The sequence below is a fragment of the Amycolatopsis sp. WAC 01376 genome (assembly GCF_003947415.1).
Taxonomy (GTDB): Bacteria; Actinomycetota; Actinomycetes; order Mycobacteriales; family Pseudonocardiaceae; genus Amycolatopsis.
Genome location: NZ_QHKL01000003.1, coordinates 1,191,408 through 1,247,495, shown reverse-complemented (window position 1 = coordinate 1,247,495; position 56,088 = coordinate 1,191,408). Strand labels below are relative to the sequence as shown.

Genomic DNA, 56,088 nt, shown 5'->3' with positions numbered 1-56,088 from the left:
GGGTGAGATGCACCCGCGCGAACTTCGTGTCGACGACGCTTTCGAGCAGCTTCCGCCGCTCCTCGAACGGCTCCGGCGTCAGATCCCGGTCGCCGAGGGCGAGCAGGTCGAACACCACGAAACTGGCCGGCGTCTCCGCGGCCAGTTTGGTCACCCTGGACGCGGCCGGATGCAGGCGCAACTGGAGCGCCTCGAAGTCGAGCCCGCCTTCGGTGACCAGCACGATCTCGCCGTCGACGACGCAGCGCTCGGGCAGCGCGTCCTTGAGCAGGTCCACCAGTTCGGGGAAGTACCTCGTCAGCGGCCTGTCGTTGCGCGAGCCGAGCACGACCTCGTCACCGTCGCGGAAGACCACGCAACGAAAGCCGTCCCACTTCGGCTCGTACAGCAGCCCCGGCGTGCGCGGCAGTTCGTGCACGGCCTTGGCCAGCATCGGCTTCACGGGCGGCATCACGGGCAGTTCCACGAGGTGATCCTAGGCCGGGCCACCGACAAAAGCGCGGCTCAAAGCTCGGCCAACAGGAGCCCGCTGCGCGGTTTCGGCGTGAAATAGGTGGCCTTCCTCGGCATCCGTGACCCGGCCGCGTGCACGGCGAGCACCTGCGCGTACGGGACCGGGGCCAGCAGCAATACCGCGTCCGCGTCCTCGGGCACCGGCGCGCCCGGCAGCAACGGCCGCACGTTCGGCCCCTCCGGATCGACGCCGAGTGCCCCCCGGAGCAGCTTCTGTTCGACCACTGCGTGGTCACCGCCGGCTTTGCCGAGCACCACCCGGAAGGCTGAATCGCCCGCCAGCACGGTCATTTCACCCTCCTCGGCCGGCGGGTCCGGCCGTCCGGGATGGACGTCGAACCCCGCCTCCTTCCATCGCCGGGCCAGCGTGTCCTCATCGAATCCGGTGCCGGCGAGCACCCGGTGGATGGGGCCGATCCGCAGCGCCGGTCCGCCGGTGACGAGTGCCAGCAACGCGCCGCGCCCCGATTTCGCGGCGGCCGCGACGCGGTGATTTCCGTCCGCGACCAGGAGATCCATCTCGTCCAGTGCGGCCAGCAGTTCGGACTGGCCCTCGCCGGGACCGGCGAGCCACAGTTCGTGCTCACGGCCCGCGGCGTCCACTGTGGACAGGCTGGGCGCCTGCCCGCGGCAGAGCCGTTCGATCAGCGCGGTCAGCCCACGGCCGCCGGTCGCGGGGACGAGCATGGCCGCGCTCGTGGCGACGCCGAGCCCGGCGAGCATCGCGGCCCGTTCCTCGACGACGTCCGGATAGACGTCCTCGGTGTGCCGGACCCGCGTCACCCCGTCGTCCCGGACCGCTGCCGGGTCGACCAGGCACAGCACGCCCAGCGCGACCCCGTCCGGCCCGTCGATGCGATACGGCGCCACGACGTCGGCGACAGGCCGGTAGTGCCGCTGCCGGATGCGTTCGAACGTGGCCCTGGCCTGCGGCAACGCCGCCTCGATCGAAAGGCCGCCCGCCAGCGCGGCCGGAGTCCTGGCCGGATGCTGGACCGCCAGCAGACTGTCGCCACGTGCGTCGGCGAGCGCGGCGGCCACCCGGTCCGGGTCGGCGAACTCGTCGACGTCGGGTCCCGGGACGGTGTCGCGGACAACCCAGCCACGGTCGATCGGGCGGATCCAGGTGCTCATCCGATCCATTTTGCGGGATAGCTCACGGAAAAAATCGGTCCCATGACCGGGCGTCTCCATGGAATGCTTACCCATGCGAAGTAGTTGACCCCCTTCATGAGCCCGAGGAGACCGCCACAGATGACGCCCCCGGCCCCGGTCACCGCGAAGGAAGGGGTCGGTTTCCGCTCCGAACGCGGCCCCGTCCTGATCGCCGTGATGCTGTGTTCCGGCCTGATCGCGCTGGACTCGACCATCATCGCGACGGCGGTGCCGTCGGTGGTCGCCGATCTCGGCGGGTTCTCGCAGTTCCCCTGGCTGTTCTCGATCTATCTGCTGACCCAGGCGGTCACCGTTCCGCTGTACGGCAAGTTCGCCGACGTGCTCGGCAGGCGGCCGGTGATGTTCTTCGGGATCGCGGCGTTCCTGCTGGGCTCGGTGCTGTGCGGCGCGGCATGGAGCATGCCGGTGCTGATCGCGGCGCGCGCGGTGCAGGGCATCGGCGCGGGCGCGATCCAGCCGATCGCGCTGACCATGGTCGGCGACATGTACACCGTCGAGGAACGCGCCAGGGTGCAGGGCTACCTCGCCAGCGTGTGGGCCATCTCGTCGGTGGTCGGGCCGACGCTGGGCGGCGTGTTCGCGGAGTACCTCGACTGGCGCTGGATCTTCTTCATCAACCTGCCGCTCGGCGCGCTGGCGGCGTGGATGCTGTTCCGGAACTTCCGCGAGCGCGTCGAACGCCGCTCGCACCGCATCGACTACACCGGTGCCACGCTGCTCACCCTCGGCTGTTCGCTGTTGATCCTCGGCCTGCTGGAAGGCGGGGTCGCCTGGGGCTGGGCGTCCGCGCCGAGCGTGGGGATCTTCGCCGCCTCCGCGGTGCTGCTGGTGGCCTTCGTGTTCGTGGAACGCAGGGCCGAGGAACCGGTGCTGCCACTGTGGATCTTCACCAAACGGACGTTGATCGGCGGGAACCTGGTCGCCGTCGTGGTCGGCATGCTGCTGATGGGCCTCACGTCTTATTTGCCGACCTTCTCCCAGGGCGTTCTCGGCACCGGCGCGCTCGTCGCCGGATTCGCGCTGGCGGCGCTCACCGTCGGCTGGCCGATCTCGGCGTCGCTGGCGGGCCGGATCTACATGCGGATCGGGTTCCGGGACACCGCGCTGATCGGCAGCGGGATCGTCATCGCGGGCGCGGCGCTCACCGTGTTCCTGGCGGCGGGTTCGTCGATCTGGCTGGCGGCCGCGGCCGCGTTCGTCCTGGGGCTGGGGCTGGGCCTGGCGTCGAGCCCGACGCTGATCGCCGTGCAGTCCACGATCGGGTGGGAACGCCGCGGCGTCGTCACCGCGACCAACATGTTCAGCCGCTCGCTGGGCAGCGCCGTGGGCGTGGCGATCTTCGGCGCGATCGCGAACGCCACCCTGGCGAGCCGCTTCGCCAGCCCGCCAGCGGGGGTCACCGGCCTGCCGTCCGGCGTCGACGCGACCAGCATCGTCCTGGAGGGCCACGGCCCGGACACCCCGACGACGACGTTCGTGCGCGGCGCCCTCGCGGACGCCACGCACCACGTCTTCCTGGCGATGCTGGTGGTCGCCGTGCTCAGCGTCGGCGCGCTGCTGCTGATGCCGCGGCGCACCGAAGAGCTGAAGTTCGACTAGCGCGTGAGGTGGTGCGCCGGTCCAGTGGGTCGTGAGTGGTAATGAGCGTTAGAACGCTCATTACCACTCACGACCCCCACGCGAGATCACGCAAGGAGTGTCGCGGGCTCACTCAGGAGTCGCTGCCGCCGTCCAGGCCCGAAGGCGCCCTTCACCGCATCAGACGCAGCGAAGGGAGCCTTCGCCCCACCACTGACCTCGCCCAGGAACGCGACACGTTTGCCTTACGGGTCATTAGAACCCGAATCGCCACTCACGACCACGGTGACCCACTCAGTTCTGCATCGGCACGGCGTGCTCGACGAAGTTCTCGACGAACCGCTCGATCGGCTCCGTCCCGGCCGGGTACAGCACGAACTTGCTCAGCCCGGCGTCGATGTACTCGGCGATCAGGTCGCGGGCGGCGCTCCAGCTGCCCGCGATCAGCCGGGACGGGTCCGCGTCGGACCGTGCCGCGACCGAAGCCGCGAACGCGTCCGGGATCCCGTCCTCCGCGACGATGAGGCTGATGCCGAAATGGTCGGCCTCGACCTCCCGGTCCGCCTCGGCGGCGGCCTTCTGGATCGCCTCGCGGCCGGCGCGCGCTTCCTCCGGCGTGAGGAAACTGGCCAGCCAGCCGTCCGCGAGCCTTCCGACGCGGCGCAGCGCGCCGGGCGCCTTCCCACCGAGCCAAAGGTCGAGGCGTTTGACCGGGCGCATGCCGAGCCCCTTGCCCTCGACGCGGAAGAACTCGCCCTCGAAGGTCACCTCTTCCTGTTCCAGCAGTGCCCTGATCAGCCGCAACGACTCGTCGAACACCGCGGCGCGGCGTCCGGGCGGCACCGGGAACAAGGACAGTTCGGCGTCACGCGCGGGTTTCAGGCCGAAGACCGGGAGGAGCCTTTTCGGTGCGAGCGCGGCGAGTGAGGCGAGCTGTTTGGCGACCAGGACCGGATCACGGCCGGGCAGCACCATCACCCCGGTGCCGACCTTCAGTTTCGCGGTGCGGGCGAGCGCGTGCGTCAGCCCCACGACAGGGTCGATTCTCGGCGAGTACACCGCTTCGGGCAGCCAGAGCGAATCGACGCCCGCCCGCTCCAGCAGGTCGACCGCGGCACCGAACTCCTCGGCCGCCGTCGCGGTCCCCAGCCCCGCACCGACCCTGATCTTCAGGTCCTCCGCCACACTCGCTCCCTTCTGACCGGCCCGGGATGCGGGCCGTTGTCCAGTGTTCCCACGTGAAGAACCCCGCACAAGCATGGACTCGCCCCGCGAATCCCCCGTACATTCCAGTGTCGCGTGGGCCGTCCGCGCGCGGATTGGGGGACTTTCGATGGCAGGGCAGGATCTTCGCCGCTGGACGCGTTGCTTTCATCCGGCGCCCTCGGCCGAGATGAGACTGATCGCCTTCCCGCACGCGGGTGGATCGGCGAGCGCGTACCGTTCGCTTTCGGCGGCCCTCTCACCCACCGTCGAGGTGCACACCGTGCAGTACCCGGGACGGCAGGACCGGATGGGCGAGCCGGTGGTCGACGATCTGCACGTCCTCACCGAGCAGCTGGTGGACGTCGTCGCCGCGCTCCCGAAACCCTTCGCCCTCTTCGGCCACAGCATGGGCGCCATCGTCGCGTTCGAGGTCGCCCGCCGGCTCGAAACGCGTGGCCTCGTCCCCGCGGTGCTGTTCGTCTCGGCCCGCCGCGGTCCGGACGTGCGGAAGGACACCTCACACCATCTCGCCGAAGACGACACGTTCCTCAAAGAGGTCAGCAGGCTCGGCGGCACGGACGCGTCGATCTTCGACGATCCGGACATCCGCGCGCTCGCGTTGCCCGCGCTGCGCGGCGACTACAAGGCCGTCGAGACCTACCGGTACCGGCCCGGCTCCGACGTGAGCTGCCCGCTCGTGGCGTTCACCGGGGACGCGGACCCGGTACTGGAGGTGCCGGACGTCGAAAACTGGCGAGAGCACACCACCGGCTCGTTCGAGATGGAGGTGTTCGAGGGCGGCCACTTCTTCCTCGACGCCAATCTCGACGCCGTCGTCGCGCGCATCCTCGGCAAGCTGACCGTCAGTCCCTGAGGCCTTCCCTGCTCGCCCACGCGACGACCTCGGTCCGGTTCGCCAGGCCCAGTTTCGCCAGGATGCTCCGGACGTGGCTTTCCACCGTGCGTTCGGAAAGCACCAGCTTCTCGGCGATCCGGCGGTTGCTCAGCGCGTCGGCGAGCAGGACGACGATCTCGCGTTCCCGCCCGGTGAGCGGGTCGGCGGCTCGGCGTCCGGCGCGGATCCGGTCGAGCAGCGCCGCGGCCCGCGCGAGCTGCCCCGGTATGGCCAGCCGCCGGAATTCGTCGAGGGCCTCGCGCGCGAGGTCTTGGGCACGCGCGAGGTCGCCTCGGGAGACCAGGACTTCGGCGAGCAGCAGTCGCACCTGGGCGACACCGGGCCGGGCGCCGATGCCTTCGTTGACGACGATGGCCCGCTCGTACAGCCGCACCGCTTCGTCGTGGCGGCCGAGAACGGCGTTGAGCCTGGCGGGCTGTTCCAAGGTCGAGCCGGCGCAGAAGACGCCGGCGCCGCCGGACACGATCGGCCGCACCTCTTCCAGGCGCCGCAACAGGTACTCCGCCATCTCGACGTCGTGGAAGGCCTCGACCAGCGGCACGAGGTTGGGCAGCGCGCCGGTGCTGTGCAGCGCGAACTCCGGGCTCCGCACCAGCGGTACCAGCTGCTCGTACCGAACCCTCGCCTCGTCGAGGTCGCCCTTGAGCAGACTCAGCAACGGCCGCGAAACCAGCGTCACCGGCAGGTGCGGGGCCCGGTCCAGCAACCTCGCGTAGTCGCCTCGCAGCTCGCCGGGATCACCCGTGAGCAGGACGAGCTGGATACGGAACGCGTAGGACATCCCTTTCGCGGAGAAGTCGTCCGCGAGTTCGGTGTCGGCCAGCTCCTCCGCCGCGAAGTCGAGTTCGCGTGCCTCGGCCAGATCTCCCCGCAACGCCAGCACCGAACTGCGCAGCCGCAGATCGTGCCAGCGGATCAGCGGCAGTCTCGTCAACCGCGCCAGTGTCGTCACCGCGACGAGTTCGTCGTCGGCGAGCGCCATCCGCCCGTCCTCCAGCGCGGCGTCGATCCGCCATTTGTGACCCCACAGGGAGACCAGCGGCTGCCCGGTCCGCGTGCCCAGGTCCACCGCGAGCGCCCCGAGCCGCAGCCGCTCGGAGGACGGCAGCTTGTCCGGTGCAACCTTCATCCGGGCGCGGAGGCTGTCGACCAGTGCCTCGGGATCGCCTGACTCTTCAGCGAGTGCGAAGGCGTCGTCGGCGAGTTTCCCCGCTTCGGCGAATCGGCCGTAGTCGGCCTCGACCGACGCGCTGTGCGCCAGCAGGCGGGCCCGCGTCGTCTTGTCGACCCCGTCCACGGCGAGTGCGCGTGAGGCGAGGTCGCGGATGCCGGGCAGGAGATCCGGCGCCGCGACGTCGCGGACCACCAGTGCCGCTTCGGCGACCAGCCCGGCGTCGGCGGCGCTGCGGGCGTGGTCGAGACTTCGCGCGAACCGGCCGGACCGGTATTCGGCGACGGCGAGATCGAGCAGCAGCCCGGCACGGTCCCTTTCGGACAGTCCGGCCTTCGAACGGGCGTCCAGCGCGATCGCGAGAAAGCGCGCCGCTTCGTCGAAGGCCAGTGCCCGGTTCGCTTCGGCGGCCGCGAGCGCCGCCCAGTCCGCCGTCTTCTCCGGCGCGGACGCCGAACGCAGCCAATGCCCCGCGACCGTTCCGGCGAACGCGGGATCACGCCGGGCGTGCTCCTCGAGCGCGGCGGCGGCGCGGCCGTGCAACGCTTCCCGCTCGGCCTGGCCCAGATCCGCGTAGATCCCGTCGCGGACGACGGCGTGCGCGAACCGGCCGTCACCCAGCACCCCGGCCCCCGCGGCTCGGTCGAGCCCGTCGACGACCTCTCCGAGCGGCAGGCCGGACACCTCCGCGAGCAGAGCGGCTTCGACGTCTTCGCCGATCACCGCCGCGATGGCGAGCAGCCGCCGCACCTGGGGTTCGAGCGCCGCCACCGCGGCACGGACGAGGTGTCCCAGTTCCGATCTGCCCGCCGAACGCGCGATCGCGCCGAGATAGAGCGGGTTCCCGCCGGAGCGGCGATGCGCCTCGCGCACCTCCTCCTCGGCGGGCTTCGTCCCCGCCAATTCGGTGAGCAGCGCCCGGATGTCGGGCTCGGCCAACGGCGGCAGTGAAATACCGCGTGTGCCCGGACGGCGCAGGAGATCCGGCAGCGCGGCGTCCAGTGCGGGCGTGTGCCCGGTGTCCCGATGCGTCGCGATCACGGCCAGCTTCGAACGCCGCAACTCCCCCGCCAGATGCCGCAAAAGACGCAAGGACGCCTCGTCGGCCCAGTGCAGGTCTTCGAGGACGACGACCAGTCCCGACGGCTCCGCCGCGGCCACCAGCGCGTCCGCCGCGGCGGCCACCAACCGGAACCGCGCGGCCTGGACGTCGGCGGCGCCGTCGATCTCGGCGAAAGCCCTCGTCACCGCCGAATCGACCGACGGCAGCGCCTCGACGACCCGCCGCCACGGCCACAGCGGCGGCGCTCCGGGATCGTCGGCGCATCGGCCCCACACGACCGCGGACGCCGCGGCCGTGGCCTCTTCGACCAGCCGGGTCTTGCCGATCCCTGGCGGCCCGGAGACGAGCACGAGCCCGCCGGAGCCCGCGGCGGCGTCCGCCAGCCTGCCGCGCAGGCTCGCCAGTTCGCCCACCCTGCCCACGAACGGTTCCCGGTTCACGGAAGGAGTATCGCGCTCCGCGCCCGATTCCGTACCGCCCTGCGTACTGGCACTGATGTCCGGACACCGCCGGGAGCGCAGAGTCGGCACGTCAGACGGAAAGGAAAGCCCATGTACGCCACCGTTCACCAGTTCCGGCGTTCGCACGCCGACGAGCCGGAAGGCTGGGGCCACGCCCTCGCCGCGGAACTCCACCCCGGCACCGGTTCGCCGGGCACCTGCACCCTCGCCCAGATCGGCGGCCTGACCGGGCTCGTCGTCGCGTTGTGGCGCGACCGCGGCTCCGCGCTCGCCGCCGGGGACCACCGCACCCCCGGCACCTTCGACGCCCGCGTCTACGAGGTCTCCGACGTCGAAAGCGGCACGGCCGAGCCCAGGATCGCGCAGGCGACCTGGTTCGACCGGCCACTCACCCGGGCCGAGGCCGACGCCGCCGACTTCGGCGGACGCGAGCGGATCCGGCCCGCCGTTCAGGGACTCGGCGGGATCGCCGGTTTCTACGTCCTGACCGCCGAGGACAGGTCTCGTCTCGTCCTCGGCTTCACCGAGTCGATCGAGGCGATGGAAGCCGTCCAGAAGACGGTCATGAGCACGGAACTGCTGCCTGGCGAGGACCAGGCGCTGCTGCCCGGCCCGGACCGGATCGACGTCCACCGCGTGCTCCACACGTCCCTGCCCGCGCCCGGTCTGGTGGGTGAGCCGCGATGACCGCCGGGACGTCCGCGCGCGTCGGCACCTGGACCGTGCTGGCCGAACGGACATCGGCCGCGTTCACCGTCCGGAACTTCGGTTTCCGCGTGGTCCGTGGCTCGATCCCGGTCAGCCTCGGCTCGGTGCGCGTCTCCGGAAGCGGCGTCACCGCCGTCGAAGCGGCTCTCGACCTCGACAGGATCGACACCGGCAACGCCAAACGCGACGCCGACCTGCGCAAACCCGGTCTCCTCGCGATCGACGCGCATCCCGTGCTGACCTTCGCCGCGGACCGGATCAAGGGCAGCCCGGGCGAGTGGTCGGTCGAAGGCACCCTCGGCGCGCGAGGCGAATCCTGTCCCCTCACGGTGACCGCGACAGGCCCGGAGGACAACGGCGACGGCACCTGGCGGGTGCTCGCCGGTGCCGTCTTCGACCGGCGGTCGCTCGGTGTCCGCGCGCCGAGGTTCCTGATCGGCGCGGAGATCACGATCGCTCTCGACGTGGTCCTCGCCCCGCCCGGGTGATCAAGCCCAGGCGGCGAGTTCCTTGGCCAGCGCGGACGGTCCGCCGGCGGTACGCAACGTCGGCGGACCGGGCCAGCAGTCCTGGTGTTCGCCGGTGCGCAGGGTTTCGGCGAACCGGGCGACCAGCCGCGGCTGCGACGCGACCGTGCGGCCGCCGAGGTACGCGACGACGACGTGGTGGTCGTCGTCCGAATGCGTCGCCACGGCGGCCGACCAACCGTGCTCCTCGTGCCACATCAGGTCGACGTCACGTTCGGGGAAGCCGGGAAGACGCCAGTTCAGCCTCATCCGCGCGGCGACCGGGCCGGCGAGGTCGACCGTGCACGAATCCCTCCGTATCCCCAGCGCCGCGGCCACGTCTTCCAGGTAGGCGTTCAGCCTGGTCACGAGCTCCAGACCTGCTTCCGTGGGCGCGGGGGTCGAGGTGGTCACGGTCCCTCATCTTCCTGTCACTTTGAGTTGGCGTGACGGGAATTACCCACCCCGGCGCGGCTTCACACCCTCATTTCGTCACGCCACGGTTTCGGTTCGCTCAAGCCGTGGCCTCGATGACGCGAGTCAGGGCTTTGTGCAGCGCCTCCAGCTCGGAGACCTCCATGCCGAGCTTCTCGACGACGCGGTACGGGATCTTTTCCGCCTCCGCGCGCAACGCGCGACCGGATTCCGTCAGCTCGACCGTCAGCAACCGCTCGTCCTCGGCACTGCGCCTGCGCGTGACGTAACCGATCGTCTCCAGCCGCTTGAGCAGTGGCGACAGTGTCGCGGGCTCGGCGCGCAGGGCGACACTCAGATCCTTGACCGCCTGCGGGCCCCGCTCCCACAGCGCCAGCATGACCAGATACTGCGGATGGGTGAGCCCGTGGGGCTCCAGCAGCGGCCGGTAGATGGCGATGACGCTGCGCGACGCGACCGACAGCGCGAAACACACCTGACGCTCCAACGCGAGCGGATCGTCGCCCAGATCGATCGACTTCATCTCCGGCCCCTCCGAGTTCATGTCGCCGATCCTAGCCGTGACGCTAATGTTTAGCGTACTAATCATTAGTGTACTGTGAGAGCATCGACGGAAGGAGTCGCCCGATGCCCCGCAAGCGCCCGGACGTGTTCCGCTGGCTGTGGTACTCACTCGGCGGCAGGCTGCCCGAGCGCTACCACGACTGGATCCTCCACGACGCCACCACCGGAAGCTGGCGCTGGCGGCACGTCGCCCGCAGCACGGTGATGATCGCCCCGCTCTGCGCGGTATGGCTCCTCCTGCCCGGCCCGCTCACCCTGCGGCTGGCGATCGTGCTGATGGCCGCGCTCGTGGCGTACTTCTACTCGATGGCGTACATGGAAGAGAGCATCGAGCACCGGCTCGCCAAGAACGGCTTCCCGCCGGGCATCGGCCGCCGGACCCGCGCCGAGGCCACCGCCATCGCGGAGGCCGACGTGACCGAGCGGTACCTCGCGCGGTACCGGGACCAGGCCGGATAAGCCTTCGCGGCCAGTCGCGTGCCATTGGGTGCCTCGAGAGCTCAGATGCCGGTGTCGCGAAAGCCACTTTCGCGACACCTCGGCAGCTGCCCGAGACCAGGCCGGACGAGACTTCACCTGGTCGCGACTAGAGTGCGCGGTGATGAGACGCAAGCTCCGCCCGCCGCTCCCGCCCCGTCACGGGCTCGACCCCGCGAGGCTCAAGATGCCCGCCGAGGGACCGTGGACGACGTTGCGCGAGCACCTCGTCGAGCGGCTCCCCCGGGTCGCGCCCGAGCGGATCGTGGAGATGCTCCGCGAGGAGCGCATCGTCGGGCTGGACGGGCCGCTCGGCGTCGATTCGCCGTTCGTGCCGGACTCGTTCATCTGGTTCCACCGGGACCTGCCCGACGAGGTCGAGGCCCCGTTCGAGATCTCCGTCGTGCACCGCGACGAGCATTTCCTGATCGCCGACAAACCGCATTTCCTCGCGACGATCCCGCGCGGGCGGCACATTCTGCAGACCGCGCTGGTCCGCCTCCGCCGCGAACTCGACCTCCCGGCGCTCAGCCCCGCGCACCGGCTCGACCGGGTCACCGCCGGGCTCATCCTGTTCGTGAGCACCCCCGAACTTCGCGGCAAATACCAGACCATGTTCCGGGACCGCTTGGTACACAAGGAATACGAGGCGATCGCGCGGTACGATCCGGACGTCGTGATGCCGCGCGAGATCAGCAGCCGCATCGTCAAGGAACGCGGGGTCATCGCCGCGCAAGAGGTCGGCGGGCCGCCCAACGCCGAAACCCGCGTCGAGCTGATCGAGCACCGCGACGGCCTCGGCCGCTACCGCCTGATCCCCGCGACCGGCCGCACGCATCAGCTCAGGTTGCACATGAGCGGCCTCGGATTGCCGATTCTCGGCGACGACTTCTACCCGGAGCTGACCGAAACCCCGCTCGACGACTTCACCGAGCCCTTGCAGCTACTGGCGAGGGTCCTCGAGTTCACCGATCCGGTCACCGGGGAACGCCGCCGGTTCGAAAGCAAGCGGACACTCGAAGCGTGGACGGATCTCGACTCGTGGCGCCAAGGTCCGGCACGAGTCGTGAGTGGCGATTCGGGTTAGAACCCAAGGTGTCTTAGGTACCCACGCGGTTCCGGCTGCGGTCGGTGCCAGGCCCCGGTCCGTGAAGGCCCCCTTCCCTCGGCTCAGCCGAGGAAACTCGACCTTCACACCTTGCCGAGGTACATGAAGGACCCCTTCCTGTACCTAGGCGCAAGGAAGGGGTCCTTCATGTACTCAGGCGGGCAAGCCCTCGTGAGTGGCGATTCGGGTTAGGGGCAAGGGTGTCTTAGATACCTATGTGGGTTCCGGCTGCGGTTGCTCTCAGGCTCGAGTCCGTGAAGGACTTCCAGTCAGACGCTTGCGTGAGTGGTCACGGTCCGTGGGGATGTCGTGAAGGGCCCCTTTGAGACGTTGAAGGTCTCAAAGGGGCCCTTCACGACATAAGAGCTCGACGCCGGACCGCCGGAAGCACTGAACGAGCCGCCCACTCATCCTCGCGTCTCGTGAGTGGCGAGGACTGTTAGAACCCGAATCGCCACTAACCACCCACGGGGGCCGGCGCCTCACTTACGCCAGAACTTGATCCCGCTCCAGGTCACTTTGACCGGTCCGGCGCCGCTGGCCGTCCGGTAGGCGCCGAACTTGTCGTAGTAGCTGCCGCTGCTGCTGCTCACGGTCTGCTTCAGCGAACCGTTGATGTACACCTTGTGCGTGCTCCCGACCTGGTGCACGGTGTTGACCCGCACGGACGTCCCGACGGTCGCGCCGCTCCCCAGGGTGTCCCCGCCGTGGACGGCGTAGAGCCGCCCGCCGCGTTCGACCGCGAGCATGAAGTACGGCCCGGCGGTCGGCGCGTCGCGGAAGGTCTGTTTCAGGCTGATCCGGCTGCCCGCCATGCTGGTGATCCGGAACGATCCTTCGAACTGCCTGGTGCCGCCGGTGTAGGTCACGTAGCGCCGCTCGGCCCGCTGGTCCCCGCTTCCGGTGGAGCAGGTCAGTTCGAAATTCAGCCCGTCGACGTTTCCGCACCCGCGTTCCTGGACGTTGAACGAGGGGTTCTCCGCCGTCCACGGTCCCGTTCCGACCTGGGCGTTCGCCGGCATCGCCGACGCCATCAGGCCGAGGACGGCCGCCGTGGCCGCCCCGGCGGTCCGAAGTCGTCTCCGCATCCTGCCTCCTGCGCACTCAGGGCGGCGGTGGTCCAGACCAGGACCAGGCTGCGACTGTACGAGCGCGAACCGTCATCGGACAAGACGTTGACGCTCCGGCGTCCCGCTGATTGGGTAACGAAGGTGATCCTTTCCATGACGGTCCTCGAAGGATTGGCGGCCGGGACGATCGACCTGGCGTTCCGGCGCTGGTCGAAGCAGAACGTCCGCCAGGGCGACATCATGCGACTGGAGGCCGGGGTGATCGAGGTCGGCTCCGTCGAGACCGTCGATCCGGCGACGATCACCGATGCCGACGCCCGCCGCTCCGGGGCCGACTCGGCGAACGCGGTCCGCAGCACCCTGCGCGGCCCCGCGGACGCCCCGGTGTACCGCATCCACCTGCGCTACCTCGGGCCCGATCCCCGCCGCGCGCTCAGCGCGGAGGCGGAACTGTCCGAAAAGGACTTCGAAGCCATCGGCAAACGGTTGTCCAAGATGGACAGACGCCGCCCGTGGACTCACGAAACCTTGCGGATCATCGCCAGGAATCCCGGCCGCCGGGCACAGGAACTCGCGGACCTCCTCGGCCGCGAGAAGGAAACGCTGAAGGTCGACATCCGCAAGCTCAAGAACCTCGGGCTGACGCTCAGCCTCGAAGTCGGCTATCGGATCTCTCCACGCGGCGCGGCCTACCTGCGCCTCAGCGAGGATCCCGGTAGAACGCACTGAGTTCCGGCACGAGCCGCTCCGGCTGGACACTGTGGAACTCGCCGTCCAGCTCCACTTGCCTCGCTCCCGGGGTCACCTTCGCGGTGACGAGTGCGGCGGCCTTGAGCCAATCCGTGCTGCCGGTGCTGTTCACCACGAGGACGGGCGTCGCGATCGTCGCCAGTTCGCCCGGCACCTTCGAGTCCCTCATCACGAAGGCGTCGTAAACGAGCGTGGGCGCGAAAGACCGGAGTTCGGCCCACACCGGCGTCGCCTTGGCTTCGGCGACAGCCTCCGCCGGAGAGCCGACCGCGGACATCATGAACAGGGCAACGGCGTCGTCCCAGCGGTCCGCCGCGACCAGGCGGCGCATCTCGTCGGCGTATCCCTCGGGGACTTCCTCGGTCTCGCCGCGATAAGGCGGCTCGAAGACCGACAGGCGCGCCATCGGCACCCCGGCCGCGGCGGCGAGGAGGGCCAGCGCGCCGCCGGAGGAGATGCCGTGCACGATCACCGGCTCACCGAGTGAAGCGACGACAGCGGCCAGGTCTTCGATCTCGCGCTCGACCTCGTACGGCGCGGTGTCGCCGCTGTCGCCCCGGCCCCGCCGGTCGTAGGTCACCACGGAGAACTCGGCCACCAGTTCGGCGACCAGCGGTTCGTCACCGTGCCGGTCGTTGCCCGCACCCGCGACGACCACCACCACCGGCCCCGCGCCGCGTCGCTCGAACACGATCGGCGTTCCGTCGGCGGACTTCGCTGTGTTGATCATGCGACCCATCGTGCCGGGCCTCGCCGCCGGACGCAGGTCATTTTTCCGACTCGAACATGCGTTCGACAAATGATCAGGACCGGGGTATGTTCGGTTGCCATGACCCCCGCCCTTCAAGCCTCGCTGTTCGACGAGTGCGCCGCGCTCGGGCTCGGCTCGCTCGACGGGATCCGGCGCACCGAACTGACCAGGGGCGCCTGGATCGACGTGCTGCCTGGCTGGCTCACCGGCGCGGACGAACTGTTCGCCCGGCTCGCCGAAGACGTGCCGTGGCAAGCCGAACGACGGCAGATGTACGACCGTGTCGTCGCCGTTCCCCGGCTGCTGAGCTACTACCGCGAGGGCATGCCGCTCCCCCACCCGATCCTCACGGAGGCGAGGGAGACGCTCTCGGCGCACTACGCCGACGAGCTCGGCGAGCCGTTCGTGACCTCCGGTCTGTGCTTCTACCGGGACGGGCGCGACAGCGTCGCCTGGCACGGCGACGACACCGGCCGCTCGCGCACCGAGGACACCATGGTCGCGATCGTCTCGGTCGGCGCCGCCCGGCAGCTCGCGCTGCGCCCGCGTGGCGGAGGCGAAACCGTCCGGCACGCCCTCGGCCACGGCGACCTGATCGTCATGGGCGGCAGCTGCCAGCGAACGTGGGAACACGCCGTCCCCAAGACCGCCAAACCGGTCGGCCCCAGGATCAGCATCCAGTTCCGTCCGAGAGGAGTCGCCTGAGAATCACTCCAGCAGCACGGGAAGCGCGTCGACGCCGTAGACGATCGAGACCTTCCGGAAGCCCACCGCCTCCGGCTCGACCGCCAGCCGCATCTCCGGGAACCGGCGCACCAGCGCGGGATACGCGGTGCGCAGTTCCATCCTGGCCAGTTCGGCACCGATGCACCGGTGGATTCCCCAGCCGAAGGCGAGATGCGACGTCGGCTCGCGGGTCGCGTCGAACTTCTCCATGTCCTCACCGAGGACGCCGTCACGGTTCGCGACGCTGAGGGAGACCAGCACGATGTCGCCCTTCGCGATCCGGACGCCGTCGACCTCCATGTCCTCCTTGGCGAAGCGCGGGAAGGCCATCTGCACGACCGTCAGGTACCGCAGCAGTTCCTCCACGAACTTGTGGACGGCGTCGTCGTCGCCGCGGACGGTCTCGAACAGCTCGCGGTCCTTGAGCAGTACGAGCGCGCCGAGCGCGAGCATGCTCGCCGTGGTCTCCAGGCCGCCGGTCAGCACGCCGTCGGCGAGGCCCGCCAGCTCGCGGTCGTCGATTTCGTCGCCGTGGTCCTTGATGAGCATGCCGAGCAGGCCGTCGCCCGGGTTCTCGCGCTGCTTCTTGACGATGTCGTCCAGATAGGACAGTGACTCGGTCATCGCGCCGAGCGACGCGCCCGCGCCGCCGAAGAGGTCGAACCGCGCGGTGCTCAGCCGCTGGAAGTCGTCGCGGTCCTCGTACGGGACGCCCAGCAGCTCGCAGATCGTCAGCGACGGGATCGGCAGCGCGAAGGCCTCCCACAGGTCGACGGGGCCGTCCGCCTTCGCCATCGCGTCGAGCTGGTCGGCGACGATCTGGTCGATCCGCGGCGTCAGCCGGGACAGCCGTCGCATGGTGAACTCCGGCGTGAGCAGCCGCCGCAGCCGGGTGTGCACCGGCGGATCGGCGAACCCGAGCCCACCGGGGTTCTGGTCCTCGGTCACGCCCGCGTTCCCGACCAGGTTGGTGAAGTCGTTGCTGAACTCGCTCACCTTGCCGAGCACGGCCTTGGCCTCGTCGTAACCGGTGACCAGCCAGCCGTTCATCCCGAACGGCAGGTCGAGCTTGCTGATCGGCTCCGTCGCGCGGATCCGGCCCAGCTCGGCCACCGGGTCGAGACCGTCGCGCTTGAGCGGCAGCAGCGCGTTGTCCGGGATGATGGACATCTTGGACAGGTCGAAACCGTTCTTCTGCTGACGCGCGAGGTAACGGCGGCCGATCCAAGCCAACACGCGCGAGCGAATGCTCCCCATACCCTGCACCCTACTCCTGCCGCTGAGCACCTGACCTGGCACAACAGGTCGCCTTCGCCCGGTGGGGCAGGATTTTCGACGGTTGTTCACCCGCCGTCCCACTCGATCAGTCACGTCCAGAAAGTCGGATTTCCGCCGCGGGAGGTTCCCGGCGACCGGGAGACCTCGGTCACCGTCGGTCACAACGGACCGGAGATAACGCCTGACATCGGGTGCGCGTCGTGAGATTGTCGGACCTTACTGGGAGGATTCGGACATGTCAGCCGTACTCATCGGACGCGACCATCCCGCGGGGGTTCTCCGCGCGGAGATCGCCCGTGCCGCCGAAAGCCACGGCGGGCTGGTGCTGGTCACCGGCGAGGCCGGGATCGGCAAGACCACGCTCGTCACCGGCGCCGCCGAGGAGGCGAAACACCTCGGCGCCCTGGTGCTCAACGGGTCTTGCTGGGACTCGGCCAGCGCGCCGGGCTATTGGCCGTGGACCCAGGTGATCCGCGGATTGCGGCGCGCGGTCGGGCAGGGGCGCTGGGCCGCGATGGCCGACAGTGAACTGGACGTCCTGCTCGGTGAAGCCCGCGGCGACGGCGCGGCGGACGGCTTCCGGCTGTACGACGCGGTGACGAGCGCGCTGGTGGCCGCCTCCCAGGATCAGCCGATCGTGGTGGTGCTCGACGATCTGCACTGGGCCGACGCCGCGTCGCTGCGGTTGCTCGAGTTCGCCGCGCAGCACACCTGGTTCGAACGGTTGCTGCTGATCGGCACATACCGGGACGTCGAGGTCGAGGCGACCGATCACCCGCTTCGCTCGCTTATGCTGCCGTTGCTCGCGAAGGCCACTTCGGTCACGCTCACCGGCCTCGAACCGGACGAGGTCGGCACGCTCATGGCCAGGACGGCGGGCACGGCGCCCGAAGACGCGTTGGTCGCCGAAGTCCACCGCCGCACCGGCGGCAACCCGTTCTTCGTCGAGCAGACGGCGCGGCTCTGGCACAGCGGCGGTTCCGCGGAGACCATCGCGCCCGGCGTGGCCGATGCCCTGCAGAGACGGCTTTCCCTGCTCCCCCAGCCTGTTCTCGATCTGCTGACCACCGCCTCCGTACTCGGCAGGGAATTCCACCGCAGGCTGCTCGCCGGCGTGGCCTCGGCGCCCGTGCCCCAGGTGGACCGGCTGCTCGACCAGGCCGTCGCGGCACGGCTGGTCGTGGTGCACGGGCAAGGCCGGTTCGCCTTCGCCCACGACCTCGTCCGCGAGACGCTGTACGCGGCCCTGTCCGAACAGGACCGCCGGAAACAGCACGCCGCGGTCGTCGCGGCGGCCCGTGAGACGCCGACGTCACGGGACCGGCTCTTCCCCGCGGACCTGGCCCGCCACGCGCTGCTCGCCGGACCCGAACTCGATCCGGGCGAGGCCATCGACCTGTTGCTGGCCGCCGCGATCGACGCCACCGGCCGGATGGCCGTCGAAGAGACGACCACGCACTACCGGCGGGCGATGGAGATCGCCGAGGACCGGCGGCGGCAGGCGAGCATCGCCCTCGAACTGGGCGCGCACCTGACGCGTCACCACGAGACGGACGAGGGCAGACAGGTACTCGACGAGGTTTCCGCGCTCATCCACGAACTCGACGACGACGATCTCCTCGCCAGGCTGGCGCTGACCCTGGTCCGCGCCGATCACAAAAGCCTTCGGGTCGACGAGACGGTCAAGGTGCTCACCGAAGCACACGCGCGGCTTTGCGGCCGCGAGCCAGGACAGGAACTCACCGTCGAGGAGATGACGCAGGAACTGTCCGCGCGCATCATGATGACCGCCCGCGACCATGAGGACGATTCCGCTCTGCTGTTCGGTCTGTGGGCCCGGCACGACGCGATCTGGGGGCCGGGCAGCGCCGCGGAACGGGAACGGCTCACCGACGAACTGGTCGTGGTCGGCCGTCGCACGGCGAACCCGGAATTGGAGCACTACGCGGCGTCGTTCAAGTGGGTGGCGCTGCTCGAACAGGGCGATCCCCGGTATTTCGAGCAATATCAGGAATTCGTCGCACTGGCGAGCACCGGCCGCGCGCCGAGTTCGCAGCTTGCCTCCCGGATCGACCAGAGCATCATCGCCACCCTCCAAGGCCGGTTCACCGAAGCCGAGGCGTACATCCAGCAGGTGCTCGCCGACCACGAGGGGGATGAGCATCCCCATTTCGGTGACCTGAACCAGTTGCAGCGGTGGGCCCGGTGGTGCCTGGAGGGCCGGTTCGACGATCTCGCCGGATTGCACCGTGAGATCGCCCGCGGCGGGTACTCGTACAGCCGTCTGCTGGAGGCGGTCACCGCGGCCCACCGTGAGGACGTCGGGGAGGCCGTGCGGCTCACCGATCTCGCGGGCGACGCGAAACCGTACCCTCGCGATCTGGAAGCGTTGTGGCTGCGCTGTCAGGCGCAGACGGCGGCGGTCTCGCGCGATCCCGAACGCTGTGAAGCCGCCCGCGCACTGCTCGCGCCCTACAGCGGGGAATGGCTGGTTTCCCTGTACGGCTGCGAGATCTCCGGCCCGGTCGACCTCTGGCTCGGCAGGCTCGATCTGGCGCAGGAACGCTGGAACGACGCGGTGGACCGGCTTCGTGGCGCCGCGCTCTCCGCGGACCGGCTGAGGGCCACGGTCTGGGCGACCGAGGCCAAGTCCTGGCTGGCGGCGGCTTTGCTCGGCCGGAATCTCGAAGGCGACGCGGCGGCCGCGGCGACCCTGCTGTCCGAAGTGGACAGAGAAGCCACCGCGTTCGGCATGCGGCAGATCCTGTCCAGGGTGGCGCGGACGCGGAACAGCGCGCAGGCGCCGCCCGCCCCCGCCGCCGAGTTCCGTCGCGACGAAGCCGTGTGGACCTTGCACTTCGACGGCGTCACTGCCCGCCTTCCGGACTCGAAAGGGTTGCGGGACCTGCATTTCCTGCTCGGCAGGCCGGGTTCGGAGGTGGCGGCCGTCCGGCTGCTCGATCCCGCGGGAGGCGAGGAGGTCGTCGCCGCGAAGAGCCTCGGCGGGGACGCCGTCCTCGACGACGAGGCGAAAGCCCGGTATCGCGCGCGGCTGGACGAACTCGACGAACTGATCGACACCGCGACCGAGCTCGGCCAGGACGCGCGCGCCGCGGCTCTGGACCGTGAACGGGACGCACTGCTCGCCGAACTGCGGTCCGCGGCCGGGCTCGGCGGCCGCACCAGGCGGCTCGGCGACGAGGCCGAACGCGCCCGCAAGACGGTGACCGCCCGCATCCGCGACACCCTGCGCAAACTCGACGAGCAGCATCCGGCGCTGGCCGCGCACCTGCGCGCGTCGGTCACCACCGGTTCTTCGTGCCGCTACGCACCCGAAGACAAGGTCCCCTGGCGGCTGTGAGCCGCCAGGGGACCTTGTCACCCCCAGTTCATTTCCGGTTGTAGAGCCGCATCGTCAACGTGCCGAAGATCGCGAGGATGACTCCGCCGGCGATCAGCACCCAGGTGATCTCGCCGCCGTCCCAGTTGCCGGACATCATCGAGCGGACCGCCGCGACCACGTGGGTCACCGGGTTGACGTCGACGAAGGCCTGCAACCAGGTCGGCATCGTCTTCGGGTCGACGTAGATGTTGCTGAGGAAGGTCAGCGGGAACAGCACCATCATGCTGACGCCCATCACCGACTTCTCGCTGCGCAGCAGCAGGCCGAACATCGTCCAGATCCACGAGAACGCGAACGAGAACGCCAGCAGCAGGAGGATCGCGGCGGCCACGCCACCGAATCCGCCGCCGGGCCGGAAGCCCATGATCAGGCCGACGCCGAGGATCACCACCGACGCGATGAGGTAGCGCAGCATGTCGCCGAGCAGGTAGCCGACCATCGCCGACGGCCGCCAGATCGGCAGCGTGCGGAACCGGTCGAACACGCCCTTCTCGATGTCGGTGTTCACCGAGATCCCGGTGTACATGGTGATCATCAGGATGCTGCTGGCCATGATGCCCGGCAGCACGAACTGCAGGTACTCCGTCGGCGAACCGGACAGCGCGCCGCCGAACAGGTAGGTGAACATCAGCGTCATCATGATCGGGAACGCCGTGACGTCGAACAGCTGCTCGGGCACGTGCTTGATCTTCAGCATCGCGCGCCACCCGAAGGTGACCGAGGTCGACAGCGCGCTGGGGCGCGGTGGCCGCGTCTTCGCGATCAGGACGGCGGCGAGGTCTTCGGGCTTCGGCGCCGCGAGGACGGGTTCGTTTTCTTTGACTGCCGTGGTACTCAAGCTGCACTCTCCTCAGGCGTGGCGGTGCGGTCGGTCAGGGCCAGGAAGACCTCGTCGAGGCTCGGCTGGCCGAGGGAGAAGGTGTCGACGATGATTCCCGCGCGGGCGAGTTCGCCCAGCGCGTGCGAGGCGTGTTCGGCGGCGCCCTGTTCGGTGCTCTCGCCCGAAAGCCGCGCGGTCAGCGCGACCGGGTCCGATTCGAGCACCACCTGCGCCTGCAAGGTGCGGACGAGCAGCGCCTCGGCTTCGGAACGCTGATCGGCCTCCCGCAGCCGGACGTGGACCGCGCCCGCGCCGACCGAGGCCTTCAGCTGCCCCTTGGTGCCTTCGGCGATCACCTTGCCGTGGTCGATCACCGCGATCCGGGAGGCCAGCTGATCGGCCTCGTCGAGGTACTGCGTGGTCAGCAGGACGGTGGTGCCGTGCTCCACGATCGCTCGCACGATGTCCCAGACCTGGTTGCGGCTGCGGGGATCGAGACCGGTGGTCGGCTCGTCGAGGAAGAGCACGTCCGGGGTGTTGAGGATGCTCGCGGCGATGTCGATCCGCCGCCGCATCCCGCCGGAGTAGTTCTTCACCTGCCGCCCCGCGGCCTCGGACAATCCGAACGCCGCCAGCAGTTCGGCCGCCCGCGCGCGGGCGGCCGGTTTGCGGTGCCCGGTCAGCCTGCCGATCAGCACCAGGTTCTCGGTCCCGGTCAGGTCCTCGTCGACCGAGGCGTACTGCCCGGTCAGGCTCACCATGGACCGGACCGCGTCGGCCTCGCGGACGACGTCCTTGCCGAAGATGCGCGCTTCACCGCCGTTGGGGCGGAGCAGGGTCGCGAGCATCTTCACCGCGGTGGTCTTGCCGGCGCCGTTCGGTCCGAGGACGCCGTACACGGTGCCCGCGGGGACCTTCAGGTCGATCCCGTCGACCGCCCGGTTCTCCCCGAACACCTTGACCAGCCCCGAGGCTTCGATGGCCAGTTCACTCATTTTCGTTTTCCTTTCAGAAGCTTTCAGCAGACGTAAGGACGGTTGGCGCGTGCTTCGCGCAGGGCGAGGCCCCACCAGACGAGTTCGTCGAGCAAGGTGGTCACGGCCTGGCCCTGCCCGTCGGTGTCGAAGGGGGTGCCGTCGCGGGCGAAGGTGCCGTCGAGGAGGTTGAAGGCCACGCTGTCGCGCATGGTCACCGTGTGCAGTTCGGTGAAGATCGTGCGCAGCTGCTCGACGGCGTAGAGACCCTGCGAACGGTAGCCGTAGGAGACGAACCCGACCGGCTTCGCACGCCACTCGTCGTAGGCGCAGTCGATCGCCTGCTTGAGCGACGCGGGGAAGCTGCGGTTGTACTCGGGGGTGACGACGACGAACGCCTCGGCCTCGTCGACCAGCCTCGCGAATCGCTTCATGTCGGCGGACGGCGGTTCCGGCAGCCCGGCGGGCAGGTCGAATTCGACGAGGTCGAGCACTTCGGTGACGAGGTCGTCCCGGTGTTCCGCGCGGCCGGTGAACCACTTGCCGACGGCGTCCCCCACCCGCCCTTCGCGGACGCTGCCGATGATCACCGCGACCCGCAGCGGACTGTCGTCCATGGCCGACCTCCTCTCGCCTCACCCCTTAGGCGCGAGAAAGCCGCCGGGCCTTCGCTAGATCGGATCTAGCGAAGGCCCGGCGGCTTCGGTCGGTGATCGCGCTAGGCGTCCAGCGCGATCGCGATCGCGCCCAGCAGGGACGCGTCCTGGTCGAACTTCGCCGCCACCAGTTCCGGCGGGAACGGCACGGCCTGGGCCAGCCGGTCTCGCAGCGCGGGCAGCAGGACGTCGGCCGAGCGCACCAGTCCCCCACCGACGGCGATGCGCCGCGGGTCGAGCGCGATGGCGAGGTTCGCGACGTGCATCGACAGTTCGTCGAGCGCCGCTCCGACCAATTCCTTGGCCTGTGCGTTTTCCCTGGCGAGGCCGAACAATTCACCCGCGGTTACCGGGCGGCCGAGCAGCACACTCGCCCGGCCGCCCAGCCCACGCCCACCGACGGCCTCTTCCAGCGGCGCCGCTCCGCCGGAGAACCCGTCGGTGTCCTGTGGCGAGCGGAGGTTGTACCCGATCTCGCCCGCAGCTCCGTTGGCGCCGGCCAGCAGCCGTCCGCCGACCAGGATCGCCGCGGCGATCCCGGTCCCCAAGGAGAGGAAGACCGCCGGATCGGTGTCCGCCAGCGCCCCCCACCGCCATTCCGCGAGCGCCGCCGCCTTGGCGTCGGTGCCCACCTCGATCGGCACGCCTTCGAACTCCGCGGCGACGAGTTCGCGCAGCCGCAGTTCCTCCCAGCCCGGCACGTTGGGGGCCAGCAGGATGCGGTCCTCCAGCACGATGCCGGGGCTGACGACGCCGATCGCGACAAGGGCGTCCGCGGCGCCTTCGTCGGCGAGCAGTTTCCGTGCCGCGGCGAGCGCACGGCTGACCACCTGCCCGGCGCCCGCCTGCGCGTCGGTGTCGAGCCGCCGGGTGACCAGCAGGGTCCCGGCTCTGTCGGCCAGCCCGATCGCGACCTTCGTCCCGCCGAAGTCGATCCCCAGGATCAGTTCGTCCCCCGTCACCGCACGTTCCCCTCTGCTGCCGCCCCCGCGAACGATTCCTGGATTCCCTTGGGCCCGAACGGCCACACGCGCTCCGCCTTCGCGTAGGCGAGGAACGCCGCCACGCCGAGCGCGATCCAGCCCACCGAAAGCCCGATCGAAAGCCAGGTGGCGGAGAAGTAGATGTAGACCCAGCCGAGCAGCGCGATGACCGTCGGGATCGGGTAGAGCCATTGGCGGTACGGCCGCTCCAGTTCCGGCCGCCGTCGCCGCAGCACGACGATCGCCGCGACCTGCGCGAGCGACTGGATGAGCACCAGCACCGTCACCGCCGCGTTGATCACCGCGGTCAGCGTGAACAGCGAGCCGATCGCGGCGATGACGCCCATCGTGAGCACACCGGCCGTCGGCAGGTTCAGTTTCGGGTGCAGTCGGGCGAACACCGGCAGGAACACCTTATCGCGCGCGGCCTCGAACGGGACCCGCGAGCCGCCGAGCAGACCGGCGAACACCGAGCCGATCGCGGCGATCACGATGAACACGGTGATGACCTTCGCCGCGCCCGTGCCCCAAGCCTGTTCCAGCACGGTGGAGGCGACCGAAGTGGCGTTCTTCAATTCCTCCAGCGGGACCGAGCCGAGCACGCCGAGCTGCAGCAGGAAGTACAGGCTCATGATGCCGAGGATCGAGAGGATGATCGATCGCGGCAGCGTCCGGCCGGGGTCACGCACCTCGCCGCCGAGGTAGGCGCTGGTGTTGTAGCCGAGGTAGTCGTAGATGGCGATGATCAGGCCGGCGCCGAGCCCCGCCCAGAACGCGCCGCCGTCGAAGGAGAACGCGCCCGGCGTGAACGCGAACGCTTGCGCGCCGTCGAAATGCGTGAAGGCGGCGACGATCACCGAGAGCGCGGCGAACAGCATGATCGCGAACAGGACGGTGGTCAGCTTCCCGATCTCGCCGATCCTGCGGAACAGCGCCAGCACGATCAGGACGATGACGCCGAGGCCGATGACCTTGCCGAGCCCGGTGGTCCCGCCGTCGTCGGCCACCCCCGGGATCAGGTACCCGAGATACTGGACGAGCCCGATGATGCCGGTGGACATGATCAGCGGGATGAACAGCACCGCGCTCCACGCGAACAGGAACGGCATGAGCCTGCCGGTCCGGGAGCCGAACGCCTCGCGCAGGTACACGTAAGTACCGCCGGCGCCGGGGAGGGCGGCGCCGAGTTCGGCCCAGATCAGGCCGTCGGCCAGCGCGATGACCGCGCCGATGAGCCAGCCGAACATGGCCTGCGGGCCGCCGAGGGTCACCACCATCGCGGGGATGGTGACGAACGGGCCGATGCCGCACATCTGGGTCATGTTGATGGCGGTCGCCTGGAGCGGCCCGATCTTCCGCTCGAGCCCCGGCAGCGGGGATGAACTCAAAACGCGCCTCCCTCTTAGTTAGTAAAGTTTCTTAACATAAAACACGGCGTGTCGGAAGGCCAGGCGATGAAGTTGTCGCGTGCCGGTCCACCCCGGACTGCCCGAAAGGGCGAAAGCGGCGAAATACGCCCGAATGGCCCAAGCCGGGACGTATCAGGAGGCCGTCGTTCTGCGTCCTTACTCAGAAGGACGTCTTCCCAGGGACGGTGAGGTCCATGAAACGGCTGTTCGGCACGGCTATCGCGATCGCCGCTCTCGGGTTCACGGCGGCCTGCGGCGGGGCCTCGGCTCCCCGCGACACCGCTCCGGCGGATCTGACCACCGGCAGCGAGGTGACGACGGAGACCGCCCCGACGGCGTCCTCCGAGGCGGCCCCGACCGGGCCGGGACCCCGGCGTACCGAGGAACCCCGCCCGCCCGTGGTTCCCGGAAGCCCCATCAAGTACAACAGCGACCTGCTCGGCACCGATCCCACCACCGCCAAGAACGCGATCGAGCAGAACCTCGCGGACCTCTGCAAGAGTCCCCGGCGGTGCGGTGTCTCGGTGGTGATCCCGAACCCGGACGCGGGTGACTGCATCCTCAGTATCGGGCCGAATCCGGTTCTCCCCGGCAAAACTGTCAAGATCGTGGCCAGGTCGTGTACGAGCGAGACGACGGAGGAAAGCTCCGCTCCCTCGAAGCCGGAAAGCACCGCACCGAGCGAAACCACGGGCGGATGAGCGTCCGGCGCTCAGTCCGCCGGGGCCTCCGCAGACCCGAGCCCGCCGTCGGCGAGCCGGCGGCCGACCCGTCGCGCGCGCTCAGGCTGATCGGCACCGCGCTGGCCAACACCACCCTGCTCACCGCGTTGCTCTACTACTTCGGGCTCGTCTACACGCAGACGTACTTCATCTACTTCCGCGTGCACTACACGCTGCTAGGCCAGACACCGGACGAGATCTTCGGGCGAGGTGTCGACGGCATGCTCCTGCCGCTGACCGGCACGGCGGGCGCGGTGCTGCTCTTCCTGATCCTGACCCGGTTCCTGAAGCTGCGGCTCGGCGAGAATGTCTGGAACCGCCTGCTGCGGATCTGCGCCCCGGTCGCCGGCGTGCTCGGCCTAGCGCTCCTCGTCTCGTCGACGGCGATCGCCCTCGACCCGGAACCCTTTCGCGACCATCCCGGCGCTCCCGGGGTCGGCTTCGCGATCGGTGTCCTGATGGTGCTCTTCGCCTGGCGTCACTGGACCTCGCACAGAACGGCGAGCGGCCGTTCGAACGTCGCGGAATTGGTGACCGGCTACGTTCTGGTGAGCATCGGCCTCTTCTGGTCCGTCGGCGACTACTCGGGAGCCGTCGGCACCAGCCGCGCCTTCGAGGCCTCCGGGGTGATCCCGACGCGACCGGCCGCGACCTTGTACAGCGCGGAAAGCCTCAACCTCACCGCGAACGGTGTCACGCAGGTGAAATGCGCCGACGCCGAATCGGCGTACAAGTACCGGTACACCGGGCTGAAGCTGCTGCTCCAGTCCGGCGGCCAGTACGTCTTCCTCCCGGGGAACTGGCGGGCCTCGACCGGCGTCGCGTTCGTGATCCCGAAGACCGACAAGCTGCGCCTCGAATTCGGCCCGCCCCGATCGGTCCCGCCGCCCGCCTGCTGACGCGTGTCAAGCCAGACGGCGCTCCAGCCACTCGGTGACCGTGTCGTCGACCAGTTTCGCGATCGGCAACTGCGGCGCGGGTTCGATGCCCGGCTCTTCGGCCAGCGGATGCGCGAGACCGGGCAGCCTGGCCAGGCGGACGTCGTCCGGACGGGCGTACCGCTCACGCAACGCGGCGACCAGGTCGTCGGCATCGGTGCGCAGGGACGGATAGTCGCCCTCGCCGCTGACGAGCAGCAACGGAACCTGCTCGTCTCGCGCCGAGATTTCACCCGATCGTGCGACGAAGTCGAGCTGATCCGCCGCTCGTTCTGCTTCGTCGCTCCACGGATATGCCTGTTCCAGCATGTCTTCGACCAGGCCGATCACCGAACGCGCCCGCACGGCGGGGTTGATCAGGACCGCCGCGCGGACCGGAATCTCCCGCGTGGCCAGGATCGTCAGTGCCACCGCACCGCCGAGCGAACCGCCGACGACGGCCATCCTGGACGAGTCGAAACCGAAGCGTTCACGCAGTTCGGCCAGCGCGGCGGGGAACTCCAGCGCGGCCTGCGCGACGACCGGGTCGACGTAGGCGAGCATCGCGTCACGCCGGGCCCGCTCGAGCAAGGCGTCCATCGAGCCGTCGACCATTCTCGCGCCGCACAACGGCATTCCGAGGTACACCCGCCACGCAGGCACCCCCGCCAGCGGCAACGCGGCCGCGAACGCGGCGTCGGAACGGGGCGCGTCGATCATGTGCCAAGCGACGACCACCGGCGCGGGACCGCTGACCTCGGCCGATGGCGGCAAAACTGTGAACGGTACTCCCGCGGCCGTGCCCGTGACCGGTTCTCCCACCGCTGTCCTTCCTCGCGTGCTGTCGATCTCCACGATATCCAGGACGCGCGGGAAGCGGACCTCGTTCCGCCACAAGCGAAACAGTATGCCCGCGACGTCACCCCGACGCGCCGCGGAGGTGGTTGCGGGTGACCGGCGGCGGCCGAATATTGTTGCGGCCCGGCCCTTTGGAGGTGACCCGCCCGTGCCCGATGTCGACTACTACGAGGTGCTCGGCGTGGGCAAGGCCGCCTCGGTCAACGAGATCAAGACCGCGTACCGGCGGCTGGCGAAGTCACATCACCCGGACACCGGGGGTTCCGCGCTCACGTTCCAGCTGGTCCGCGAGGCCTACGACACGCTCAGCGATCCGATGCGGCGCGCGGGCTACGACGCGGGCGGGCGCTCCGTGCGCGTCCCGATCCGGCCGCGGCCGCGGCGTCGCTTCGGCGAAGAACCGGGCTACGAGCCCGAGCCGGTCGTGATCGATCCGGAAGACCTCGAATGGTGGGAATTCGCCGCACAGGACGGCCGCGTGCGCCACGGACGGCGGCGCGGCCCCGGGCACACCCCGGTCGTCGCGGCGGTCGGCGGGATGGTGCTGGTGCTGCTCCCGGTGCTGACCGGCGTCGGATTCACGGCCCCCACGCTCATCGTCTGGCTGATCCTGACCGCCGGGACCGCACTGCTGGTGCAACGGCTCGCGCGCGGCTATCTCGCCGCTTCCCGCGCCAAGAACCGGTTCGCCGCCGAATTCGGCGGGAAACGCGTCTTCGGCACCCCCGGCACCGAGACCGACGAGCTCGCCGAACGCCTCACCGCCGATCTGCTGGAGCGCTACCTGACCCGGCTGCCCGGCGCGCGGATCTTCCACGGCCTCTCGTGGCCGGACTCGGTGTTCGCCGACGTCGACCACGCGGTGCTGTGCGGAAAGCGGCTCGTGCTCGTCGAATCGAAACTGTGGCTGCCGGGACACTACGAAACCGATGACGACGATCGCCTGCTGCGCAACGGCCGCGCCTTCCGCGGCGGCGGGAGCAGACTGACCGAAAGCCTCGCCGAATACCGGCGGATCCTGCCGGGCGTCGCGTTGCGCGGCGCGATGATCGTGTACCCGAGCCGGACCGGCGAGATCACCACGGATCGCGAGGACCCCTCCCCCGCGCCGCCGATGACACCCGAGCAGTTCCTGCACGAGATCGGCGGCTGGCTGGCGGCGGAGCCGTCCACTGTGGACACAGCGACGATGCGCCTGGTGCGGGACCGGGTCGTCGGCACCGTTTAGGGAGCGGGCCCGCGAAAGCCTCCTTACCTACCCTGAGGGTAGTGAAGGAGCCCCTCGCTACCCCCGATGTGGTTTCGCGAGTGGCAAGGAGGCTTAGAGCCAAGGTTGCCTTAGGTGCCTACGGCGGGTGAGCCGGTATCGCGAGTCCGTGAAGGACTCCACTCAGGCGCTCACGCGAGTGGTCGCGGTCCGTGGGGATGTCGTGAAGGGCCCCTTTGAGACGATGAACGTCTCAAAGGGGCCCTTCACGACATAAGAGCTCGGCGCCGGGCCAGCGGAATCGCTGAAGGAGCCGCCCGCTCATCCTCACGAGTCTTTCGGTTAGCCGCGCTCCTTCTTGGCCCGCGCGGAACGGGTGCAGACCTCACCGACGTCGACCGTCTGGCCGCGGTCGATGTAGACGTCCGCCAATCCGACGAGCTTGCCCTTCGGCGACGTACAGGTCAGCTGGTACGCCTCCTTGGGGCCGTAGGTCGGCGGGATCGGCGACTGGAACGACACACCGCCGGACCAGTCGTCCACAGTGGACGGATTCGCCTGCGCGTAGTTGACCAGCACGGCCGTGTAGTCCCCGGCGGGCGGGTCGTACAGGATCGCGTGCTCTTCCGTGGTCGAACCGTTCGCCGACGACGACACCATGTTGCCCGCGGCGTCGAAGACGTACAGGTCCCAGTCGGTGTCCTGGCTGGCCCACTTGACGTCGACACTGAACTTCCCGTTGTCGACCTTGGGGAGCCCGTCCACGTGGAACGTGAAGCTCTCCGAAGCCGGGTCGGCCGGGTAGTTCGTGTTGATCGCCGGGACCCCGGCCGGGTTGACGGCCTGGATCGCGGGCTGCGCCGGACCCTGCGGCTCGCGGCCGTAGCGGCCCGCGACGTAGGGCCGGGTCGACGGGTTGACCGACCACGCGAACCGGCCACCGGTCGAGGCCAGCGACGAGTTCAGGTTGTCGGTCACGTAGATCGGCGGCTTCGTCGAGCCGTCCGGCTGCACCACCGGCGAGGTCGGCGTCTGGAAGGTCTTGTGCAGCTTCAGCTGGTAGCCCTTCGGCGCGGTACCGATCAGCGTCGAATGCGCCGCCGGGTCCGCGGTGTTGGCCAGCATGTCGACGAACGCCGCACGGTTGCCGCCCTTGCCCGCGCCCGCGGCGGGGGCGACACCGGTGTACTCGGCGACGACACCGTCGGCGAACGGCGGGTGGAACTCGTTGGGCCCGACCTCGAACGTGAAGCCCCAGCCACCGGTGGCCCAGTACGACCAGTCCTCGGTCGAACCGGTCGTGTCGTAGAGCGCCCACGACGGCTGGCTGGTGTATCCGTTGCGCGAGGCCATCTTGTCACCGAGCGCCTTGTACGCCGGCTCGTCGAGCGGCGGGCGGACGGCGGCGACACCCGGGACACGCAGCACCAGGTTGGAGTAGGTGTGCAGCGTGATCAGGTTGGTCACCTGGCGGTTCGACACGATCGAGCGGATGTTCTGCGTCTCCGGCTCGGAGAACGGGCCCGCACCGCGGAAGGTGTCGCTGCGCCACAGGGTCGACGCGCCGGCGCCGCCCCAGAAGCCCGCGTAGTTGCGGTTCGGGTCGGTGCCGCGTTCACGGCCGGCGGGGTTGGCCTTGCAGACGCCGGTCGCGAACTCCTTTGGCGAGTCGTTGACGTTGCAGTTCTTGCGCTTCATCTCGTAGTCGAACCGCGAGAAGTCGCCCTTGGGCTCGGCCTCACGGGAGATTTCGAAGCCGTCGGGGTTGACGATCGGCACGATGATGTTGCGGGTCCGGCCGACCAGGCCGCGGAGTTCGGCGTTGGTGCCGGTGTAGCCCTTGACCAGTTCGTGGGCCCATTCCATGGCGTGTTCGCCGGCGGGCCACTCCCGGGCGTGGTGCACGCCCATGGTGAAGTTGACGGGTTTGCCGTCGGCGATGTTCTTGACGTCGGTCGCGATCTCGAGGGCGATGACGTCGCGGCCTTCCCAGGTCGGCTGCGGCAGCGTGAACGCCGTGACGAGCTTGGGGTTCTTGCGGGCCAGTTCCTTGACCTCGAACTGGTAGTCGTAGAGGTGCCGGTAGCTCGTGCGCCCGGACGGCAACGCCGAGGCCTGCGTCTTGGCGTCGTACTCACTGTCGGCCTTGGCGTTCCGGATCGACTTGCCGGAAAGATCAGGCTCGATCACCTTCGACTTGAAGCCGTTGTCGGCCAGCGTCTTGCGGTCGGCGTCGTTGGCGAGGACGACCTCGACGCCGGTGGCGTCGGCCTTCTCGGTGACGTCCAGCCCGAGCCGGAGGAGCTTGTCCTTGTCCTGCTTGGCGGGCGTCTCGACCCGGACCAGTTCGGCACGCTGCGGCGCGGCCGGGGCCCCGGTCGGCGTGAGGGCGAGGAAGTCGACGCCCAGCAGCGCGTCGCGGGTCTGCCCGGCGTACCGGCAGGTCTGCACGACCAGCTTCTGGTCCTTCTTCACGAAACCTTCGGCGAGCTCGTGGCTGCGCAACGCGGCCGACGCGGCGACCACGGCGCCGGTGGCCTTGTCGAAGACCGCGAGGTCCCAGTCGCCCTCACCGCCGCCACGAGGCGCGATCCGCGCCTGCAGCAGACCGTCTACTGTGGACGTGAACTCGCGCCGATCGGTGCCGGAGGTACCCGGCTTCTGCAGCGCGGCGAAACAGGAACGCGGCACGGCCTGATTGGTCCGCACCACGTTGTCCGCGGCCCCTGCCGTCGTGGCCGACGGAAGTGCCACGAAGGTGCCGGCGAGCACCAGGGTCGCCGCCGTCCATCCCGCTCTTCGCCGGTTTGGTGAATACCCCACAGACTGACCTCCTTGGACAGTCCGGTGACCGGGTGAGGTCACCGGTAGCGAGACCCTAGACCCGGGACCCCGTCCGAGGGACCCGCCACAAGTCGTCTGCACCCCTTTCGGCCCAACGATCTCACCGACCGTGCCGGAACGATCACTCGCACACGCGCCCCAAGAGGGACTTCCCTGTCGATTTCGACAGGAAAGCCTAAGAAAACCTTCAGGTTGGATGGTTACCGTTCAACCATGACGACGCCCCAGGTCACCGCCCGGTCACCGCTGGCACTGCTGGCCGCCGTGGTCTCGGTCGCCGGCGGAGCGCTGCTGATCCTGCTGCTGCAGGTCCTCCCCGCCACCAGCGACATCAGCCCGATCCGCCGCACCATCAGCGAATACGCGCTGAGCGAGCACAAGTGGATCTTCGACGTCGCGGTCCTGCTGGTCGCGCTCGGCTCGGCGATCGGCTTCGGCGCGCTGATCCGCCGCAAGCACCTTCCCGCCCTGTCCGCGGCCTCGGTGTTCTGCGCGCTCTGGACGGTGAGCCTGGTGGTGATCGTGGCGTTCCCCAAGAACAACTGGGCGATCGGGCCGAGCACCGGCGGGACGGTGCACCGGATCGCGAGCGTGGTGGCCTTCGTCGCCCTTCCGCTGGCCGTGTGGTTCGCCGCGAAAGCCGTCTTCGCCTCCTCGCCCGCGCGGCGTGCGGTGACGCGGGTGCTCGCGGTGGCCGCGCTGGCCTGGTTCGGGGTGATCCTCGGGGCGATCGTGGTCTCGATGAACGGCGGCGAGCCGTGGTGGCGGGCGATCCCGCTGGGGCTGGTCGAACGCGCGATGGCGCTGACCGGGCTGATCGCGCTGGCGTCGCTGCTCATCCCCGCCCGCGTGGTCACCGCACCGGTGACCGAGCAGGCCGAAGCGCTGGAGACCGCGTCCTGAAAGGTTTTCCCGGCGCCGTGTCCATTTGACGATCTCCCGCTCGTAGTGGTGTCGTGCGGCAAGCAGGCCGCGCGGAAAACCGGAACGGGAGCACCACCGTGAAGTACATGATGCTGATCCAAGCCGCGACCGACACCGAGCCCCAGTGCACCTTCGAGGAGTGGACGGTCTACGACAAAGAGGTCAGGGACGCCGGGATCTGGTCATCCGGGGAGTCGCTCGCCGACCTCGTCACCGCGACGACGGTGAAGGTCGATCGCGACGGGAAGCGGACGGTGACCGACGGGCCGTACGCCGAGACCCGCGAGGTACTGGGCGGCTTCTACGTCATCGACGTGCCGGACCTCGACACCGCGCTGGACTGGGCGGCGCGGTGCCCCGGCGCACGGGACGGCTCCGTCGTGATCCGCCCGGTCGCCGACTTCAGCGTCTGATCATGGACGGGCAGGGGCCCGGGATGGCGTCGGTGGAGGCGGTGTTCCGCGAAGAACGGGGAAGGCTCCTGGCCGCGCTCGTGCGCCGCTTCGGCGATCTGGACCTGGCCGAAGAGGTCACTTCCGAGGCGATCGAAGCGGCGCTGGAGCGCTGGCCGGTGGACGGTGTCCCGCCGCGGCCGGGTGCGTGGCTGATGACCACCGCGCGACGCAAGGCGGTCGACCGGCTGCGCCGGGATCAGGCCTACGCCGCCAAACTCGCGATCCTGCAGGTGGAGGCGGAGCGGGCCGGTCCCGCTCCCGCGGCGGACGCCGGCGACAGCCTGCCGGACGAGCGGCTGAGGCTGTTCTTCACCTGCGCCCATCCCGCCCTGCCCGTCGAGGACCGGGGCGCGCTGACCCTGCGCTTTCTCGCCGGGCTGACCACGCCGGAGGTGGCACGGGCCTTCCTCGTCCCGGTGCCGACGATGGCGAAACGGATCGTGCGGGCGAAGAAGAAGATCAGCGAGGCCCGCATCCCGTTCCGTGTTCCCGGCGCGGACGAACTACCGGAGCGGCTGCCGGGTGTGCTGCAGGCGGTGTACTCGATCTTCACCGAGGGGTACGCGGCCAGTTCGGGAGCGAGTCTCCAACGGGCCGACCTCGCCGAGGAGGCGATCCGGCTCGGCCGCATCCTGCGCGGGCTGATGCCCGCCGATCAGGAGGTGGCGGGGCTGCTCGCGCTGATGCTGCTCGTCCACGCCCGGCGGGACGCCCGGACCGTGCCGGACGGCGAACCGGTCCTCCTGGCGGACCAGGACCGGAGCCGGTGGAACCGGGAACTGATCGAAGAGGGCGGTGACCTGGTGGTCGCCTCACTGACCGGTGGCCCGCCAGGATCGTACGGGGTGCAGGCCGCGATCGCGGCCCTGCACGACGAGGCGGCCGACGTCGAAACCACCGACTGGCCGCAGATCGTGGCGCTCTACGACGTCCTGATGACCTTGGCACCGTCCCCTGTCGTCGCGCTCAACCGTGCCGTGGCCGTCGCCCTTCGCGACGGCCCGGCCGCGGGACTCGCGTTGCTCGACGAACTGACCGGCGAACCGCTGCTCCGCGGCTACCCTCCCTTCGCCATCGCCCGGGCCGGCCTGCTGCAGCGGCTGGGCCGCCACGACGCGGCGGCCACGGCCTACCGCGAAGCGATCGGGCTCGCCCCGACAGAACCCGAACGCGAGCACCTGCGGCGAAGCCTTGCCGCACTCGAACACCCGACGGAGACAGCACGATGACCGCCGAACACCTCGCCCGCGTCGCACGCGGTTGGGACGAAGCCGCCGACGGATACGAGGCCTACTACGTCCCCCGGTTCGCGCCGTGGGTCGCCGCCGCGGTGCGGGCCCTTCCCGCGGAGCTGCCCGGCGGCCCCGTTCTCGTCCCCTGCTGCGGGACCTTCCCGGAACTCGACGTGCTCACCGCACATCTGCCCGGCCGCGAGATCGTCGGCATCGATCTGTCCGCGGGCATGGCAGCCCGAGCGCGGACGCGGGCCGCGGGCAACTCACTCGTACGCGTTGTCGAGGGCGACGCCTCGGAACTCGAATCGGCCTCCGCCGCCGCGGTCGTCTCGGTCTTCGGACTCCAGCAACTGCCCGAGCCCGACGCCGCGCTCCGATCCTGGATCGGCGCGCTTCGTCCCGGCGGAGTGCTTTCGGTCGTCTACTGGCCGCACAGCACCGAACCGGGAGGGCCGTTCACCGTGCTGTCGGACGTCCTCCGGGAACGCGTCCCGGCGGGCGACCGCTCCTGGGAAGAACGGCTCCTACCCGCCTTGAAGGGCGCCGCACTCGAACTGGATGAGCCGTTGTCGTTCCCGATGGTCCATCCCGACGCGGACGCGTTCTTCACCGCGCACACCCGCTCCGGGCCGATGCGGCCGCTGGCGAGCATGCGCGGTGAAGAGTTCATCGCCGAACTGCGCGAGGAATTCCTGCGAAGGTCCCCGGCAGGGGAATGGCGGCACCGTCCGACTGCCCGGCATATCGTCGCGCGGGCGGCAGATCGGGTTTGACCTCGTCCTCTGCAGTGTCTTCGGCGGCCTTGCGCAAGCGTGCGGTGCAGACCGAAAGGTGCACCACGTTGGCGCGTTTGTGATGGCGGTACACGTGGACGTCGGAGGCGAAGCACGCCGCCGCGAGCAAAGCGCGTCGCTGCTCGATGCGCTCGTAGCCGACTCCTGCCGGGCAGAACACCGTGACCTCGACTTCGTCACCGCGCGGTTTCGTCCACAGGATCACCGGCAGCTTGCCGTCGAGGGTGCACACCCGGGCACGGGCGAAGCCGGTCCGCAGCCGGTGCTGCACGACGACCGAGCGAAGCCGGTCGCGGAGGAATCGCCGCGCCGAGCGCCAGTAGAACAGCCAGTTCGCGACGCCGAACAGCACGACCGCGCCCCAGATCGGGCCGACCGCCTGGAAAAGGGTGAACAACGCGTACGGGAGGACGAGGAGCACGCCGATCTCGTAACGCCAGTGATAGAGCGCGGTGAGCGGGTTCGGCCTCCTGACCACCGTGATCTCCCTGGCCAGCTCGGCGATCGCCTGGGGTTCCTGCCAACGGCTCATGACCTTCCTCCTGTCCGTCCGGCGGTTTGCTCGGCGGCCACGGCCGCCGCGGGAATGGAGCGGACGACACCGGCACCGGCGCAGTCCGGGCAAACGGCGTCCTCGTAGGGCCACCACCCCGTGCCCCCGCAGGGTTCGCACGCGTGGACGGTGTCCCAGCGGGGATCGCGGTAGACGCGGCGCCTGCTGTCCGGCACCCGGGAGACCTGCCAGCCGCGAGCGGCCGCGCGAGCGTCTTCGTCGGTCGCGAAGAGCCATTCGTTGAAACGTTCGAGAAGTCGGTCGAACCAAGATCGGGGCGCTGCCGTGTGGTTCTCGTGGTGGGACATGAGGTTCACCCCCGATGCAGCCAAGCGCGAACTCGGGTCGGCCCACACGACGCCTACTCCGGCATTCGTGTGGCCCACAGGCGACACGAACGGGTTCGGATGCGCAGCGTCACATTCAGATGGCTGTCAGCATCCGCTCTCCGGTCGCGCCCGGGTGGTACCGGCCCTGGCCGTCAGGTGCGTTCACGTACCCCAAGACCAGGCAGAACAGGCCCTTTCACGGTTTCCGCATCTTGTGACAAGACGTTGACCCACGCGCCAGCACGGTCCGATCAGCTTGCTGTACTCTCGCCGTTGTGTGCACGTTCAGTCACCGCCCCTACATGCCTACCGAAGGTAGGTAAGTCCGTGTCTAGTGCCTACATGAAGCCTACATCGGCCGGAGGCGAGCCGGTAAGCCCTGATGCGGAAACCGTTACCGCGTCGGGTGTCGGACGAGAGCTGCGGCGGCTGCGCAAGGCCGCGGGGGAAACGCAGGCGGAGACCGCCAGGATCATCGGCGTCACCAGGGCGAACCTGACCCAGTGGGAGACCGGCAAATACCTGCCGTCGGCGCACAACGCCCGCCAGCTCGACGATCACTTCCGCGCCGCGAACACACTGTTCACGCTGGTGGAGACGGCCCGTTCACCCCACGAACACACCCCACCGGTCCTCGGCGACGCCGGCGTCGTCGACACCTCGCGTTCCCTGCTGCAGGTCTTCCACACCGTCGGCGCGAAGCTCGCCGAGCGCCTGATCCGTGACGCCGATGGCAAGCCGCTGGGCTGGCGGCACAACCTGCAGAAGAACACCGGGCCGAAAGCCCTCAGCACCGCGTACGGGATCAACACGATGCTGGTGGTAGGCGATCCCTACATCGACCTACATACGCTCGCCGAAGATCTCTACCGGTTGCAAGCGGAACACGGCTGGCGTGGTCGCGCGGGCGGCAAGCGGCCGGAGACCACCGCGTCGGTGGTGGACGCGCTGTTCCGCACCAGCACGATGTCCGCCGACGAAGGGCTGGACCAGCTTGAGGGGTCGCTCGACCCGTACAGCCGGACCCGTCCGTACCTGCTGTCCGCCGTGCTGCACACGGCGGTCCGGCTGCGGCCGGACGCCCCGCTGACCGACCGGCTGATCGACGCCCTCCTGGCGGCCCGGCTCGACTTCGACGGCGCACGCCTGTGGCCCGAGAAGAACGAGGCCGGGCTCGTCGCCCCGGAGGCGTCGGTGGTGCACACCGCGCGGTCGGTCGTCGCTCTGCGGGACGTCCTGTGCAGCCGTGAAGATCGCAACGACGTCCGTGAGGCGGCCGACGAAGCCACACAATGGCTCATCGACCGGTCCCATTCGGACGATGGCGTGGCCGAGGATCTCGAAAGGCCTCGCCCCGACGGCGAAGGAACCACCCGGATCATCATCCGGCACTTCACCGCAGCCTGGGTCGTCCAAGCGCTCGCCACCGCCCCCTTCCTGCCACTCCCCCGGCTCAACCGGGCGCTCGGAACCCTTTGGGAGCGCTACGACGCCGATCAAGGGCTCTGGGCTTGGGGAAGCGGCGACCTACCCATCTGGCAGACCTTGGACGCAGTCACCGCGCTCCGCGCGGCCGCATTCGCCGCCGCGGCGCCCCCGCTCAGCCCTCCAGGAACGACTACATGATCGACACCCCGCCCTCGACCCTCACCGCCGTTCGGCCAGACGCGCACGCGTTCCTCGATGAGGTCACCGGCACGCGACCCGGCCACGGCGACGCGGACCTGGCCTGGCTGCGCACGGTCGCGCATCAGGTCCAGGACGCTCCCGAGAGCTTCCTTTCGTGGCTCGAGGAAATCCTCGGTGACGAAGAAACCGTCCGCACCGCGGCGAAGCGTTCCTACTGGCATCCCAACGGATTCGCCAAAATGGTGCTCCACGCCTCCGCCGATTTCCGGATCCGGCTCCACGTCTGGCCGGAATCCGCGGAACCGTCCCGCGGCGAGTCCAATCCGCACAGCCACAGGTGGGAATTCGCCTCGACGATCGTCGCGGGCGAAGGTCTGCACATGGTCGAATTCCGCGAAACGACCGAAGGCGGGATGGCGTACGACCGCTACCGCTACGGCGCCGATCCGGCGAATCCGGCCGCCTTGCGCGCGGACGGCGGAGCCCGGCTCGAAGTGGAGAAGACCCCGCGGGTCCGGCGTGGCGACGTCTACTCGTGCGACACCGCCATCGTGCACACCGTCCGCCCGATCGCGGCGGGCTTGACCGCCACGGTGGTGATCCAGGGCCCGCATCGCACCGGCACCACCGTCGTGTACTGCGAGCCCGGCCAGACCGACGACCAGCCCAACGGCGAACTGACCGAGGCCGATTTCCGGGTCCTGGTCGGCGCCGTCGCGAAAGCGGTGACGTCGTGCCGTTGACCTGGCCCGCCCCGCGCCGCGGGATCCTGACCGACCGGGCCATCAAACGCGCGCACCGGAACGGGGAACTGACGATCACCCCGTTCGAGCCCGGTCTCGTCCGCCCCGCCGCGATCAGCCTGCGGCTCGGCCACGAGGCGTTCGCGCTGGAATCGACCGGCACCGTCGACATCGCCGACCGGAACACGTATCCGGACCTCCGCCCGAAGGAACTCGACGCCGAAGGCAGGCTGTCCGTCGAGCCCGGCGAAGTCGTTCTCGCGCCGACGCTGGAGAAGATCGGGCTTTCGGAGAAACTCGCCGGTCTCGTCGACGGCACGAGCGACTACGCGCGGCTCGGCATCAGCGTCGTCCTGTGCGGTCAGGTCAGCCCCGGTTTCGGCAGTGAGACAGGGGCAGTGTTGACTCTCGAGATCGTGAACCACCTGCGGCATCCGGTGCTCCTGCACCCCGGAACGCGGATCTGCAACCTGATGCTGTTCGCCTCCACCGGCAGCGAGCAGCCCTACGGCACGATGCCGAACAACTATTCCAGCGACCACAACGTGGCCCCGTCCCGATTGGCGGATCATGTCGGGCGTAACTGAAATCTCGCCGGTCGGCGACGACGTCCGCCTCGGGGACCTCGGCGAACACGCGATCCTCGAGCACATCCTGCGGCCGCGCTACGGCGGTGTCCACGGATTCGGTGACGACTGCGCCGTCCTCGACGCCCCGGAAGGGCTTCGCGGCGAACTGGTCGCCACCACCGACAGCTGCCCCACTCCGCTGGTCACCATCCTCGGGGAAACGGATCCGTATCACGCCGGCTGGCTGCTGGCGACGATCAACCTGTCCGATCTGGCGGCGGCGGGCGCCACCCCCATCGGCCTGGTCGTCAACTACACCCTGCCGAAGACGACCACCGCGGGCGAATTCCGGCGGCTTCTCGACGGCGTCGACGACTGCACCGAGGCCCACGGGACCAAGGTCGTCGGCGGAGATCTCCGGGACGGTCCGGTCCGGCAGCTCACCGCGACGGCGATCGGCCGGTGCGTCCCCGGCGGACGGCTCGGGCGCGCGGGCGCCGAAGCCGGTGACCGCCTGCTGCTGGTCGGTTCACCCGGCTATCTGTGGGCGTACGCGTTGCTCGTCGAAAAGCAGGCCCGGCTTCCCGAGTCTCTCGTCGCGGACATCCGCGAACGCGCGTGCCGCCCGATGGCACAGGTGGCCGCCGGCAGGGCGCTCGCCACGGCCGGACTGGCACGTGCCGCGATGGACGTCTCCGACGGCCTCTTCCCGACCGTGCGGACCCTGTGCGGCGCCAACGGTCTCGGCGCGCGCATCACGACGGACGTCCAGCTGGACGACGCGCCCGCCGACGTCTGCGAGCAGTCGGGACTCGGCCGGTTCGAACTCGCGCAGGCCTGGGGCGACTGGACGCTCGTGGTCGCCGTGCGGCCACAGGATGTCGCGCTCGCCAAGAAGACCCTTGCCGGGGAAGGCGTCACGGCGCAGGAGATCGGGACCCTCGTCCCCCGCGAGAAAGGCGTTTCGCTGGACGACGGCGAGCCTTGGGACGGAATCGCGCAGGAGCGGTTCTCGCCCAGTTCGTGGCACGGCGGCGAACTGCCGAAGCTGATCACCGAGGTTCTCGGCAGGCGGGCTGGCTGACCTCCAGTGGGTCGTGAGTGGCGATTCGGGTTCTGGCGAGCCTCCTCTTAGGTACCTACTGCGTGGCCTGCGGCGCTTCTTGCGTGATGCCAGGTTCGAGGTACATGAAGGACCCCTTCCTGTACCTGGGCGCAAGGATGGGGTCCTTCATGTACTGGGGCTGGCGCGAAGGTCGAGTTCCCTCGGCTGAGCCGAGAGAAGGGGGCCTTCACGCGCTGTCGCTGTAGTGCCGAGGCTCAAGGCGGCGCTCCGATCCGCCGCAGGCACCTGAAACACGGTTCGCTCCAACCCGGATCGCCACTTACGACCACCCCGGCCGACGCCTTCCGGAGCCTTGGTCGCTTGAAGTATGTGAAGGCCTCCTTGAGGGACCCAGAGTCCCTCAAGGAGGCCTTCACGGACCGAGGTGACGGACCGGCGCGGAGTCTCCCGTCGTCCGCCGCGAGCGGAAGTGCAGGTCGAGGCGCTGGACGTCGGGACGATCAGGCGGCCGGAAGTATCCGTCGGGCACCGATGCCACCCGCCGTGATTACGATCACAGCGAAACTCCTGGCCCGGCATCTCTACAAACCGACCGCTCAGTACGGCAGACTCGACGTCACTTCCACTCGACGACGAGGAGTCACCCGTGACCGAACACCCCTCCCGTGTAGCGATCGTCACCGGCGCCGGCCGCGGCATCGGCGCGGCCGTGGCCAAGCGGCTCGCTTCCGACGGGTTCGCCGTCGGCCTGCTGGACCTCGACGAGGCGGGTGTCAAGCAGGGGGCCGAAGCGATCGTCGCCGAGGGCGGCAAGGCCGTCGGTGTCGCGCTGGACGTCAACGACGCCGCACAGGTCGAAGCCGCGGTGACTCGGGTGGCCGAGGAGCTCGGCGCGCCGACCGTGCTGATCAACAACGCCGGCATCACCCGCGACAACCTGCTCTTCAAGATGACCGAACAGGACTGGGACTCGGTGCTGGGCGTGCACCTGAAGGGCTCGTTCCTGATGACCCGCGAGGTGCAAAAGTACCAGACGCAGGAGAAGTGGGGCCGCATCGTCAACCTGTCCAGCACCTCGGCGCTGGGCAACCGCGGCCAGGTCAACTACTCCGCGGCCAAGGCGGGCATGCAGGGCTTCACGAAGACCCTCGCGATCGAACTGGGCAAGTTCAACGTCACCGCGAACGCCATCGCCCCCGGTTTCATCGCCACCGACATGACCGCGGCGACCGCCGAGCGGATCGGCATGTCCTTCGAGGACTTCAAGGCGGCGGCCGCGTCGCAGATCCCGGTGCAGCGTGTCGGCACCCCCGACGACATCGCCAACCTCGCGTCGTTCCTGGTGAGCGACGGCGCGGGATTCATCTCCGGCCAGGTCATCTACGTCGCCGGCGGACCGAAGGACTGAGCCATGCGCGAATTCGCCTCATTGCAGGAGTTCGAGAACGCCGTCGGCGAACACTTCGGCTACAGCGACTGGCTGACACTCACCCAGGACCGGGTGGACCTGTTCGCCGACGCCACCGACGACCACCAGTGGATCCACGTCGACGTCGAGAAGGCGGCCGATGGGCCGTTCGGCGCCCCGATCGCCCACGGTTTCCTGACGCTTTCGCTCATTTCGGGTTTCGTCGGGAAGCTCTACCGGGTCAACGGGCTCAAGATGGGCATCAACTACGGGCTGAACAAGGTCCGGTTCCCCCAGCCGGTGAAGGTGGGCGCGAAGATCCGGGCGGGCGCCGAACTGGTCGAGGTCACCGACGTCTCCGGTGGCAAGCAGGCCGTCGTGCGGTGGACGATCGAGATCGACGGCGAGCCCAAACCGGCGTGCGTCGCGGAGATGGTCGTCCGGCTGATCGCCTGAGAAGGTGACCTCCGGCACCTCGCCGGGCCACCCCTACCCGACATACCGACTGGTCGGTACTGTCACCGGAAAGCGAGATGCTGGAGGCACCATGAACCAGTCCGACCTGCCGGGCCTCGACCTGGCCAAGCTCAAGGCCCACCTGGACGAGCACCGGCCCGGGCTCGTCCAGGGCGACCTGAGCGGCCAGGTCGTGGCGGGAGGCCGGTCCAACCTCACCTACATCGTGGGCGACGGCCGGTCCCGCTGGGTGGTCCGCCGCCCGCCGCTGGGCCACGTCCTGCCGACCGCGCACGACATGGGCCGGGAGTTCCGGGTGATCTCCGGCCTGCACGGCACGGCCGTCCCGGTGCCGGAAACCGTGCTGCTGTGCGAGGACACCGACGTCATCGGCGCGCGGTTCTACGTGATGGAGTTCGTGGAGGGCACGCCTTTCCGCTCCGACACCGAACTGGCCGCGCTGGGCCCCGCCAGGACGAAGGCGATCGCGGACGAACTGGTCGACACCCTCGTCGAGTTGCACGCCGTCGATCCGGAGTCGGTGGGGCTCGGCGATTTCGGCCGCCCGGAAGGTTTCCTCGAACGCCAGTTGCGGCGCTGGAAGAAACAGCTCGACGGCAACCGCAGCCGCGATCTCCCCGGCGTCGACGAACTGCACGATCGGCTGGCGGGTTCGGTGCCGGTTTCGGGCAAGCCGTCGATCGTCCACGGGGATTACCGGCTGGACAACGTGCTGGTGAACGACGACGACCGGATCACCGCGGTGCTGGACTGGGAGATGTCCACCCTCGGCGACCCGCTGACCGACCTCGCGCTGCTGGTGGCCTACGCCGAACGCGACAAGGTGTCCTTGCAGTTCGTGTCGAACGCCAGTTCCGCGCCGGGCTATCCGCGCAACGACGAGGTCATCGCGCGCTACGCCGAACGTTCGGGCCGCGACGTCTCGCGGCTCAACTGGTACGTGGGCTTCGCGTTCTTCAAACTCGCGGTGATCCTGGAAGGCATCCACCTTCGCTACAGCAAGGGCCAGACCGTCGGTGCCGGATTCGACGGCATCGGCGCGGGCGTCGTCCCGTTGATCGCGCACGGCAATGAGACTCTCAAGGAAGAGGGATAGAGATGGACTTCGCCTTCGACGCGAAAACCGAGGAACTGCGGGGAAAGCTCCTCGAGTTCATGGATTCGCACATCTACCCGGCCGAGGCCGTCTTCGAGCAGCAGCTGGCCGAGCGCGACAGCGAATGGTCGCAGCCGCCGATCGTCGAAGAACTCAAGGCCGAAGCGCGCAAGCGCGGACTGTGGAACTTCTTCCTCCCCGGTGACCACGGCGCGGGGCTGACGAACCTCCAGTACGCGCCGCTGGCCGAGATCACCGGCCGCAGCATCCGGCTCGCGCCGACCGCGCTGAACTGTGCGGCGCCGGACACCGGGAACATGGAAGTCCTCACCATGTTCGGCAGCGAGCAGCAGAAGAAGCAGTGGCTCCAGCCGTTGCTGGACGGCGAGATCCGGTCCGCGTTCGCGATGACCGAGCCCGACGTCGCGTCCTCCGACGCGCGCAACATCGCCACCGGCATCCGGCGCGACGGCGACGAGTACGTCATCAACGGCCGCAAGTGGTACATCTCCGGCGCGATGAACCCGAACTGCAAGATCTTCATCGTGATGGGCAAGACCGATCCGGACGGCCCGCCGCACAAGCAGCAGAGCATGATCCTGGTCCCCCGCGACACCCCCGGCATGACCGTGAAACGCGGTATGCACGTCTTCGGCTACACCGACGGCGATCACGGCGGCCACGCCGAAGTGGTCTTCGAGGACGTCCGTGTGCCCGCGGAGAACCTCATCGCCGGCGAGGGTGACGGGTTCGCCGTCGCGCAGGCCCGCCTCGGCCCGGGACGGATCCACCACTGCATGCGCGCCATCGGCATGGCCGAGCGCGCGCTGGAACTGATGTGCCGCCGGGCGCTTTCGCGCGAGACCTTCGGCAAGCCGATCGCCGAACAGGGCGTGGTGCAGGACTGGATCGCCGAGGCGCGGGTCAAGATCGAGCAGCAGCGCCTGCTGGTACTCAAGACCGCGTGGCTGATGGACACCGTCGGCAACCAGGGCGCGCACACCGAGATCCAGGCGATCAAGATCTCCACGCCGATCACCGTCGAGTGGATCCTCGACAAGGCCGTGCAGTTGTTCGGCGCGGGCGGGGTCAGCCAGGACTTCCCGGTCGCCGAGATGTGGGCGCAGGTGCGGACGCTGCGGCTCGCCGACGGCCCGGACGAGGTGCACAAGCGCTCGCTGGCGCACCGTGAACTGAAGAAGTACCGCGGGGAGGCCCAGAAGTGACGACGGCTCAAGACCTCAAGAAGCGCGTGGCCGACCTCCTGGCCGCGCATCCGCCGGAAAGCACGCCACGCCAGGACTTCCTCGACGCGCGGTTCGACGCCGGGCTGGCGTGGATCCACTTCCCCGAGGGGCTCGGCGGCCTGAACGCGCCTCGTTCCCTGCAGTCCCTTGTGGACAAGGAACTCGCCGCGGCGGGCGCCCCGGACAACGACAAACGGCGGATCGGGATCGGTCTCGGCATGGCCGCGCCGACCATTCTCGCCTTCGGCACCCCGGAACAGCATCAGCGCTTCCTCCGTCCACTGTGGACCGAACGTGAGGTGTGGTGCCAGCTGTTCAGTGAGCCGGGCGCCGGATCCGACCTCGGCGCGCTGGGCACCCGCGCGGTCCGCGACGGCGACGACTGGGTGGTCACCGGCCAGAAGGTCTGGACGTCGGGCGCGCACAAGTCGCAGTGGGCCATCCTGGTCACCCGCACCGATCCCGACGTACCGAAACACCGTGGCATGACGTACTTCCTGTGCGACATGACCGCGCCGGGCGTCGAGGTCCGGCCGCTGCGCCAGATCACCGGTGAGGCCGAGTTCAACGAGGTCTTCCTCAGCGAGGTCCGCATTCCCGACGCGCACCGCCTCGGCGCGGTGGGCGAGGGCTGGAAGGTCGCGCAGACCACGCTGATGAACGAACGGGTCGCGATCGGCGGGACCGAGTTCCCGCGTGACGGCGGCATGGTCGGCGTCGTCACGGAAACCTGGCGGGAACGCCCGGAACTGCGCACCTCCGAACTGCACGACAGGCTGCTGAAGCTGTGGGTGGAGGGCGAGAGCCTGCGCCTGGTGAGTTCGCGGCTGCGGCAGCAACTCGCCGCGGGCGCGCCGGGGCCGGAGGGTTCCGCGGTCAAGGTCGCGTTCTCCGAACTGAACCAGGCCGCGTCCGGGCTGGAGATCGAACTGCTCGGCGACGAAGGCCTGCGCTACGACGATTGGACGATGCGGCGTCCCGACGGCGTGAACTTCCTCGGCCGCGAAGCCGGATACCGCTATCTGCGCGCGAAGGGGAACTCCATCGAGGGCGGCACCTCGGAGGTCCTGCGCAACATCATCGCCGAACGCGTGCTGGGACTGCCGTCCGAGCCGCGGATCGACAAGGACGTCGCCTGGAAGGACCTGCCCCGATGACCGACCTGCTGTATTCCGAGGTCGAAGAGGACCTTCGCGCCAGCGTCCGGGATTTGTTCAAGGACCGCGCGGAACCGGCGGCCCTGATCGCCAGGACCGAGTCTGCGGAACCGTACGACCTGAAGTTGTGGCGCACGCTCGCCGCCGACCTCGGTGCGGCGGGTCTCGCCGTCCCGGAGGCACTGGGCGGGCACGGCGCTTCGGCGCGGGAAGTCGCCGTCGTGATGGAGGAACTCGGGCGCAGCGTCGCCCCCGTCCCGTATCTCGGCAGTGCCGTCCTGGCGACGTCAGCCCTGCTGGCGACCGACACGTCGCAGGCGGAAGTGGCGGAACGGCTCGGGAAACTGGCCGCGGGCACGCTCATCGGCGCGCTGGCCATTCCGCTGTCGACGGCGCCCGGCGCCGAGTTCCCCTCGACGGTCACCGCGGCCGCCGACGGCACGCTCAGTGGTCAGGTCCGAAGCGTCGCCGACGCTTCGGTGGCCGAACTGATCGTCGTCCCGGCGGTGGGGCCCGACGGTCCCGGCCTGTACACGGTCGACGTGGCGTCGACGGGCGTGACGGTCACCGAGGCCATTTCCCTGGACCTCACCCGGCGCATCGCCGACGTCACTTTCGAGAACGTGACCGCGAAGCGCGTCGCCGTTTCTTCGGCCGCGGTGTCCGCTTTGGACACCGCACTCATGACGGCGGCGGGGCTGCTCGCCTCGGAACAACTCGGGATCGCCGAATGGGCCCTGACCGAAACGGTGCGCTATCTCAAGGAGCGTTACCAGTTCGGCCGTCAGGTCGGTTCGTTCCAGTCGCTGAAGCACCGGCTGGCGAATCTGTACACGGATCTGGTCAACGCCAGGGCGACCGCGCGGTACGCCGCCGACTGCCTGGCTTCCGGTGACGACATCGCGATCGCCGTCGCGGTGGCGCAGGCCCGCAACTCCCCCATCGCCGTGCACGCCACCGAAGAGGCGATCCAGCTGCACGGCGGGATCGGCATGACCTGGGAGCACCCCGCGCACCTGTACCTGAAGCGCGCGAAGAGCGACGAGATCGCTTTGGGCACTCCTGGGCGGCATCGCGCGGCCCTCGCGCCGCTGATCGACCTGCCGGCCTGATCTCCCCCGGCGGGGTCCGCCCGGAAAGTGTCGGACCCCGCCGGTAGAACCTGTTCGAACATCAGAGCGAACAGGGAGTCATCATGAAGCTGCTCGTGGCCACCTCGAAGACCCAGGGCGCGCGGGAGAACGACTTCGACCACTGCGTCGAAGGCGAGCTGATCTGGATCGCCCCGTGCTGCGACGACGGCGAAGACTCGGCGGATTCCGAATGCGGCTGCGGACGGTCCTTCGACGGGCTGAACTCGCATCTCGGGACGACGACGGCACTCGTCGCGGAGCTGCCCGGATTCACCTATTCCGACTACGCCGAAGCGATACGGTCGAGCCTGGCCGCCCAGGGCTGGCCACCCGAAGCCGCCGACGACGTGGCGACGGGGTTGCTCGCCTTCGCCTCCAGATGGGAGGTGGGAACGGTGCTCGAACGCCGCTGCGAATGGTTCGCCGAACGGCTCGTGCCCGCGCCGCCGGGCTGAGCGCTACTCGGGTCGCAGCGCGGCCAGCAGGAGATCGGCGAAATGATCACCGATCTGGCGGGCCGAGAGCGCGCCGCCACGCCGGTACCACGAACCGAGGTGGTGCACCGAGCCGAAGAAGAAGTCGACGATCACGTCGGCCGGTTTGTCCGCGCGGAATTCGCCGGACTCCTGGCCCTCCTCGATCAGCGTGCGGAACCGCTCGTGGTACTTGCGGCGTTCCGCGCGGACCGCCTTCTGCTTCTCCACGCTGAGCTGGTGCATGGACTGCATGAAGATCGTGTTGTCGTCGAGGTTGTCGATCGTGCTGACGACGACGTCGGAGCCCGCGGAACGCAGCCGCTCCCGCAGCGGCGCCTCACTCGAGGCCACCTTTTCCAGTTGCTCGGTCTGCGCGCGCAGCACGCGGGCGTAGATCTCGTAAAGGAGGTCGTCCTTGGAGCCGAAGTAGTGGTACATCGCGCCCTTGGTGACCCCGGCCGCCTCGACGATCTCCTGCACGGAGGTCCGGTCGAACCCCTTCTTGGCGAAGAGCTTCGTGGCGTGCGACAGCAGTCGGCGCGGCACGGCGGCCTGGTCGTCGCCGCCCGCCTCGGCCTTCCGGGTGGTCGCTCGTGTCATGGCCGGCTCCTTCTCGTGCGGACACCAAGCATACCGGTCGGTTTGTCGAGGCATTGGGAACGGGACCTCGAGTCCTTCCCTCGCAGTGCCACCAGCGGCGGGTGAAGGCCCCCTTCCCCTCGGCTGAGCCGAGGAAACTCGCCCTTCACACTTTTCCCAGCGTGCCGGCACCGCATGGGCCATGTCTCGTGCGTGCTGACGCCGACTGAGCCACCGCTCCAGCAACAACGCGTTGCGAAAGCCACTTTCGCAACCCTCAACGTTGGGAAAGTGGCTTTCGCAACGTCGATCACCAGACCAGGAACCGCTCACCAGTCCGCGAGGGCCTCCTTCCCTACCCTGAAGGTCGGGGGCCCGGCAAAGCCGAGATCTTGCAGGTCAGGTGACTATCCTGCGCTGTCGCGGGGCCGCATGTGCCGGTGGTGGAGCTTGATCAACGGAAGATCGGAGGCACTCAACGTCCCTGATCTTCCGTTGATCAAGGGCGAGTCGAGGTGGGGGCAGGCCTGATTCTGGGCACGGGCGGGGCTTCAGTGTCCACAAGGGACACCGCCGGGCGATTGAATGTCCGATCGATGCCGCTATGTACGTTTCTGCGAGGGGTCGTGAGTGGCAATGAGGGTTAGAAAAACAAAAATCACTCACGCCCTCCTCGTGAAACCGTGCAAGTCGCCCAAATCGGGCACATCTGTCTCGAAAGTGTCCCTTGTGGACAGCCAAGAGCCGGGCGAGGCTCCTTGAGCAAGCCCGCTCCCGCCGGCTCCACCCCGACAAGTTCACCCTTGTCCCGCTATGGCGGCGGAGCCGACCAGCAGTTATGCGACTTTGCCGGGACCCTGCCCTGAAGGTAGGGAAGGAGGCCCTCACTACCCGCCGAGTGGCCTCTGGGACAACCGTCACGCCAACCCGGGCCCCGGCCACCGCACACGACACTTCCGATTTCGGCTCCAACCCGAATCGCCCCAGACACCAGAACAAAGGTCTCAATACGCGCCGCCGTGCTCGAAGAACCGCCGCGGATTGTCGACCAGCATCGTCGTTATGTCCCTTTCGGACACTCCCCGCTCCCGCAAGGCGGGCAGCACGTCACGGGTGATGTGGAGGAAATGCCAGTTGGGCGCCATCGCGGCGATCTTGTCCTGCTCGAACCAATCGATGAAACAGGAGGCGTCGTGGGAGAGCACCATGCTCCCGGCGTAACCGCGTTCGCACATCGCCGCGACCGTGGCGACACGGTCTTCGAACGGCAGCAACGGGTCGAGCCCGAAGCGGTCCATTCCCAGCAGCGATCCCTTGTCGGCGAGCCCGGTGAGGTAATCGAGGTCGGTGCTGTCGCCGCTGTGCCCGATGAGAACCCGGCTCAAGTCGACACCTTCGGTCTCGAAGACGGCCTGCTGTTCGAGGCCGCGCCGGGTCGGCGCGTGGGTGTGGGTCATGATCGGCGCGCCGGTCTCCCGGTGCGCCTTCGCGACCGCGCGCAGCACACGTTCGACACCGGGGGTGACCCCCGGTTCGTCGGTCGCGCACTTGAGCAGCGCCGCCTTCACCCCGGTGTCGGCGATCCCGTCGACGATGTCGCCGGTGAAGAGGCCGACCAGTGGATCCACGCCGTCGTCGAAGAGCAGCCCGGGTCCGCGATGGTGGAGGTAGTGCGGGACGTCGTTGTAGGTGTAGAGCCCGGTCGCGACGATGATCCGGAGGTCGGTTTCGGCCGCGACCCTGCGCACGCGCGGAATGTAGCGGCCGAGCCCGATGACGGTCGGGTCGACGATGGTGTCGATCCCGGCGGCCTTCAGTTCGTCCAGCCGCCGGATGGCGTCGGCGACGTGTTCGTCCTCGCGGAAACCGTCGTGCCCGGGATGGTTGGCCATGAATTCGGGACTGAGGACGAACAGGTGCTCGTGCATGAGCACCTTGCCCAGTTCGCCGGCGTCGACGGGACCGCGGGCCGTTTCGACCTGTGCCATGCCGCTCACCCCTTGGCCCGGAGTTCGCGGCGGAGGATCTTGCCACTCGCCGTCTTCGGCAGTTCGTCGAGCACCTCGACCACGCGCGGATATTTGTACGCGGCGAGGCGTTCCTTGCAGTACGCGACGAGGTCCTGCGGGTCGGGCGTGCTTCCCGGGGCCGGGCTGATGTAGGCCTTCACGGTCTCGCCGCGGTATTCGTCCGGGATGCCGACGACGGCCGCTTCGCGTACGGCCGGATGCGTGTACAAGACGTCCTCGACCTCACGCGGCCAGACCTTGAAACCGGAGGCGTTGATCATGTCCTTCTTGCGGTCCACGACGTAGACCCAGCCGCTCGGCTCCATGAAGCCGATGTCGCCGGTCAGGAGCCTGCCGCCGGGCAGTGCGGCTTCGGTCGCTTCGGGCCGGTTCCAGTAGCCGGGGACCACCATCGGACCTTCGACGGCGATCTCACCCGCCGTCCCGAACGGCAGTTCTTCGCCGTCTTCGCCGAGGATGCGCACGATGGTCCCCGGCACGGGCAGGCCGATGGAGATCGTGCCGGAAGCTTCGTCGATGGGCGCTTCGAGGCTGCTCGGGACGACGATGCAGCCCGCGGTCGTCTCTGTGAGTCCGTAGCCGTTGTGGATGTAGTGGCCGAACCGCTCGCGGAACATGTCGACCACGGCGGGCGGCAGCGCGGCTCCGCCGGAGTACAGCAACCGGAACGATTCGAAGTGCTCCGGGCGGACGTCGGGCTGCGCCATCAGCGCCATGTACGCGGTGGACGGGCCGACCGTGTACACGGGCCGGTGCTCCAGGAAGGCGTCGAGTACGACACCGGGCTCGAACCGGTACGCGAGCGCGAGTGTGCCGCCGATGTCGATCGCGGAGGCGATCTCGCAGACCATGCCGGTGATGTGGAACAGCGGCGCCAGGCCGAACAGGGTGGCGCCTTCGTCGAGGCCGCTGAACGCGCTGAGCACGGCCGCGTTCGCGCCGAGGTTGCCGTGGGTGTTCATCGCCCCCTTCGGTGTCCCGCTGGTGCCCGACGTGTAGCTGATCAGTGCGACGTCGTCCGGGCCGAGGCCGGGGTCCGGGGGCGGGTCCCCCGCCGCGGCCCGCGCCACCTTCAGCAGGTCGGCGGCGCCGGGAGTCGGCTCCCGCACGCTCTTGCCGAACACCCGCGGATCGTCGCGGCCTTGCAGGTCGAGTTCGCTGGTGGTCAGCGCGATGGTCACGCCGCTGCCGGGAACGAGCGGGGCGATACGGCTGTTCCACCCGCTCTGCGAACACACGACCGCGCGTACTCCGGCGTCTTCGAAGACGTGCCGGAGTTCCCGTTCCCGGTACATCGGGTTGACGGGGACGACGATTCCGCCCGCCTTCCAGGCACCGAGCAGCGCCAGCACGAACTGCGGGATGTTCTGCAGGATCAGGGCGAGCCGGTCGCCCGGGGAGAAACCGGACGCGATCAGATGGCGCGCGATGCCGTCGGAAAGCTCGTCGACCTCGCGGTAGCTCATCCTGCCGTCGAAGTAGGCGATCGCGGTGACGTGCGGGAAGCGCTCGACCGTCCGCCGGAAGGACGCGGGAACCGTGGTCGGTTCCGTCGGTTCCGCGTCCCTCATCCGGGGCTCGTAGGCGGCCAGCCACGGCTTCGCTTCGTAGGAGCTCACGCAGGTTCCTCCATGACAAAGTCTCGACGAGCCTCTAAGCATCCGCTTAGTATGGCGATGACGCAAGGAGGTCGACGTGACCGATCAGCTCTCACCGTCCGAAGTGGACAGTTCGGATTCCGTTCGGTACGCCGTGGACGGCGCCGTCGCCACGATCACCTTCGACAAACCGGAGCGCGGCAACGCGATGGATCAGGCGATGCAGATCCGCTACGGCGATCTGCTGGGCAAGGCGTCGGCCGATCCCGGAATCCGCGCCGTCGTCGTCACCGGCGCCGGGCGCTCCTTCTGTCCCGGCGCGGACTTGGGGCTGCTGGAGGGCATCTCGGCAGGCGGCGCGACCGCGCCGGAGCACGAAGGCTTCCGCAACGTCTTGGCCGCCGCTTATGCCGACGTGCCGGTGGTCGCGGCCATCAACGGCGGCTGCGCCGGCCTGGGCTTCGTGATCGCCTGCGCCGCCGACGTCCGGTTCGCCGCCGCGGGCGCGAAGTTCACCACCGCCTTCGCCCGGCGCGGCCTCATCGCCGAATACGGGGTGGCGAAACTGCTGCCCGAACTCGTCGGCCGCGGCCGGGCCCTCGACCTGTTGCTCTCCGGCCGGACCTTCACCGCCGAACAGGCGCGCGAATACGGCCTGGTACAGGAGATCGTGCCCGCGGAAGAACTCGCGGCGAGGGCGAAGGCATACGCCACCGAACTCGCGACCCACAGCGCGCCGCGCTCCATGGCACTCATCAAGCGGCAGGTCTTGCGGGAAGCCGAACTCTCGCTGGAAGACTCCGCCCGCGAGGCCACCACTCTGATGCTGGAATCCTTCGCTTATCCGGAACTTCCCGAGGGCCTGGCCAGCTGGAACGAACGCCGCGCCCCCGACTTCCCGCCGTACCGAGGGGTTTAGACCGCCCCGGCCTCACGACCGGGGCGGCCCGTACCGAATCAGACGGTTTCGCGCGTGGTCACCGCGTCCTTCTCGGCGGCCAGCGCGGTGCAGGTGCGCACCCACAGTTCCCAGCCGCGCAACGCCTGGTTGCAGTTCCAGCCGGTCCAGCGGCCCGCCTGCGCGCCCTCGTTGCCGGCGCGGTTGCAGGCGGTCTTGCTGCTCCAGCCTTCACTCACCTTGCGATACGGCGTGCAGGAAGCCGCCGCGACGTCACCGGACGCCCCGGCCGCGCACGGTTCCGCGGTGCTCGCCATCGCCGTTCCCGCGGTGAGCAACGACCCCGCCACGGCTGCGGCGAGCACGAACCCACGGACCACGAAGCGTTTACTCATCGAGTTTTCCTTACCGCGAGCAAGACCCCCCACCCACAGTGGCCGATCACCCGGCGAAGATCAACCTCTGGGCGGACCCCGCATAGCGTCCGGTCGCGAGTGACCTACCCCAGTACATGAAGGCCCCTTCCTTGCGCCTGGCACCAGGACCCCCGGCAAAGTCGCATAACTGCTGGCCGGCTTCGCCGCCATAGCGGACAAGGTGAACGCGTCGCGGTGGACCCGACAGGAGCGGGCTCCCGCAAGGAGCCTCACCCGGCTCCTGACTGTCCACAAAGGACATTTTACGACACTAATGTGCCCGTTTTAGGCGACTTGCGCGGTTTCGCGAGGGGGTCGTGAGTGATTTTGGTTGTTCTAACCCTCATTGCCACTCACGACCTCCCGCAGAAGCGTACATAGCGGCATCAATCGGACACTCAATCGTCCGACGGTGTCCCTTGTGGACACTGAATCCCCGCCGGTGTCCAGACGCCGCCGGTCATTCGCCGGTGACCTGCTCCACCTTGCGCTGCAGTTTGTTCATCCCGCCGAGCCAGCGGTCGGTCTGCGTGGCCCGCGCGGCGTAGTAGTCCGCGACCTCGGGATGCGGCAGCACCAGGAAGCGGTCGGCGGCGATGGCCTCGAACAACGCGTCCGCGACCTGCTCCGGCTGGATCGCCGAGGCGCCCATCAGCAGTTCGCCCGCGGGGCCGGTGTTCTCCAGCATCGCCGTCCGCACGCCCTGCGGGCAGATGGCCTGCACGGTGAGCCCGCGGTGCCGGTAGGTCGCGGACAGCCATTCGGCGAAGGCGAGCGCGCCGTGTTTGGTCACGGAGTAGGACGCCGAACCGAGGCTGGTCAGCAATCCCGCGGCCGACACCGTCGCGATGAAGTGCCCGCGGCCGCGTTCGAGCCACGGCGGCAGCAGCAGCCGCGCCGCACGCACGTGCGCCATGACGTTGACGTCCCAGATCCGCGCCCAGTCCTCCTCGGGCGCGTCCACGCCACCCATCGGCGCGATCCCGGCGTTGGCGCAGAACACGTCGATTTCGCCCAGGGTTTCGCGCGCGGTCTCGATCAGCGACGCGACACCCGCTTCGCTCGCGGCGTCACCGGCGACGGCGGTTCCGCCGATCTCCTTCGCGACTTCGGCCGCGGCGTCCCCGTTCAGGTCGCCGACGACGACTCTGGCCCCCTCGGCCGCGAACCGGCGGGCGAGGACCGCTCCGATGCCGCCGCCTCCACCGGTGACGACGACACCGGATCCGGTGAAGGAGGCGGTCACAGGCCACCCGCCAGTGTGACGCCGCCGTCGAGGACCACCGTCTGCCCGGTGATCCAGCCCGCCTCCTCCGAAAGCAGGAACGACACGGCGCTCGCGATGTCCGCCGGCACGCCGAGACGCTTCATCGGGTACGACTCCGCGACCTCTTCTTCGCGGCCTTCGTACAGCGCTGTCGCGAACTTGGTCTTGACCACGGCGGGCGCGACGGCGTTCACGCGGATCTTCGGGCCGAGCTCGAAGCCGAGTTCCTTGGTGAGCCGGATCAGCGCGGCCTTGCTGACGCCGTACATGCCGATCCCGGGCGACGCGCCGAGCCCGGCGACGGACGCGACGTTCACCACCGCGCCGCCGTGCTCCCCCATCCACGCGTCCCGCGCCCGGCGGGTCCACGAAAGCGGCGCGAGCACGTTGACGGCGAAGATCTTCGCGGCGGCCTCGGGGTCGATGTCCAGGGTGGGGCCGAACACGGGGTTGATGCCGGTGTTGTTCACCAGCATGTCCAGCCGTCCGAAGGTCTCGATGGTCTTGGCGACGGCCTCGTCCTGGTGCGCGGTGTCGTCGGCCTTGCCGGGAACGGCGATGGCGACCGCCTCACCGCCCAGTTCGGCCACCGCCTCGGCCAGCGGCTCCGGTTTGCGCGCGGTGATGCACACCTTCGCGCCGCGCTCGACCAGGTCCTTGGCGATCCCGAGGCCGATACCCCGGCTGGCGCCGGTGACGATCGCGACGCGATCCTTGAACGAGTTCACTCTTCGATCTCCTCTGTGTTCACTGGCGACGCAATCACTAAGCGAGCGCTCACTTACAATGGGAAGGTCCGGAGACGGTGTCAAGCCCGCCATCCGGAACGAGCGTCTGGGAGGATCTGCGGATGACCATGTCGCTGTCGGCCGAACTGTGGCCCGACGTCCAGCCGGAGACGGCACGGCGGCTGATGCTGGCCGGGGTCGAATCCTTCGCGCGGCGTGGCTATCACGCGACGACCACCCGGGACATCGCCTCGGCGGCGGGGATGAGCCCCGCCGCGCTGTACGTGCACTTCCCGTCCAAGGCAGCGCTGCTGTTCGCGATCTCGAAGTACGGCCACGAGCAGACACTCTCGCTGGTCGAGAGCGTCGTCGCACGGGAGACCGACCCGGTCGAGCGGATCCGGCTGCTGGTCGAGGACTTCGTGGCCTGGCACGCGCGCAGGCACACCGTCGCCCGCGTGGTGCAGTACGAACTGCACGCGCTGCCGGACGAGGAGTTCGAGATCGTCGCGAAACTGCGCCGCCGCATCGAGCAGATCGTGCGCGAGGTCATCACCGAAGGCGCGCGGGCGGGCGTGTTCACCGTCGGCGACCCCCACACCGCCGCCAGGGCCGTGCTCTCGCTCGGCGTCGACGTCTCACGCTGGTACAGCGAACGAGCCCGCCAGACCCCCAAGAAGCTTGGCCAGGAGTACAGCGAGTTGGTGCTGCGCATGCTCGGCACGAAACTCTCCTGACCAGTACTGATCGGCCTTCGTCGGCGATACCGCCACCAGAGTGACATACCAACTGGTCGGTATCTAGAATTACCCGTTGAGACGTTGACCACATACTAAGCGGTTGTTAACTTGCCCGGACTGCATCGCCGCAGCAGCGCCGAGCGAAGGGCAATCCAGATGGCCGACAGCGCACAGAACGCCCCTGAAACCGCCCCCGAACCGACGATCACCGTGTCCCAGCGCCGGAGGGCCGCCACCGCCGCGGCCCTCGCTTCGTCGGTCGAGTGGTACGACTATTTCGTCTTCGGGATCGCCGCCGCCCTGGTCTTCGGGAAGACCTTCTTCCCCACCACCAACCCGGCGGCCGGCGTCCTCGCCTCGTTCGCGACGTTCGCGGTCGGCTTCCTCGCCCGGCCGCTGGGCGGGATCATCGCGGGCAGCCTCGGCGACAAACGCGGCCGGAAACCCGTGCTGGTGCTGGCGATCGCGTTGATGGGCGCGGCGACCACGCTGATCGGCCTGCTGCCGACCTACGACACCATCGGCATCGCCGCGCCGATCCTCCTGGTGCTGCTGCGGCTCGTGCAGGGGGTCGCCGTCGGCGCCCAGTGGGGTGGCGCGATGCTGCTCGCCACCGAGTACGCGCCGCCCGGCAAACGCGGTCTCTACGGCAGTCTCGTCCAGCTCGGCGTCCCGATCGGGGTGGTGCTGGCGAACACGGTGTTCCTGATCGCCGCGCAGGTCGCGCCGCCGTCGGACTTCCTCACCTGGGCTTGGCGGATCCCGTTCCTGGTCGGCATCCTCGTGCTCGGGCTGGCCTGGTACATGCACGTCAAGATCGACGAAACGCCGGAATACCGCCGTGCGGAAGCGAAACTCACCGCCGAAGAACGCGGCCGGGCCAAGTCGCCGCTGCGTGACGTCCTGCGCGACCACAAGGGGACGGTGCTGCTGGCCGGCGGTTCGTTCATGGTCAACACCGCCACCTTCTACATCCTGCTCAACGGCGTCCTCGACTACGCCACCCGTCATCTGGGGATGTCGCGGACCACCGTGCTCGTCGCGACGCTGCTGATCAGCACGCTACAGCTGGCGATCATCCCGCTTTCGGCGAAACTGTCCGACCGGATCGGGAGGCTCAAGATCTACACCTTCGGCGCGGCGGGGGTCGCGATCTGGGCGATCCCGATGTTCCTGCTGATCGACACGGCCTCGCTGCCGCTGTTCGTGGTCGCCTCGTTCGTCGGGTCGCTGTTCCTCGGCATCATGTACGGCCCGCAGGCGGCGTTGTTCGCCGAACTGTTCACCGCGG

Annotated in this window: 54 protein-coding genes (2 of these 54 running past the window's edge); 30 read left to right on the top strand and 24 right to left on the bottom strand. The window is 69.1% G+C overall.

Annotated elements, in window-relative coordinates; all coding sequences use genetic code 11:
- Both DMH03_RS22635 and DMH03_RS22630 read right to left on the bottom strand, forming a co-directional pair.
- Positions 1 to 466, bottom strand: partial view of an ATP-dependent DNA ligase gene (locus DMH03_RS22635; protein WP_199748971.1) — the 5' portion only. 614 nt of this gene lie to the left of the window's left edge; only the first 466 of its 1,080 coding nucleotides appear in the window; it begins with the start codon at positions 464 to 466; its stop codon lies beyond the left edge, outside the window.
- 38 nt (positions 467 to 504) lie between these two features.
- Complete coding sequence (locus tag DMH03_RS22630) at positions 505 to 1,656, bottom strand: DUF1015 family protein (RefSeq protein ID WP_125793924.1); 1,152 nt, start codon at positions 1,654 to 1,656, stop codon at positions 505 to 507.
- Between the two features lie 111 nt (positions 1,657 to 1,767).
- On the opposite strand from DMH03_RS22630, the gene DMH03_RS22625 reads away from it, so the two are divergent.
- On the top strand, positions 1,768 to 3,288 hold the full coding sequence (locus DMH03_RS22625; protein ID WP_125793923.1) for an MDR family MFS transporter: 1,521 nt from the start codon (positions 1,768 to 1,770) through the stop codon (positions 3,286 to 3,288).
- A gap of 273 nt (positions 3,289 to 3,561) precedes the next feature.
- Here DMH03_RS22625 and DMH03_RS22620 read toward each other — a convergent pair whose 3' ends face one another.
- Complete coding sequence (locus DMH03_RS22620; protein ID WP_125793922.1) at positions 3,562 to 4,452, bottom strand: TIGR03854 family LLM class F420-dependent oxidoreductase; 891 nt, start codon at positions 4,450 to 4,452, stop codon at positions 3,562 to 3,564.
- 208 nt (positions 4,453 to 4,660) lie between these two features.
- Between DMH03_RS22620 and DMH03_RS22615 the strand changes: the two genes are divergently transcribed.
- A complete protein-coding gene (locus DMH03_RS22615; protein WP_125793921.1) occupies positions 4,661 to 5,347 on the top strand; it encodes a thioesterase II family protein in 687 nt (228 codons plus the stop codon).
- Here the strand turns inward: DMH03_RS22615 and DMH03_RS22610 are convergent.
- On the bottom strand, positions 5,337 to 8,063 hold the full coding sequence (locus DMH03_RS22610) for an AAA family ATPase (protein ID WP_125793920.1): 2,727 nt from the start codon (positions 8,061 to 8,063) through the stop codon (positions 5,337 to 5,339). The genes DMH03_RS22615 and DMH03_RS22610 overlap by 11 nt on opposite strands.
- 111 nt (positions 8,064 to 8,174) lie before the next feature.
- Between DMH03_RS22610 and DMH03_RS22605 the strand changes: the two genes are divergently transcribed.
- Positions 8,175 to 8,771, top strand: a complete 597-nt coding sequence (locus DMH03_RS22605; RefSeq protein WP_125793919.1) for a hypothetical protein — start codon at positions 8,175 to 8,177, stop codon at positions 8,769 to 8,771.
- Complete coding sequence (locus tag DMH03_RS22600; protein WP_125793918.1) at positions 8,768 to 9,280, top strand: YceI family protein; 513 nt, start codon at positions 8,768 to 8,770, stop codon at positions 9,278 to 9,280. The genes DMH03_RS22605 and DMH03_RS22600 overlap by 4 nt, the downstream gene beginning before the upstream one ends.
- On the opposite strand, the gene DMH03_RS22595 is transcribed toward DMH03_RS22600, so the two are convergent.
- Both DMH03_RS22595 and DMH03_RS22590 read right to left on the bottom strand, forming a co-directional pair.
- Complete coding sequence (locus DMH03_RS22595; protein ID WP_125793917.1) at positions 9,281 to 9,712, bottom strand: DUF6292 family protein; 432 nt, start codon at positions 9,710 to 9,712, stop codon at positions 9,281 to 9,283.
- A gap of 100 nt (positions 9,713 to 9,812) precedes the next feature.
- Positions 9,813 to 10,256 carry a MarR family winged helix-turn-helix transcriptional regulator gene (locus DMH03_RS22590; RefSeq protein WP_125794042.1) on the bottom strand — a complete coding sequence of 148 codons (444 nt, stop codon included), beginning with the start codon at positions 10,254 to 10,256 and terminating at the stop codon, positions 9,813 to 9,815.
- Between the two features lie 104 nt (positions 10,257 to 10,360).
- Here DMH03_RS22590 and DMH03_RS22585 point away from each other — a divergent pair, with 104 nt between their 5' ends.
- Together DMH03_RS22585 and DMH03_RS22580 are read left to right on the top strand one after the other, a co-directional pair.
- Entirely contained in the window at positions 10,361 to 10,756 is a 396-nt protein-coding gene (locus DMH03_RS22585) for a DUF5313 domain-containing protein (protein ID WP_125783940.1), read from the top strand.
- Positions 10,757 to 10,898: 142 nt separating this feature from the next.
- Positions 10,899 to 11,861, top strand: a complete 963-nt coding sequence (locus tag DMH03_RS22580; RefSeq protein WP_125793916.1) for a pseudouridine synthase — start codon at positions 10,899 to 10,901, stop codon at positions 11,859 to 11,861.
- Positions 11,862 to 12,364: 503 nt separating this feature from the next.
- Here the strand turns inward: DMH03_RS22580 and DMH03_RS22575 are convergent.
- Entirely contained in the window at positions 12,365 to 12,970 is a 606-nt protein-coding gene (locus DMH03_RS22575; protein WP_125793915.1) for a hypothetical protein, read from the bottom strand.
- Positions 12,971 to 13,105: 135 nt separating this feature from the next.
- Here DMH03_RS22575 and DMH03_RS22570 point away from each other — a divergent pair, with 135 nt between their 5' ends.
- Positions 13,106 to 13,681, top strand: a complete 576-nt coding sequence (locus DMH03_RS22570; protein ID WP_125793914.1) for a hypothetical protein — start codon at positions 13,106 to 13,108, stop codon at positions 13,679 to 13,681.
- On the opposite strand, the gene DMH03_RS22565 is transcribed toward DMH03_RS22570, so the two are convergent.
- Complete coding sequence (locus tag DMH03_RS22565) at positions 13,653 to 14,432, bottom strand: alpha/beta fold hydrolase (protein ID WP_233611586.1); 780 nt, start codon at positions 14,430 to 14,432, stop codon at positions 13,653 to 13,655. The two genes, DMH03_RS22570 and DMH03_RS22565, sit on opposite strands and share 29 nt — an antisense overlap.
- A 99-nt stretch (positions 14,433 to 14,531) precedes the next feature.
- Between DMH03_RS22565 and DMH03_RS22560 the strand changes: the two genes are divergently transcribed.
- On the top strand, positions 14,532 to 15,158 hold the full coding sequence (locus tag DMH03_RS22560) for an alpha-ketoglutarate-dependent dioxygenase AlkB (RefSeq protein ID WP_125793912.1): 627 nt from the start codon (positions 14,532 to 14,534) through the stop codon (positions 15,156 to 15,158).
- A 3-nt stretch (positions 15,159 to 15,161) separates the two neighbouring features.
- Here DMH03_RS22560 and DMH03_RS22555 read toward each other — a convergent pair whose 3' ends face one another.
- Positions 15,162 to 16,436 (bottom strand): cytochrome P450, encoded by a 1,275-nt coding sequence (locus DMH03_RS22555; protein WP_199748969.1) that lies wholly within the window; start codon positions 16,434 to 16,436, stop codon positions 15,162 to 15,164.
- A 256-nt stretch (positions 16,437 to 16,692) separates the two neighbouring features.
- On the opposite strand from DMH03_RS22555, the gene DMH03_RS22550 reads away from it, so the two are divergent.
- Positions 16,693 to 19,818, top strand: coding sequence for an AAA family ATPase (locus tag DMH03_RS22550; RefSeq protein WP_125793911.1), 3,126 nt, complete (start codon positions 16,693 to 16,695; stop codon positions 19,816 to 19,818).
- Positions 19,819 to 19,846: 28 nt separating this feature from the next.
- Here the strand turns inward: DMH03_RS22550 and DMH03_RS22545 are convergent, their stop codons facing one another.
- The 5 genes from DMH03_RS22545 to DMH03_RS22525 all read right to left on the bottom strand — a co-directional run bounded on the left by DMH03_RS22545 (position 19,847) and on the right by DMH03_RS22525 (position 24,681).
- On the bottom strand, positions 19,847 to 20,698 hold the full coding sequence (locus DMH03_RS22545; protein WP_125793910.1) for an ABC transporter permease: 852 nt from the start codon (positions 20,696 to 20,698) through the stop codon (positions 19,847 to 19,849).
- A complete protein-coding gene (locus tag DMH03_RS22540) occupies positions 20,695 to 21,675 on the bottom strand; it encodes an ATP-binding cassette domain-containing protein (protein WP_125793909.1) in 981 nt (326 codons plus the stop codon). Before DMH03_RS22540 ends, DMH03_RS22545 begins: the two co-directional genes overlap by 4 nt.
- 23 nt (positions 21,676 to 21,698) lie before the next feature.
- Positions 21,699 to 22,271: an NADPH-dependent FMN reductase gene (locus tag DMH03_RS22535; protein ID WP_125793908.1), complete on the bottom strand. Its 573-nt coding sequence runs from the start codon at positions 22,269 to 22,271 to the stop codon at positions 21,699 to 21,701.
- A gap of 101 nt (positions 22,272 to 22,372) precedes the next feature.
- Positions 22,373 to 23,272, bottom strand: a complete 900-nt coding sequence (locus tag DMH03_RS22530; RefSeq protein ID WP_125793907.1) for an ROK family protein — start codon at positions 23,270 to 23,272, stop codon at positions 22,373 to 22,375.
- A complete protein-coding gene (locus DMH03_RS22525; RefSeq protein ID WP_125793906.1) occupies positions 23,269 to 24,681 on the bottom strand; it encodes an APC family permease in 1,413 nt (470 codons plus the stop codon). Before DMH03_RS22525 ends, DMH03_RS22530 begins: the two co-directional genes overlap by 4 nt.
- A gap of 215 nt (positions 24,682 to 24,896) precedes the next feature.
- Here DMH03_RS22525 and DMH03_RS22520 point away from each other — a divergent pair, with 215 nt between their 5' ends.
- A complete protein-coding gene (locus DMH03_RS22520) occupies positions 24,897 to 25,403 on the top strand; it encodes a hypothetical protein (protein ID WP_125793905.1) in 507 nt (168 codons plus the stop codon).
- Positions 25,400 to 26,323: a hypothetical protein gene (locus DMH03_RS22515; protein WP_125793904.1), complete on the top strand. Its 924-nt coding sequence runs from the start codon at positions 25,400 to 25,402 to the stop codon at positions 26,321 to 26,323. The genes DMH03_RS22520 and DMH03_RS22515 overlap by 4 nt, the downstream gene beginning before the upstream one ends.
- 6 nt (positions 26,324 to 26,329) lie before the next feature.
- On the opposite strand, the gene DMH03_RS22510 is transcribed toward DMH03_RS22515, so the two are convergent.
- Positions 26,330 to 27,238 carry a S9 family peptidase gene (locus tag DMH03_RS22510; protein ID WP_125793903.1) on the bottom strand — a complete coding sequence of 303 codons (909 nt, stop codon included), beginning with the start codon at positions 27,236 to 27,238 and terminating at the stop codon, positions 26,330 to 26,332.
- 109 nt (positions 27,239 to 27,347) lie between these two features.
- Here DMH03_RS22510 and DMH03_RS22505 point away from each other — a divergent pair, with 109 nt between their 5' ends.
- A complete protein-coding gene (locus tag DMH03_RS22505; RefSeq protein WP_125793902.1) occupies positions 27,348 to 28,427 on the top strand; it encodes a DnaJ domain-containing protein in 1,080 nt (359 codons plus the stop codon).
- A 321-nt stretch (positions 28,428 to 28,748) separates the two neighbouring features.
- Here the strand turns inward: DMH03_RS22505 and DMH03_RS22500 are convergent, their stop codons facing one another.
- Positions 28,749 to 31,229: a M14 family zinc carboxypeptidase gene (locus DMH03_RS22500; protein WP_233611585.1), complete on the bottom strand. Its 2,481-nt coding sequence runs from the start codon at positions 31,227 to 31,229 to the stop codon at positions 28,749 to 28,751.
- Between the two features lie 234 nt (positions 31,230 to 31,463).
- On the opposite strand from DMH03_RS22500, the gene DMH03_RS22495 reads away from it, so the two are divergent.
- The 4 genes from DMH03_RS22495 (at position 31,464) to DMH03_RS22480 (ending at position 34,637) form a co-directional block, all read left to right on the top strand.
- Positions 31,464 to 32,153, top strand: a complete 690-nt coding sequence (locus DMH03_RS22495) for a DUF998 domain-containing protein (protein ID WP_125793901.1) — start codon at positions 31,464 to 31,466, stop codon at positions 32,151 to 32,153.
- A 98-nt stretch (positions 32,154 to 32,251) separates the two neighbouring features.
- Positions 32,252 to 32,587 carry a YciI family protein gene (locus DMH03_RS22490; RefSeq protein ID WP_125793900.1) on the top strand — a complete coding sequence of 112 codons (336 nt, stop codon included), beginning with the start codon at positions 32,252 to 32,254 and terminating at the stop codon, positions 32,585 to 32,587.
- A 2-nt stretch (positions 32,588 to 32,589) separates the two neighbouring features.
- Positions 32,590 to 33,858, top strand: a complete 1,269-nt coding sequence (locus tag DMH03_RS22485) for an RNA polymerase sigma factor (protein WP_125793899.1) — start codon at positions 32,590 to 32,592, stop codon at positions 33,856 to 33,858.
- Positions 33,855 to 34,637: a trans-aconitate 2-methyltransferase gene (locus tag DMH03_RS22480; RefSeq protein ID WP_125793898.1), complete on the top strand. Its 783-nt coding sequence runs from the start codon at positions 33,855 to 33,857 to the stop codon at positions 34,635 to 34,637. The genes DMH03_RS22485 and DMH03_RS22480 overlap by 4 nt, the downstream gene beginning before the upstream one ends.
- On the opposite strand, the gene DMH03_RS22475 is transcribed toward DMH03_RS22480, so the two are convergent.
- Together DMH03_RS22475 and DMH03_RS22470 are read right to left on the bottom strand one after the other, a co-directional pair.
- The gene (locus tag DMH03_RS22475; RefSeq protein WP_125793897.1) at positions 34,531 to 35,190 is read right to left on the bottom strand and encodes a hypothetical protein; all 660 of its coding nucleotides are present in this window, start codon (positions 35,188 to 35,190) and stop codon (positions 34,531 to 34,533) included. The genes DMH03_RS22480 and DMH03_RS22475 overlap by 107 nt on opposite strands.
- Entirely contained in the window at positions 35,187 to 35,519 is a 333-nt protein-coding gene (locus DMH03_RS22470) for a zinc finger-like domain-containing protein (RefSeq protein ID WP_125793896.1), read from the bottom strand. The genes DMH03_RS22475 and DMH03_RS22470 overlap by 4 nt, the downstream gene beginning before the upstream one ends.
- A gap of 363 nt (positions 35,520 to 35,882) precedes the next feature.
- Here DMH03_RS22470 and DMH03_RS22465 point away from each other — a divergent pair, with 363 nt between their 5' ends.
- From DMH03_RS22465 to DMH03_RS22415, 11 genes are all read left to right on the top strand, one after another.
- The gene (locus tag DMH03_RS22465) at positions 35,883 to 37,166 is read left to right on the top strand and encodes a helix-turn-helix transcriptional regulator (protein ID WP_125793895.1); all 1,284 of its coding nucleotides are present in this window, start codon (positions 35,883 to 35,885) and stop codon (positions 37,164 to 37,166) included.
- Complete coding sequence (locus DMH03_RS22460; protein ID WP_125793894.1) at positions 37,163 to 37,912, top strand: hypothetical protein; 750 nt, start codon at positions 37,163 to 37,165, stop codon at positions 37,910 to 37,912. Before DMH03_RS22465 ends, DMH03_RS22460 begins: the two co-directional genes overlap by 4 nt.
- Positions 37,903 to 38,499, top strand: coding sequence for a dCTP deaminase (gene dcd / locus DMH03_RS22455; RefSeq protein WP_125793893.1), 597 nt, complete (start codon positions 37,903 to 37,905; stop codon positions 38,497 to 38,499). Before DMH03_RS22460 ends, dcd begins: the two co-directional genes overlap by 10 nt.
- Positions 38,483 to 39,565, top strand: coding sequence for a thiamine-monophosphate kinase (locus tag DMH03_RS22450; RefSeq protein ID WP_125793892.1), 1,083 nt, complete (start codon positions 38,483 to 38,485; stop codon positions 39,563 to 39,565). The genes dcd and DMH03_RS22450 overlap by 17 nt, the downstream gene beginning before the upstream one ends.
- Positions 39,566 to 40,193: 628 nt before the next feature.
- On the top strand, positions 40,194 to 40,955 hold the full coding sequence (gene fabG / locus DMH03_RS22445; protein ID WP_020637045.1) for a 3-oxoacyl-ACP reductase FabG: 762 nt from the start codon (positions 40,194 to 40,196) through the stop codon (positions 40,953 to 40,955).
- Between the two features lie 3 nt (positions 40,956 to 40,958).
- On the top strand, positions 40,959 to 41,411 hold the full coding sequence (locus DMH03_RS22440) for a MaoC family dehydratase (protein ID WP_125793891.1): 453 nt from the start codon (positions 40,959 to 40,961) through the stop codon (positions 41,409 to 41,411).
- Positions 41,412 to 41,502: 91 nt separating this feature from the next.
- Positions 41,503 to 42,528: a phosphotransferase family protein gene (locus DMH03_RS22435; RefSeq protein ID WP_125793890.1), complete on the top strand. Its 1,026-nt coding sequence runs from the start codon at positions 41,503 to 41,505 to the stop codon at positions 42,526 to 42,528.
- Between the two features lie 2 nt (positions 42,529 to 42,530).
- A complete protein-coding gene (locus tag DMH03_RS22430; protein WP_125793889.1) occupies positions 42,531 to 43,754 on the top strand; it encodes an acyl-CoA dehydrogenase family protein in 1,224 nt (407 codons plus the stop codon).
- A complete protein-coding gene (locus DMH03_RS22425; RefSeq protein ID WP_125793888.1) occupies positions 43,751 to 44,932 on the top strand; it encodes an acyl-CoA dehydrogenase family protein in 1,182 nt (393 codons plus the stop codon). Before DMH03_RS22430 ends, DMH03_RS22425 begins: the two co-directional genes overlap by 4 nt.
- A complete protein-coding gene (locus tag DMH03_RS22420) occupies positions 44,929 to 46,044 on the top strand; it encodes an acyl-CoA dehydrogenase family protein (protein WP_125793887.1) in 1,116 nt (371 codons plus the stop codon). The genes DMH03_RS22425 and DMH03_RS22420 overlap by 4 nt, the downstream gene beginning before the upstream one ends.
- An 83-nt stretch (positions 46,045 to 46,127) precedes the next feature.
- Positions 46,128 to 46,520: a hypothetical protein gene (locus tag DMH03_RS22415; RefSeq protein WP_125793886.1), complete on the top strand. Its 393-nt coding sequence runs from the start codon at positions 46,128 to 46,130 to the stop codon at positions 46,518 to 46,520.
- A gap of 3 nt (positions 46,521 to 46,523) precedes the next feature.
- Here DMH03_RS22415 and DMH03_RS22410 read toward each other — a convergent pair whose 3' ends face one another.
- The 3 genes from DMH03_RS22410 to DMH03_RS22400 all read right to left on the bottom strand — a co-directional run bounded on the left by DMH03_RS22410 (position 46,524) and on the right by DMH03_RS22400 (position 50,769).
- On the bottom strand, positions 46,524 to 47,141 hold the full coding sequence (locus tag DMH03_RS22410; protein ID WP_125793885.1) for a TetR/AcrR family transcriptional regulator: 618 nt from the start codon (positions 47,139 to 47,141) through the stop codon (positions 46,524 to 46,526).
- A gap of 983 nt (positions 47,142 to 48,124) precedes the next feature.
- On the bottom strand, positions 48,125 to 49,108 hold the full coding sequence (locus DMH03_RS22405) for a phosphotriesterase (protein ID WP_125793884.1): 984 nt from the start codon (positions 49,106 to 49,108) through the stop codon (positions 48,125 to 48,127).
- 5 nt (positions 49,109 to 49,113) lie between these two features.
- Positions 49,114 to 50,769, bottom strand: a complete 1,656-nt coding sequence (locus DMH03_RS22400) for a class I adenylate-forming enzyme family protein (protein WP_125793883.1) — start codon at positions 50,767 to 50,769, stop codon at positions 49,114 to 49,116.
- 76 nt (positions 50,770 to 50,845) lie between these two features.
- Between DMH03_RS22400 and DMH03_RS22395 the strand changes: the two genes are divergently transcribed.
- Positions 50,846 to 51,667, top strand: coding sequence for an enoyl-CoA hydratase-related protein (locus DMH03_RS22395; RefSeq protein WP_233611584.1), 822 nt, complete (start codon positions 50,846 to 50,848; stop codon positions 51,665 to 51,667).
- Between the two features lie 38 nt (positions 51,668 to 51,705).
- Here the strand turns inward: DMH03_RS22395 and DMH03_RS22390 are convergent, their stop codons facing one another.
- From DMH03_RS22390 to DMH03_RS22380, 3 genes are all read right to left on the bottom strand, one after another.
- Positions 51,706 to 52,041 carry a hypothetical protein gene (locus tag DMH03_RS22390; RefSeq protein ID WP_125793882.1) on the bottom strand — a complete coding sequence of 112 codons (336 nt, stop codon included), beginning with the start codon at positions 52,039 to 52,041 and terminating at the stop codon, positions 51,706 to 51,708.
- A 481-nt stretch (positions 52,042 to 52,522) separates the two neighbouring features.
- Complete coding sequence (locus DMH03_RS22385) at positions 52,523 to 53,308, bottom strand: SDR family oxidoreductase (protein ID WP_125793881.1); 786 nt, start codon at positions 53,306 to 53,308, stop codon at positions 52,523 to 52,525.
- On the bottom strand, positions 53,305 to 54,057 hold the full coding sequence (locus DMH03_RS22380) for an SDR family oxidoreductase (RefSeq protein ID WP_125793880.1): 753 nt from the start codon (positions 54,055 to 54,057) through the stop codon (positions 53,305 to 53,307). Before DMH03_RS22380 ends, DMH03_RS22385 begins: the two co-directional genes overlap by 4 nt.
- Before the next feature lie 122 nt (positions 54,058 to 54,179).
- On the opposite strand from DMH03_RS22380, the gene DMH03_RS22375 reads away from it, so the two are divergent.
- Positions 54,180 to 54,794 carry a TetR/AcrR family transcriptional regulator gene (locus tag DMH03_RS22375; RefSeq protein WP_125793879.1) on the top strand — a complete coding sequence of 205 codons (615 nt, stop codon included), beginning with the start codon at positions 54,180 to 54,182 and terminating at the stop codon, positions 54,792 to 54,794.
- A gap of 159 nt (positions 54,795 to 54,953) precedes the next feature.
- Positions 54,954 to 56,088, top strand: partial view of an MFS transporter gene (locus tag DMH03_RS22370; RefSeq protein WP_125793878.1) — the 5' portion only. 251 nt of this gene lie beyond the right edge of the window; the window shows 1,135 of its 1,386 coding nt (coding positions 1–1,135); its start codon is at positions 54,954 to 54,956; its stop codon lies beyond the right edge, outside the window.

Excerpts from the sequence above, each read along its gene's own strand:
- DMH03_RS22575 (WP_125793915.1), bottom strand. The coding sequence starts at position 12,970 with ATGCGGAGACGACTTCGGACCGCCGGGGCGGCCACGGCGGCCGTCCTC.
- DMH03_RS22475 (WP_125793897.1), bottom strand. The coding sequence starts at position 35,190 with ATGAGCCGTTGGCAGGAACCCCAGGCGATCGCCGAGCTGGCCAGGGAG.
- DMH03_RS22415 (WP_125793886.1), top strand. The coding sequence starts at position 46,128 with ATGAAGCTGCTCGTGGCCACCTCGAAGACCCAGGGCGCGCGGGAGAAC.
- DMH03_RS22550 (WP_125793911.1), top strand. The coding sequence starts at position 16,693 with ATGTCAGCCGTACTCATCGGACGCGACCATCCCGCGGGGGTTCTCCGC.
- DMH03_RS22560 (WP_125793912.1), top strand. The coding sequence starts at position 14,532 with ATGACCCCCGCCCTTCAAGCCTCGCTGTTCGACGAGTGCGCCGCGCTC.
- DMH03_RS22485 (WP_125793899.1), top strand. The coding sequence starts at position 32,590 with ATGGACGGGCAGGGGCCCGGGATGGCGTCGGTGGAGGCGGTGTTCCGC.
- DMH03_RS22495 (WP_125793901.1), top strand. The coding sequence starts at position 31,464 with ATGACGACGCCCCAGGTCACCGCCCGGTCACCGCTGGCACTGCTGGCC.
- DMH03_RS22390 (WP_125793882.1), bottom strand. The coding sequence starts at position 52,041 with ATGAGTAAACGCTTCGTGGTCCGTGGGTTCGTGCTCGCCGCAGCCGTG.
- DMH03_RS22570 (WP_125793914.1), top strand. The coding sequence starts at position 13,106 with ATGACGGTCCTCGAAGGATTGGCGGCCGGGACGATCGACCTGGCGTTC.
- DMH03_RS22480 (WP_125793898.1), top strand. The coding sequence starts at position 33,855 with ATGACCGCCGAACACCTCGCCCGCGTCGCACGCGGTTGGGACGAAGCC.
- DMH03_RS22470 (WP_125793896.1), bottom strand. The coding sequence starts at position 35,519 with ATGTCCCACCACGAGAACCACACGGCAGCGCCCCGATCTTGGTTCGAC.
- DMH03_RS22555 (WP_199748969.1), bottom strand. The coding sequence starts at position 16,436 with ATGGGGAGCATTCGCTCGCGCGTGTTGGCTTGGATCGGCCGCCGTTAC.
- DMH03_RS22435 (WP_125793890.1), top strand. The coding sequence starts at position 41,503 with ATGAACCAGTCCGACCTGCCGGGCCTCGACCTGGCCAAGCTCAAGGCC.
- DMH03_RS22535 (WP_125793908.1), bottom strand. The coding sequence starts at position 22,271 with ATGGACGACAGTCCGCTGCGGGTCGCGGTGATCATCGGCAGCGTCCGC.
- DMH03_RS22590 (WP_125794042.1), bottom strand. The coding sequence starts at position 10,256 with ATGAAGTCGATCGATCTGGGCGACGATCCGCTCGCGTTGGAGCGTCAG.
- DMH03_RS22585 (WP_125783940.1), top strand. The coding sequence starts at position 10,361 with ATGCCCCGCAAGCGCCCGGACGTGTTCCGCTGGCTGTGGTACTCACTC.
- DMH03_RS22520 (WP_125793905.1), top strand. The coding sequence starts at position 24,897 with ATGAAACGGCTGTTCGGCACGGCTATCGCGATCGCCGCTCTCGGGTTC.
- DMH03_RS22410 (WP_125793885.1), bottom strand. The coding sequence starts at position 47,141 with ATGACACGAGCGACCACCCGGAAGGCCGAGGCGGGCGGCGACGACCAG.
- DMH03_RS22430 (WP_125793889.1), top strand. The coding sequence starts at position 42,531 with ATGGACTTCGCCTTCGACGCGAAAACCGAGGAACTGCGGGGAAAGCTC.
- DMH03_RS22625 (WP_125793923.1), top strand. The coding sequence starts at position 1,768 with ATGACGCCCCCGGCCCCGGTCACCGCGAAGGAAGGGGTCGGTTTCCGC.
- DMH03_RS22405 (WP_125793884.1), bottom strand. The coding sequence starts at position 49,108 with ATGGCACAGGTCGAAACGGCCCGCGGTCCCGTCGACGCCGGCGAACTG.
- DMH03_RS22615 (WP_125793921.1), top strand. The coding sequence starts at position 4,661 with ATGAGACTGATCGCCTTCCCGCACGCGGGTGGATCGGCGAGCGCGTAC.
- DMH03_RS22465 (WP_125793895.1), top strand. The coding sequence starts at position 35,883 with ATGAAGCCTACATCGGCCGGAGGCGAGCCGGTAAGCCCTGATGCGGAA.
- DMH03_RS22450 (WP_125793892.1), top strand. The coding sequence starts at position 38,483 with ATGTCGGGCGTAACTGAAATCTCGCCGGTCGGCGACGACGTCCGCCTC.
- DMH03_RS22440 (WP_125793891.1), top strand. The coding sequence starts at position 40,959 with ATGCGCGAATTCGCCTCATTGCAGGAGTTCGAGAACGCCGTCGGCGAA.
- DMH03_RS22460 (WP_125793894.1), top strand. The coding sequence starts at position 37,163 with ATGATCGACACCCCGCCCTCGACCCTCACCGCCGTTCGGCCAGACGCG.
- DMH03_RS22420 (WP_125793887.1), top strand. The coding sequence starts at position 44,929 with ATGACCGACCTGCTGTATTCCGAGGTCGAAGAGGACCTTCGCGCCAGC.
- DMH03_RS22605 (WP_125793919.1), top strand. The coding sequence starts at position 8,175 with ATGTACGCCACCGTTCACCAGTTCCGGCGTTCGCACGCCGACGAGCCG.
- DMH03_RS22540 (WP_125793909.1), bottom strand. The coding sequence starts at position 21,675 with ATGAGTGAACTGGCCATCGAAGCCTCGGGGCTGGTCAAGGTGTTCGGG.
- DMH03_RS22600 (WP_125793918.1), top strand. The coding sequence starts at position 8,768 with ATGACCGCCGGGACGTCCGCGCGCGTCGGCACCTGGACCGTGCTGGCC.
- DMH03_RS22565 (WP_233611586.1), bottom strand. The coding sequence starts at position 14,432 with ATGATCAACACAGCGAAGTCCGCCGACGGAACGCCGATCGTGTTCGAG.
- DMH03_RS22630 (WP_125793924.1), bottom strand. The coding sequence starts at position 1,656 with ATGGATCGGATGAGCACCTGGATCCGCCCGATCGACCGTGGCTGGGTT.
- DMH03_RS22515 (WP_125793904.1), top strand. The coding sequence starts at position 25,400 with ATGAGCGTCCGGCGCTCAGTCCGCCGGGGCCTCCGCAGACCCGAGCCC.
- DMH03_RS22580 (WP_125793916.1), top strand. The coding sequence starts at position 10,899 with ATGAGACGCAAGCTCCGCCCGCCGCTCCCGCCCCGTCACGGGCTCGAC.
- DMH03_RS22375 (WP_125793879.1), top strand. The coding sequence starts at position 54,180 with ATGACCATGTCGCTGTCGGCCGAACTGTGGCCCGACGTCCAGCCGGAG.